The sequence below is a fragment of the Streptomyces sp. NPDC102406 genome (assembly GCF_044765725.1).
In the GTDB taxonomy this organism is placed as follows: Bacteria; Actinomycetota; Actinomycetes; order Streptomycetales; family Streptomycetaceae; genus Streptomyces.
Genome location: NZ_JBIWKP010000001.1, coordinates 1792490 through 1847294, shown reverse-complemented (window position 1 = coordinate 1847294; position 54805 = coordinate 1792490). Strand labels below are relative to the sequence as shown.

The 54805-nt window shown below is 72.2% G+C and carries 58 protein-coding genes and 1 riboswitch (2 of these 59 cut by a window edge); of the genes, 26 read left to right on the top strand and 32 right to left on the bottom strand.

The window, feature by feature from the left end; all coding sequences use genetic code 11:
• Positions 1–2264, bottom strand: partial view of an FHA domain-containing protein gene (locus ACIRF8_RS08505; RefSeq protein ID WP_404212151.1) — the 5' portion only. 283 nt of this gene lie to the left of the window's left edge; 2264 of the gene's 2547 nt are visible here — the first part of the coding sequence; its start codon is at positions 2262–2264; the stop codon falls past the left edge of the window.
• Positions 2265–2532: 268 nt separating this feature from the next.
• Between ACIRF8_RS08505 and ACIRF8_RS08500 the strand changes: the two genes are divergently transcribed.
• Both ACIRF8_RS08500 and serB read left to right on the top strand, forming a co-directional pair.
• Positions 2533–4287, top strand: a complete 1755-nt coding sequence (locus ACIRF8_RS08500; protein WP_404212149.1) for a streptophobe family protein — start codon at positions 2533–2535, stop codon at positions 4285–4287.
• A 93-nt stretch (positions 4288–4380) separates the two neighbouring features.
• A complete protein-coding gene (gene serB, locus ACIRF8_RS08495; RefSeq protein WP_404212147.1) occupies positions 4381–5634 on the top strand; it encodes a phosphoserine phosphatase SerB in 1254 nt (417 codons plus the stop codon).
• Between the two features lie 68 nt (positions 5635–5702).
• Here serB and ACIRF8_RS08490 read toward each other — a convergent pair whose 3' ends face one another.
• The 4 genes from ACIRF8_RS08490 to ACIRF8_RS08475 all read right to left on the bottom strand — a co-directional run bounded on the left by ACIRF8_RS08490 (position 5703) and on the right by ACIRF8_RS08475 (position 8127).
• Positions 5703–6218, bottom strand: a complete 516-nt coding sequence (locus ACIRF8_RS08490) for a SixA phosphatase family protein (RefSeq protein WP_404212145.1) — start codon at positions 6216–6218, stop codon at positions 5703–5705.
• 97 nt (positions 6219–6315) lie between these two features.
• Positions 6316–6522, bottom strand: coding sequence for a hypothetical protein (locus tag ACIRF8_RS08485; RefSeq protein WP_404212143.1), 207 nt, complete (start codon positions 6520–6522; stop codon positions 6316–6318).
• A 193-nt stretch (positions 6523–6715) separates the two neighbouring features.
• Positions 6716–6835 (bottom strand): SGM_5486 family transporter-associated protein, encoded by a 120-nt coding sequence (locus ACIRF8_RS08480; RefSeq protein ID WP_404212141.1) that lies wholly within the window; start codon positions 6833–6835, stop codon positions 6716–6718.
• A gap of 29 nt (positions 6836–6864) precedes the next feature.
• Entirely contained in the window at positions 6865–8127 is a 1263-nt protein-coding gene (locus ACIRF8_RS08475) for a CynX/NimT family MFS transporter (RefSeq protein ID WP_404212365.1), read from the bottom strand.
• Positions 8128–8235: 108 nt separating this feature from the next.
• Here ACIRF8_RS08475 and ACIRF8_RS08470 point away from each other — a divergent pair, with 108 nt between their 5' ends.
• Positions 8236–8928 (top strand): FadR/GntR family transcriptional regulator, encoded by a 693-nt coding sequence (locus ACIRF8_RS08470; RefSeq protein WP_404212139.1) that lies wholly within the window; start codon positions 8236–8238, stop codon positions 8926–8928.
• Here the strand turns inward: ACIRF8_RS08470 and ACIRF8_RS08465 are convergent.
• The 3 genes from ACIRF8_RS08465 to fabG all read right to left on the bottom strand — a co-directional run bounded on the left by ACIRF8_RS08465 (position 8906) and on the right by fabG (position 10869).
• Complete coding sequence (locus tag ACIRF8_RS08465) at positions 8906–9271, bottom strand: hypothetical protein (RefSeq protein ID WP_404212137.1); 366 nt, start codon at positions 9269–9271, stop codon at positions 8906–8908. The genes ACIRF8_RS08470 and ACIRF8_RS08465 overlap by 23 nt on opposite strands.
• 90 nt (positions 9272–9361) lie before the next feature.
• A complete protein-coding gene (fabI, locus tag ACIRF8_RS08460) occupies positions 9362–10147 on the bottom strand; it encodes an enoyl-ACP reductase FabI (RefSeq protein WP_404212135.1) in 786 nt (261 codons plus the stop codon).
• Positions 10148–10152: 5 nt separating this feature from the next.
• Complete coding sequence (gene fabG, locus ACIRF8_RS08455; RefSeq protein WP_404212133.1) at positions 10153–10869, bottom strand: 3-oxoacyl-[acyl-carrier-protein] reductase; 717 nt, start codon at positions 10867–10869, stop codon at positions 10153–10155.
• A gap of 185 nt (positions 10870–11054) precedes the next feature.
• On the opposite strand from fabG, the gene ACIRF8_RS08450 reads away from it, so the two are divergent.
• The 3 genes from ACIRF8_RS08450 to tyrS all read left to right on the top strand — a co-directional run bounded on the left by ACIRF8_RS08450 (position 11055) and on the right by tyrS (position 15305).
• A complete protein-coding gene (locus ACIRF8_RS08450; protein ID WP_404212131.1) occupies positions 11055–12578 on the top strand; it encodes a TldD/PmbA family protein in 1524 nt (507 codons plus the stop codon).
• Positions 12575–13969 (top strand): metallopeptidase TldD-related protein, encoded by a 1395-nt coding sequence (locus tag ACIRF8_RS08445; RefSeq protein ID WP_404212129.1) that lies wholly within the window; start codon positions 12575–12577, stop codon positions 13967–13969. The genes ACIRF8_RS08450 and ACIRF8_RS08445 overlap by 4 nt, the downstream gene beginning before the upstream one ends.
• Positions 13970–14033: 64 nt before the next feature.
• On the top strand, positions 14034–15305 hold the full coding sequence (gene tyrS, locus ACIRF8_RS08440) for a tyrosine--tRNA ligase (RefSeq protein ID WP_404212127.1): 1272 nt from the start codon (positions 14034–14036) through the stop codon (positions 15303–15305).
• 79 nt (positions 15306–15384) lie between these two features.
• On the opposite strand, the gene ACIRF8_RS08435 is transcribed toward tyrS, so the two are convergent.
• Positions 15385–15660, bottom strand: coding sequence for a GlsB/YeaQ/YmgE family stress response membrane protein (locus ACIRF8_RS08435; RefSeq protein ID WP_404212125.1), 276 nt, complete (start codon positions 15658–15660; stop codon positions 15385–15387).
• Between the two features lie 225 nt (positions 15661–15885).
• Between ACIRF8_RS08435 and ACIRF8_RS08430 the strand changes: the two genes are divergently transcribed.
• Together ACIRF8_RS08430 and ACIRF8_RS08425 are read left to right on the top strand one after the other, a co-directional pair.
• The gene (locus ACIRF8_RS08430) at positions 15886–16236 is read left to right on the top strand and encodes a DUF3099 domain-containing protein (RefSeq protein WP_404212123.1); all 351 of its coding nucleotides are present in this window, start codon (positions 15886–15888) and stop codon (positions 16234–16236) included.
• Positions 16237–16475: 239 nt separating this feature from the next.
• Positions 16476–16715, top strand: coding sequence for a hypothetical protein (locus ACIRF8_RS08425; RefSeq protein WP_404212121.1), 240 nt, complete (start codon positions 16476–16478; stop codon positions 16713–16715).
• A 25-nt stretch (positions 16716–16740) separates the two neighbouring features.
• Here the strand turns inward: ACIRF8_RS08425 and moaA are convergent, their stop codons facing one another.
• The 3 genes from moaA to ACIRF8_RS08410 all read right to left on the bottom strand — a co-directional run bounded on the left by moaA (position 16741) and on the right by ACIRF8_RS08410 (position 19883).
• Entirely contained in the window at positions 16741–17739 is a 999-nt protein-coding gene (gene moaA, locus ACIRF8_RS08420) for a GTP 3',8-cyclase MoaA (protein WP_404212119.1), read from the bottom strand.
• Positions 17740–17892: 153 nt separating this feature from the next.
• A complete protein-coding gene (locus ACIRF8_RS08415) occupies positions 17893–19518 on the bottom strand; it encodes a cation acetate symporter (RefSeq protein WP_404212117.1) in 1626 nt (541 codons plus the stop codon).
• Complete coding sequence (locus ACIRF8_RS08410) at positions 19515–19883, bottom strand: DUF485 domain-containing protein (RefSeq protein ID WP_404212115.1); 369 nt, start codon at positions 19881–19883, stop codon at positions 19515–19517. Before ACIRF8_RS08410 ends, ACIRF8_RS08415 begins: the two co-directional genes overlap by 4 nt.
• 321 nt (positions 19884–20204) lie before the next feature.
• Between ACIRF8_RS08410 and ACIRF8_RS08405 the strand changes: the two genes are divergently transcribed.
• From ACIRF8_RS08405 to ACIRF8_RS08390, 4 genes are all read left to right on the top strand, one after another.
• Positions 20205–21740, top strand: coding sequence for a S8 family serine peptidase (locus ACIRF8_RS08405; RefSeq protein ID WP_404212113.1), 1536 nt, complete (start codon positions 20205–20207; stop codon positions 21738–21740).
• An 11-nt stretch (positions 21741–21751) separates the two neighbouring features.
• Positions 21752–23260: a S8 family serine peptidase gene (locus tag ACIRF8_RS08400; protein ID WP_404212111.1), complete on the top strand. Its 1509-nt coding sequence runs from the start codon at positions 21752–21754 to the stop codon at positions 23258–23260.
• 66 nt (positions 23261–23326) lie between these two features.
• Positions 23327–24694 (top strand): CoA transferase, encoded by a 1368-nt coding sequence (locus ACIRF8_RS08395; RefSeq protein ID WP_404212109.1) that lies wholly within the window; start codon positions 23327–23329, stop codon positions 24692–24694.
• 376 nt (positions 24695–25070) lie between these two features.
• On the top strand, positions 25071–25313 hold the full coding sequence (locus tag ACIRF8_RS08390; RefSeq protein WP_404212107.1) for a hypothetical protein: 243 nt from the start codon (positions 25071–25073) through the stop codon (positions 25311–25313).
• Here ACIRF8_RS08390 and ACIRF8_RS08385 read toward each other — a convergent pair.
• The 7 genes from ACIRF8_RS08385 to ACIRF8_RS08355 form a co-directional block, all read right to left on the bottom strand.
• Entirely contained in the window at positions 25303–26346 is a 1044-nt protein-coding gene (locus tag ACIRF8_RS08385) for a zinc-dependent alcohol dehydrogenase family protein (protein ID WP_404212105.1), read from the bottom strand. The genes ACIRF8_RS08390 and ACIRF8_RS08385 overlap by 11 nt on opposite strands.
• Before the next feature lie 47 nt (positions 26347–26393).
• Positions 26394–27068 (bottom strand): lysoplasmalogenase, encoded by a 675-nt coding sequence (locus ACIRF8_RS08380; protein ID WP_404212103.1) that lies wholly within the window; start codon positions 27066–27068, stop codon positions 26394–26396.
• On the bottom strand, positions 27065–27949 hold the full coding sequence (locus ACIRF8_RS08375; RefSeq protein WP_404212101.1) for a sterol desaturase family protein: 885 nt from the start codon (positions 27947–27949) through the stop codon (positions 27065–27067). Before ACIRF8_RS08375 ends, ACIRF8_RS08380 begins: the two co-directional genes overlap by 4 nt.
• Before the next feature lie 100 nt (positions 27950–28049).
• Positions 28050–29285 carry an amidohydrolase family protein gene (locus ACIRF8_RS08370; RefSeq protein ID WP_404212099.1) on the bottom strand — a complete coding sequence of 412 codons (1236 nt, stop codon included), beginning with the start codon at positions 29283–29285 and terminating at the stop codon, positions 28050–28052.
• The gene (locus ACIRF8_RS08365) at positions 29282–30574 is read right to left on the bottom strand and encodes an amidohydrolase family protein (protein ID WP_404212097.1); all 1293 of its coding nucleotides are present in this window, start codon (positions 30572–30574) and stop codon (positions 29282–29284) included. Before ACIRF8_RS08365 ends, ACIRF8_RS08370 begins: the two co-directional genes overlap by 4 nt.
• A 23-nt stretch (positions 30575–30597) precedes the next feature.
• The gene (locus ACIRF8_RS08360; protein ID WP_404212095.1) at positions 30598–31482 is read right to left on the bottom strand and encodes an SDR family NAD(P)-dependent oxidoreductase; all 885 of its coding nucleotides are present in this window, start codon (positions 31480–31482) and stop codon (positions 30598–30600) included.
• On the bottom strand, positions 31482–32279 hold the full coding sequence (locus ACIRF8_RS08355) for an acetoacetate decarboxylase family protein (protein ID WP_404212093.1): 798 nt from the start codon (positions 32277–32279) through the stop codon (positions 31482–31484). The genes ACIRF8_RS08360 and ACIRF8_RS08355 overlap by 1 nt, the downstream gene beginning before the upstream one ends.
• Before the next feature lie 134 nt (positions 32280–32413).
• On the opposite strand from ACIRF8_RS08355, the gene ACIRF8_RS08350 reads away from it, so the two are divergent.
• The 6 genes from ACIRF8_RS08350 (at position 32414) to ACIRF8_RS08325 (ending at position 37886) form a co-directional block, all read left to right on the top strand.
• Positions 32414–33046, top strand: coding sequence for a TetR/AcrR family transcriptional regulator (locus ACIRF8_RS08350; RefSeq protein WP_404212091.1), 633 nt, complete (start codon positions 32414–32416; stop codon positions 33044–33046).
• Between the two features lie 73 nt (positions 33047–33119).
• On the top strand, positions 33120–34109 hold the full coding sequence (locus tag ACIRF8_RS08345; RefSeq protein WP_404212089.1) for a DEDDh family exonuclease: 990 nt from the start codon (positions 33120–33122) through the stop codon (positions 34107–34109).
• 63 nt (positions 34110–34172) lie between these two features.
• Positions 34173–34406, top strand: coding sequence for a hypothetical protein (locus ACIRF8_RS08340; RefSeq protein WP_404212087.1), 234 nt, complete (start codon positions 34173–34175; stop codon positions 34404–34406).
• A gap of 74 nt (positions 34407–34480) precedes the next feature.
• Positions 34481–35275 (top strand): SURF1 family protein, encoded by a 795-nt coding sequence (locus ACIRF8_RS08335; protein WP_404212363.1) that lies wholly within the window; start codon positions 34481–34483, stop codon positions 35273–35275.
• Positions 35276–35332: 57 nt separating this feature from the next.
• Positions 35333–37126 (top strand): glycoside hydrolase family 15 protein, encoded by a 1794-nt coding sequence (locus tag ACIRF8_RS08330; RefSeq protein ID WP_404212085.1) that lies wholly within the window; start codon positions 35333–35335, stop codon positions 37124–37126.
• 4 nt (positions 37127–37130) lie between these two features.
• The gene (locus ACIRF8_RS08325; RefSeq protein ID WP_404212083.1) at positions 37131–37886 is read left to right on the top strand and encodes an SDR family oxidoreductase; all 756 of its coding nucleotides are present in this window, start codon (positions 37131–37133) and stop codon (positions 37884–37886) included.
• Between the two features lie 61 nt (positions 37887–37947).
• On the opposite strand, the gene amaP is transcribed toward ACIRF8_RS08325, so the two are convergent.
• The 5 genes from amaP to ACIRF8_RS08300 are packed head-to-tail and all read right to left on the bottom strand — an operon-like array spanning position 37948 to position 40240.
• Complete coding sequence (gene amaP / locus ACIRF8_RS08320) at positions 37948–38535, bottom strand: alkaline shock response membrane anchor protein AmaP (protein WP_404212082.1); 588 nt, start codon at positions 38533–38535, stop codon at positions 37948–37950.
• Positions 38532–39188, bottom strand: coding sequence for a DUF6286 domain-containing protein (locus tag ACIRF8_RS08315; RefSeq protein ID WP_404212080.1), 657 nt, complete (start codon positions 39186–39188; stop codon positions 38532–38534). Before ACIRF8_RS08315 ends, amaP begins: the two co-directional genes overlap by 4 nt.
• Positions 39185–39529 (bottom strand): hypothetical protein, encoded by a 345-nt coding sequence (locus tag ACIRF8_RS08310; protein WP_404212078.1) that lies wholly within the window; start codon positions 39527–39529, stop codon positions 39185–39187. The genes ACIRF8_RS08315 and ACIRF8_RS08310 overlap by 4 nt, the downstream gene beginning before the upstream one ends.
• A gap of 3 nt (positions 39530–39532) precedes the next feature.
• Positions 39533–39718: a hypothetical protein gene (locus tag ACIRF8_RS08305; RefSeq protein ID WP_404212076.1), complete on the bottom strand. Its 186-nt coding sequence runs from the start codon at positions 39716–39718 to the stop codon at positions 39533–39535.
• Between the two features lie 51 nt (positions 39719–39769).
• Positions 39770–40240, bottom strand: coding sequence for an Asp23/Gls24 family envelope stress response protein (locus ACIRF8_RS08300; RefSeq protein ID WP_404212074.1), 471 nt, complete (start codon positions 40238–40240; stop codon positions 39770–39772).
• A gap of 106 nt (positions 40241–40346) precedes the next feature.
• On the opposite strand from ACIRF8_RS08300, the gene ACIRF8_RS08295 reads away from it, so the two are divergent.
• Complete coding sequence (locus tag ACIRF8_RS08295) at positions 40347–41105, top strand: nucleopolyhedrovirus P10 family protein (protein ID WP_404212072.1); 759 nt, start codon at positions 40347–40349, stop codon at positions 41103–41105.
• Positions 41106–41125: 20 nt separating this feature from the next.
• Here ACIRF8_RS08295 and ACIRF8_RS08290 read toward each other — a convergent pair whose 3' ends face one another.
• From ACIRF8_RS08290 to ACIRF8_RS08265, 6 genes are all read right to left on the bottom strand, one after another.
• Positions 41126–41917: an enoyl-CoA hydratase/isomerase family protein gene (locus ACIRF8_RS08290; protein ID WP_404212070.1), complete on the bottom strand. Its 792-nt coding sequence runs from the start codon at positions 41915–41917 to the stop codon at positions 41126–41128.
• A gap of 134 nt (positions 41918–42051) precedes the next feature.
• Positions 42052–42273: a helix-turn-helix domain-containing protein gene (locus ACIRF8_RS08285; protein WP_324772334.1), complete on the bottom strand. Its 222-nt coding sequence runs from the start codon at positions 42271–42273 to the stop codon at positions 42052–42054.
• A 363-nt stretch (positions 42274–42636) separates the two neighbouring features.
• Entirely contained in the window at positions 42637–44235 is a 1599-nt protein-coding gene (locus ACIRF8_RS08280; protein ID WP_404212068.1) for an ABC-F family ATP-binding cassette domain-containing protein, read from the bottom strand.
• Positions 44236–44381: 146 nt separating this feature from the next.
• A complete protein-coding gene (locus ACIRF8_RS08275; protein WP_404212066.1) occupies positions 44382–45770 on the bottom strand; it encodes a hypothetical protein in 1389 nt (462 codons plus the stop codon).
• A 66-nt stretch (positions 45771–45836) separates the two neighbouring features.
• A complete protein-coding gene (locus tag ACIRF8_RS08270) occupies positions 45837–46964 on the bottom strand; it encodes an alpha/beta hydrolase family protein (RefSeq protein WP_404212064.1) in 1128 nt (375 codons plus the stop codon).
• 127 nt (positions 46965–47091) lie between these two features.
• On the bottom strand, positions 47092–47742 hold the full coding sequence (locus ACIRF8_RS08265) for a class II aldolase/adducin family protein (RefSeq protein ID WP_404212062.1): 651 nt from the start codon (positions 47740–47742) through the stop codon (positions 47092–47094).
• A 142-nt stretch (positions 47743–47884) separates the two neighbouring features.
• On the opposite strand from ACIRF8_RS08265, the gene ACIRF8_RS08260 reads away from it, so the two are divergent.
• The 5 genes from ACIRF8_RS08260 to ACIRF8_RS08240 all read left to right on the top strand — a co-directional run bounded on the left by ACIRF8_RS08260 (position 47885) and on the right by ACIRF8_RS08240 (position 52117).
• A complete protein-coding gene (locus ACIRF8_RS08260; protein ID WP_404212060.1) occupies positions 47885–48577 on the top strand; it encodes a lysozyme in 693 nt (230 codons plus the stop codon).
• Positions 48578–48777: 200 nt separating this feature from the next.
• A complete protein-coding gene (locus tag ACIRF8_RS08255) occupies positions 48778–50052 on the top strand; it encodes an anion permease (RefSeq protein WP_404212058.1) in 1275 nt (424 codons plus the stop codon).
• A 30-nt stretch (positions 50053–50082) separates the two neighbouring features.
• A complete protein-coding gene (locus tag ACIRF8_RS08250) occupies positions 50083–50304 on the top strand; it encodes a hypothetical protein (protein WP_404212056.1) in 222 nt (73 codons plus the stop codon).
• A 350-nt stretch (positions 50305–50654) separates the two neighbouring features.
• Positions 50655–51509, top strand: coding sequence for a helix-turn-helix domain-containing protein (locus ACIRF8_RS08245; RefSeq protein ID WP_404212361.1), 855 nt, complete (start codon positions 50655–50657; stop codon positions 51507–51509).
• A 56-nt stretch (positions 51510–51565) separates the two neighbouring features.
• A complete protein-coding gene (locus tag ACIRF8_RS08240) occupies positions 51566–52117 on the top strand; it encodes a hypothetical protein (RefSeq protein ID WP_404212054.1) in 552 nt (183 codons plus the stop codon).
• On the opposite strand, the gene ACIRF8_RS08235 is transcribed toward ACIRF8_RS08240, so the two are convergent.
• Both ACIRF8_RS08235 and ACIRF8_RS08230 read right to left on the bottom strand, forming a co-directional pair.
• Positions 52050–52361 carry a hypothetical protein gene (locus ACIRF8_RS08235; RefSeq protein ID WP_404212052.1) on the bottom strand — a complete coding sequence of 104 codons (312 nt, stop codon included), beginning with the start codon at positions 52359–52361 and terminating at the stop codon, positions 52050–52052. The genes ACIRF8_RS08240 and ACIRF8_RS08235 overlap by 68 nt on opposite strands.
• Positions 52362–52387: 26 nt before the next feature.
• Positions 52388–52624 carry a DUF397 domain-containing protein gene (locus ACIRF8_RS08230; RefSeq protein WP_404212050.1) on the bottom strand — a complete coding sequence of 79 codons (237 nt, stop codon included), beginning with the start codon at positions 52622–52624 and terminating at the stop codon, positions 52388–52390.
• Positions 52625–52921: 297 nt separating this feature from the next.
• Positions 52922–53064, top strand: a riboswitch (cobalamin riboswitch).
• A gap of 58 nt (positions 53065–53122) precedes the next feature.
• On the opposite strand from ACIRF8_RS08230, the gene ACIRF8_RS08225 reads away from it, so the two are divergent.
• Positions 53123–54070, top strand: coding sequence for a cobalamin biosynthesis protein (locus ACIRF8_RS08225; RefSeq protein ID WP_404212359.1), 948 nt, complete (start codon positions 53123–53125; stop codon positions 54068–54070).
• Positions 54067–54805 carry the start of a cobyric acid synthase gene (locus tag ACIRF8_RS08220; RefSeq protein ID WP_404212048.1) on the top strand. 782 nt of this gene lie beyond the right edge of the window, so only the first 739 of its 1521 coding nucleotides appear in the window; it begins with the start codon at positions 54067–54069; its stop codon lies off the right edge, out of view. The genes ACIRF8_RS08225 and ACIRF8_RS08220 overlap by 4 nt, the downstream gene beginning before the upstream one ends.

The following is a 54805-nucleotide window of genomic DNA, read 5'->3' as shown; positions in this document are numbered from 1 at the left end:
AAGACGACCTGGACGATGGCGAACATGACGAGCAGCGGCATCGTCTTCTCGGAGGTCTTCACCAGCGAGGAGATCACCAGGCCGAACATCATCGAGGTGAAGCCGAGGGCGATGATCGAGACGCAGAGCTCGATCGCCGGTGGCATCAGCAGGCCCTCCTCCGGCAGGTCACGCGGGAGGAAGCCGATGGCGCAGATGATGACGCCCTGGATGGCCGTGATGACGCCGAGGACGATGACCTTGGACATCAGGTACGCGGAACGGGAGAGGCCGGTGGCGCGCTCCCGCTCGTAGATGACCCGCTCCTTGATCAGCTCACGGACCGAGTTGGCCGCGGCGGAGAAGCACATGCCGACGGCGATGATCAGCATGATGGTGCCCGCGTCGCCGTTGAATTTGGACGGCGGCTTGGGCGGGGCGAGGCCGAAGTCGGCCGGGATGACCACGGAGACGACGCCCAGGACGGCGGGCAGGATCACCATGAGGCCCATGAAGCCCTTGTCGGAGGCGATCACCGACACGTAGCGGCGGATCAGGGTGACGAGCTGGGCGGCCCACGGCTGCGGTTTGGGCGGCTTGATCGCGGCGGGGGGCGGCATCTGTATCGACTGCGCGGCCACGGCGTCGATGTCGGCCGCGTACATCTGGTAGTGCTGCGAGCCCTTCCAGCGGCCCGCCCAGTCGTAGTCGCGGTAGTTCTCGAACGCCGAGAAGACGTCGGCCCAGGTCTCGTAGCCGAAGAAGTTGAGGGCTTCCTCGGGCGGGCCGAAGTACGCCACGGAGCCGCCGGGCGCCATGACGAGCAGCTTGTCGCAGATCGCCAGCTCGGCGACCGAGTGGGTGACGACGAGGACGGTGCGGCCGTCGTCGGCGAGGCCGCGCAGGAGCTGCATGACGTCGCGGTCCATGCCGGGGTCGAGGCCGGAGGTCGGCTCGTCCAGGAAGATCAGCGACGGCTTGGTCAGCAGCTCCAGGGCGACGGAGACGCGCTTGCGCTGGCCACCGGAGAGGGAGGTGACCTTCTTCTCCTTGTGGATGTCGAGCTTCAGCTCGCGCAGCACCTCGTCGATGCGCTGCTGGCGCTCCTGCTCGCTGGTGTCCGCGGGGAAGCGGAGCTTGGCGGCGTACTTGAGCGCCTTCTTGACGGTCAGCTCCTTGTGCAGGATGTCGTCCTGCGGGACCAGACCGATGCGCTGGCGCAACTCGGCGAACTGCTTGTACAGGTTCCGGTTGTCGTAGAGGACGTCACCCTGGTTGGCGGGGCGGTAGCCCGTGAGCGCCTTCAGGAGCGTCGACTTGCCGGAGCCGGACGGGCCGATGACGGCGATCAGCGACTTCTCCGGGACGCCGAAGGAGACGTCCTTGAGGATCTGCTTGCCGCCGTCGACGGTGACCGTCAAGTGCCGCGCGGAGAAGGAGACTTCACCGGTGTCGACGAACTCCTCGAGGCGGTCGCCGACGAGGCGGAACGTGGAGTGGCCGACGCCGACGATGTCGTTCGGGCCGAGCAGGGCGGAGCCGCCCTTGGCGATCGGCTGGCCGTTGACGTACGTGCCGTTGTGCGAGCCGAGGTCGCGGATCTCGAAGCGGCCGTCGGGCGTCGCGTGGAACTCGGCGTGCAGGCGCGAGACCTGGAGGTCCGAGACGACCAGTTCGTTCTCCAGGGCGCGGCCGATGCGCATGACGCGGCCGAGCGAGAACTGGTGGAACGTGGTCGGGCTGCGGTCGCCGTAGACGGGCGGAGCCCCCGCGACACCGCCGGGTCCCTGCTGGTTCGGCACCTGCTGGGCCGCGGGCTGCTGCGGCCACGCCTGCTGGGGCTGCCGCTGTTGCTGAGGCATCTGCGGCTGCTGCGGCGCCTGCTGCTGCCAGCCGGGCGCGGCGCCCTGCGGATGCTGCTGCGGTGGCTGCTGCGTCAGCCCCGCGGCCTGCTGCTGCGCCTGGTGCGGCGAGGCCACGGCGGCGGCCTGGGCGCTGCCCTGCGCGTTCACGCGCGGGCCGTCGGCCGAGTTGCCCAGGTACACCGACGAGCCCGGGCCGATCTCCGTCCGGTGGATGCGCCGACCCTGCACGAAGGTGCCGTTGGTCGAGCCGTGGTCCTCGATGACCCAGCTACGCCCGTCCCAACTGATCGTGGCGTGCCGCCAGGAGACCCTGGCGTCGTCGAGCACGACGTCTCCCCCCGGATCACGTCCGAGGGTGTATGGCCTGGACGGGTCGAGCGTCCAGGTCCTGCCATTCAGTTCCAATACGAGTTCAGGCACTCCATGCCCCACTGAGTTGTCCCCCGAAGTTGTGCCCCGTCATGGGGAGTCTAGGGATGTCGAACATCGTCAGGAACTATTTCAGGAACGCCCCCGTGACCGAAAGTCGGGCCTTGCGTCGGAGGTGGTGAAGAGTCTCGGGTCGCTTCGGCGCCCGCGCCGTTGACGTGGCAGATACGGGCCCGGAGAGTGGTAAGCGCCCGCAACCCCTACGGATCATGCGCAAAGGGGATATCAGGGGTGAGGCGGTACGGATCGGGGGGTCCTGATGGAGACCGGCCATGACACGACTCGGCGCGGCAGCGTCCCCGTCGGCGATGTGCTGCTTTCGGCCATTGCCGCGGTGAGCTGGGCTTTCATCGGAATGGCGGGGGTCGCGGCGCTCGGGCTGCATCTGCTGGAGGCGGATTCGGCGGGGTCGCTCGGGCCGATGACCGCCGCCGTGGTGGCGATCGGTGTCGGCGGGCGCGTGACCCCGTCGGGCGATGTGTCGGCGTTCGGTCTGGACGGCGCGCAGGCGCACACCGCCATCGATGTCGCGCCCCTGGGCGTGGGCCTGGTGGGCGCGCTCCTGATGAGCTGGTTCTTCCTACGCTCCTTGCGGGCACGGGGACTTGGGATCGGCGCGGGGGAACTGGTGGTGCGCGCGGGGGCCGTGGTGGTGCTGTTCGTGGCACTGCTGGGCGGCCTCGCATGGGCGGGTCACGACCTCATCACGATTGACGGGTCGAACCTGGGGCTGAACGACATTCCGGGCGCCGGGGACCTGCCGGGCGGTCTGGAGGACAAGCTTCCCGGCGGCATCGGGGGGCTGCTCCCCGACCGGCTCGGCGACCTCGCGGACGCGAAGGCGTCCGTCGGCTTCACCGTGCAGACGGGGGCGACGCTGCTGGGCGGCGCGGCCTACGCGACCGGGGTGCTGCTCATCGCGCTGCTCGCGTCGCGGCGCACTGCCCTGCCGCGCGTTCTCGCGCCGGTGCACCGGGTGGTGCGCCCCGCCGCGTCGGCGCTCGTGACCGTGCTGCTGGTGACGGTCCTCGCGGGCCTGGCCGCGGCCGGGTACGCGATGGTCGGCGACGACCACCCGAAGCGGATCGCGGGCGCCGCGCTGCTCGGCGCGCCCAACGGGGCGTGGCTCGCGGTGCCGCTCGGCCTGTTCGTGCCCTGGGACGGCAAGGCGACGGGTGCGCTCACGAAGGTGCTTCCCGACCCGCTCGACGATCTGCTCAAGGCCTCCTCCGACCAGCCCCTGACGCTGGGCAGGCTGGCCGAACTCGACGGCCGGGTATGGCTGTTGGCCGTCGCGACGGCCCTGATGATGGTGTTCGCCGGGGTCCTGACGGCGGTCAGGACCCCGCTGACCCCGGGGCAGGGAGCGGTGGGGTTCGCGGGCCGTTGCGCCCTGCGGCTCGGTGTCGTGACGGCGCTCGCGCTGCCGCTCCTGGTGTGGCTGACGGACGTCTCGGCGGACGCGTCCCTGTCGGTGCTCGGCTTCGACGGGTTCGGCGCGAGCATCGATGTGCACGGGAACGCGGGGATGGCGCTGCTCCTGGGCGCCGCGTGGGGGGCGGGGGCCGGGGCGCTCGGGGCGCTTCTCGCGCGCGCGAGCGGGGCCGCGGGCGGGCGGGTGGCCGCGCCGGCCGCAGCGCCGGGCGAGGCGGCCCCTGCCCTGGAGGCGTCGTCCGCATCGGCGGGACCGTACCGGGCGAGCAGTCCGTACCGCCCGTCGAACGCCGACACGAACCCCTACCTGAGGCCGTACGACGCCCAGGCGTACGAGGCGCGGCCCTACGGCGAGGATCCGTACGGCCGGGAGACGCGGGATCCGTACGGCGGGGAGCCGCGCGGGCCGCGGACCCGTCCGCGGGGCCCGGGCGGCGATCGGCCCCACCACGACGGCACGAGCGGCGCCCCCACGGTCGCGGGCCCGCTGCATCCCGAGCCGCCGCCCCCGCCGCCACCGCCACCGCCCGCCACCGGCCGGGCACCGAAGCGGCGCCGGGGGGACCGGGACGGGCGCTGAGCGCGGGCCGCCCGAGGCGGTCGGGCCGGGGCCTGTCCGGTACGCGGACCGGGGCCGCGCAACCGCACACAAGCCCGATAACGTAGGGGCATCATGAGCGCTCCGCAGCCCCAGCAACCCGCTGATGCCCCGAACGTCGACGGACACCTGCCCGTGCCGGCCGACGTCCCGACCCTCCTGGTCAAGATATTCGGCAAGGACCGGCCCGGCCTCACCGCCGGGCTCTTCGACACCCTTGCCGCCTACTCCGTCGACGTCGTCGACATCGAGCAGGTCGTCACACGCGGCCGTATCGTCCTGTGCGCCCTGGTGACCCAGCCCGCGCCCGGTCTCGAGGGCGAGCTGCGGGCCACCGTCCACAGTTGGGCGGAGTCCGTCCGGATGCAGGCCGAGATCATCTCGGGCATCGGCGACAACCGGCCGCGCGGTGTGGGCCGGTCGCTCGCGACCGTGCTCGGGCACCCGCTCACCGCCGAGTCGACCGCAGCGATCGCCGCGACCATCACCGGGACCGGCGGCAACATCGACCGCATCTTCCGTCTGGCCAAGTACCCCGTCACGGCGGTCGAGTTCGCGGTGTCGGGCACCGAGACGGAGACGCTGCGCACGGCGCTGGCCACCGAGGGCGCGAAGCTGGGCGTGGACATCGCCGTCGTCGCGGCCGGTCTGCACCGCAGGGCACAGCGGCTCGTCGTGATGGACGTCGACTCGACGCTCATCCAGGACGAGGTGATCGAGCTGTTCGCGGCGCACGCGGGCTGCGAGGACGAGGTCGCCGGGGTGACGGCGGCGGCGATGCGCGGGGAGCTGGACTTCGAACAGTCGCTGCACGCGCGCGTGGCGCTGCTCGCCGGGCTCGACGCGTCGGTGGTGGAGAAGGTCAGGAGCGAGGTGCGGCTCACGCCGGGCGCCCGCACGCTGATCCGTACGCTCAAGCGGCTCGGCTACCAGGTGGGCGTCGTCTCGGGCGGGTTCACGCAGGTGACGGACGACCTGCGGGAGCGGCTCGGGCTGGACTTCGCGCAGGCCAACACCCTGGAGATCGTCGACGGCAAGCTGACCGGCAAGGTCACCGGCGAGATCGTGGACCGCGCGGGCAAGGCGCGGCTCCTTCGGCGGTTCGCCGCGGAGGCCGGGGTCCCGCTCGCCCAGACCGTGGCGATCGGCGACGGCGCCAACGATCTGGACATGCTGAACGCGGCCGGGCTCGGTGTCGCGTTCAACGCCAAGCCGGTGGTCCGCGAGGCCGCGCACACGGCGGTGAACGTGCCGTTCCTCGACACCGTCCTGTATCTGCTCGGCGTCACGCGGGAAGAGGTCGAGGCGGCCGACGCCCAGGAGTCCTGACACCACGATCACGTGGGCGGGCCCGGCACCGAAGCACGGTGCCGGGCCCGCTGTGCGCGTACGGGGTGTCAGGCGTTCGGCGACCAGTAGTCCAGCAGCGTGGCCGTGCCCGGCTCCAGCGACTTCCAGGAGCCGGTGAAGGACAGCACGGCGAACGCGGCGGTGGAGAACCCGGAGCGCAGCCGCTCGGCCGCGCCCGGGTCGGCCTCGCCGGTCAGCACCTCGGTGACCCCTTGCACGCCGGGGTTGTGGCCGATGAGGACGGCGTTCCTGACGTCGTCCTGCGTCTCGTTCAGCACGGCGATCAGCTCGCCGGGGGACGCCTCGTAGATCCGCTCCTCGTAGACGGTCCTCGGCCGCTCCGGCAGTTCGTGGACCGCCAGTTTCCATGTCTCACGGGTGCGCACGGCGGTCGAGCAGAGGGCCAGGTCGAGGGCGATGCCGGAGTCGGCCAGCTTGCGGCCGGCGGCCGGGGCGTCCAGGCGTCCGCGCTCGGCGAGCGGACGCTCGTGATCGGGCACCTGAGGCCAGTCCGCCTTGGCGTGCCGGAAAAGGACGATCCTGCGGGGTTCTGCGACGCTCATGCGTTCCAGCTTCGCATGAAAACGGGCACGAGGCGCAGGGAGTTGACGGGCTCGCCCGCGCGAGTGAACGCGGGCCGGGAGGCTTGCGGGACGCCCCTCAGCCGAGCACCAGTTCCTTCACGCGGGTCACGAGGTGGGCGAGGGTCGGGTCGCCCGCCGCGGCCTGGGCGTCGGCCGGGTTGAGGATCAGCAGCAGGAGCGCCACGAAGGCGACGGCGGGCAGCGCGACGGCCCACCAGGGCAGCCGGACGGAGGCGCCGCCCGCGGCTGCCGGGTGGGTCCGGGGGTGCGTGGGGGCCGACATGGCTTCCTCCGTGGTCCGTCGTCCTCGTCCGGTGCGCCGACTCTCCCGGCGACACTTCGACGGTACGGACCCGGGGGCTGCCGCCCCATCCGGTGATCCACCCAGTTCACCCTGACACTGGCCCCCTAGGGGATGGTGGAGTTAACCCCACCTTCGCGCCCGGTGCGGGGCGGCCGGTGTCAGGGACAGGTTCTCAGGGGGAGGCGATCGTCGCGATGACGGCCACGACCACGGTGATGGCCAGCATCGCGCCGAGTACGAGCAGGAGTTTCTTCTGGCCGTTCTGGGGGTTCGGTTCGAGCACAGGCGACATGCGGCAAGTGTCGCACCTGTCCCCGGCGCTCAGGACGCCGGGGCGCCCGTGGCGGCCTCGTCCTCGACGGTGCGGTTGCGGCCCGCGAGGACACCGACCACGATCTGCGGCACCATCAGCGCGGCCATGAGCGCGATCGGCACGCCCCAGCCGCCGCTGTGCTGGTACAGGACGCCGACGAGCAGCGGCCCGGGAATGGAGATCAGGTAGCCGGTGGACTGCGCGAACGCGGACAGCTTGGCGACACCGGCGCCGGTGCGGGCGCGCATCCCGACCATCGTCAGGGCCAGCGGGAAGGCGCAGTTGGAGATGCCGAGCAGGATCGCCCAGGCCCAGGCGCCGGAGGAGGGCGCGAAGTACAGACCGGCGTAGCCGGCGAGGCCGCAGGCGCCGAGGACGACCACGATCGGGCCCTGGCTGGGCAGCCGGGCGGCGACGCGGGGGATGACGAAGGCGAGCGGGACGCCCATGGCCATGGTGACGGCGAGCAGCACCCCGGCGGTCGACGCGGAGACCCCGGCGTCGCGGAAGATCTGCGCCATCCATCCCATCGTGATGTACGCGGCCGTGGCCTGGAGCCCGAAGAAGACGGCGAGCGCCCACGCGGTGCGGCTGCGGGTGATCCGCAACCCGTCGTCGGCGCCGGCGGCCGACCGGGCCGGTTCGGCGGGGCCCGCGCCCTTGACGCGGACGAGCGGGATCCAGGGGAGGACGGCGGCGACGGCGAGCGCGGCCCAGACGGCGAGCCCGGACTGCCAGTCGCCGCCGAGCGCGTCGGTCATCGGCACGGTCGCGGCGGCGGCGAGGGACGTGCCGAGTGCGAGGGCCATCGAGTACAGGCCGGTCATGGAGCCGACGCGGTCGGGGAACCAGCGCTTGACGATGACCGGCATCAGCACGTTGCTGACGGCGATGCCCATGAGGGCGAGGGCACTGGCGGCCAGGAAGCCGACGGTGCCACCGGTGTACGGGCGGATGATCAGGCCCGCGGCGATCGCGGCCATGCCGGCGCAGACGACCGCGCTCGCGCCGAAGCGCCGGGCGAGCCGGGGCGCCATCACGCCGAAGACGGCGAAGCACAGCGGGGGCACGGAGGTGAGCAGTCCGGCGAGGCTGCCGCTCATGCCGAGCCCGTCGCGGACCTCTTCGAGGAGGGCGCCGAGGCTGGTGATCGCGGGCCGCAGGTTCAGTGCGGCGAGGACGATGCCGACGGTCACCAGACGGACGGCCCACGCGCGCGGGGCGGCACTTTTCTCGTCGGGTATCGGGGTGCGGGCGGTCGGCGGTGCCATCGTCGGGGTCGGTGTTTCCTCGCTAGCCATGACCCCATCTTAGAATCATGGGATGATTGGCTGTCCAATCGATTCGCGTCATGTACGAGCCAGGACGAAGGAACGCCGATGCCCCTGACCTCCCCCCGGCGCTCGGCCCTGTCCGAGCAGGTCATCTCCGCCCTGCGCGCCCAGATCTCCTCGGGCGAGTGGCCGGTGGGCTCCCGTATCCCGACCGAGCCCGAGCTCGTCGAGCAGCTCGGCGTCGCCCGCAACACGGTGCGCGAGGCCGTGCGCGCCCTCGCGCACAACGGGCTGCTCGACATCCGGCAGGGCTCGGGTACGTACGTCGTGGCGACCAGCGAGCTGGCGGGGGTGATGCAGCGGCGGTTCGCCGACGCCGACCCGCGGCACATCGCCGAGCTGCGCGCCACGCTGGAGTCGAGCGCGGCGCGACTGGCGGCGGAGCGGCGCACCGAACGGGATCTGAAGCAGCTCGACGCGCTGCACCTGCGCCGCGAGGAGGCGTGGGGGTCCGGCGACACGGAGGCGTTCGTGACAGCGGACGCGACGTTCCACATGGCCGTGGTCGCCGCGTCGCACAACGACGTGATGACGGCGATGTACGCGGACCTCGGGGAGGTGCTGCGGGACTGGCTGCGGGAGGACGTGGGCGAGCGGCTCAGCGCCGAGAACCACATGGACCACACGCGTCTGGTCGACGCGATCCGGGAGCAGGACGCGGAGGCCGCCGCGGCCGAGGCGGCGTCCTACCCGTTCCTGTGCCGCCCGGGCCGGCTCACGCCGTCCGGTGATGACTGACCCAGGCGGTCCGTACGTTCTTCCAGCACCGTCCCTCCAGCCGCACGGTCTCGGCGGGGCCCACCTCGACGGGGGCGGTGTCGGTGTCGATGTCCCACCAGGGGTCGCACTCGATGTGCAGGGCGACCTCGTCGACCGCCGGGTACGGGTTGTGGCAGACGGCGCTCGCCGCCGTCCCCCCGGCGACGCGGACCCGGCACCCGGCTCCGAAGGGGTCGCGTTCCGCGTCGCCCACGCGCGCGGGGGCGCGGTCCGCGGCGGGCTGGGACGCCGCGTCGCAGGGCAGCGCCACGAGCAGCGTCAGGGCGGTGAGGGCCGGGGCTATGCGGCGGGGCAGGCGCACGAAAGGGACCTCCTCGCACCCAGCGTGCGCGGAGGTCCCTCGTGACTGCCCGGCCGGTGACCCGAACGGGGGACCCCTGAGGGGTTCTGGTCAGGCGCCGATGGCGTGCAGGCCGCCGTCCACGTGGATGATCTCGCCCGTCGTCTTGGGGAACCAGTCCGACAGCAGGGCGACGATGCCCCTGCCCGCGGGCTCCGGGTCGGCGAGGTCCCACTCCAGCGGGGAGCGGCTGTCCCAGACCGCGGCCAGCTCGGTGAAGCCGGGGATCGACTTCGCGGCCATGGAACCGATCGGGCCCGCCGAGATCAGGTTGCAGCGGATGTTCTGCTTGCCCAGGTCACGCGCCATGTAGCGGCTGGTGGCCTCCAGGGCGGCCTTGGCCGGGCCCATCCAGTCGTACTGCGGCCACGCGAACTGCGCGTCGAAGGTGAGGCCGACGACGGAACCGCCCTCGCTCATCAGCGGCAGCAGCGCCTTGGTCAGCGACTTCAGGGAGAAGGCGGAGACGTGCATGGCCGTGGCGACGGACTCGAACGGCGTGTTCAGGAAGTTGCCGCCGAGCGCGTCCTGCGGCGCGAAGCCGATGGAGTGCACGACACCGTCGATACGGTCGCCGAGGTGCTCGCGGACCTGGCCCTCAAGCCGGGCCAGGTGCTCGTCGTTGGAGACGTCGAGCTCCAGCACCTTGACCTTGTCGGGCCGGGGCAGCTTCTTGGCGATGCGCTCGGTGAGCGTCGGCCGCGGCCAGGCGGTGAGGATGATCTCCGCACCCTGCTCCTGGGCCAGCTTCGCGGTGTGGAAGGCGATGGAGGACTCCATCAGCACACCGGTGATGAGGATGCGCTTGCCCTCGAGGATTCCGCCAGTGCTAGTCATCGTTCTCAGTGACCCATGCCCAATCCGCCGTCAACCGGGATGACGGCACCAGTGATGTACGAAGCGTCGTCGGAGGCGAGGAACCTGACCGCGGAGGCGATCTCCTCGACCCGCGCGTACCGGCCGAGCGGCACCTGCGTCACGATGTTCGCGCGCTGCTCGTCCGTGAGCGCCTGGGTCATGTCGGTGTCGACAAAACCGGGGGCGACGACGTTGAAGGTGATGTTGCGCGACCCCAGCTCACGGGCGAGGGACCGGGCGAATCCGACCAGGCCCGCCTTGGAGGCGGCGTAGTTCGCCTGCCCCGCCGAACCGAGCAGGCCGACGACGGAGGAGATCAGCACGACGCGGCCCTTCTTGGCGCGCAGCATGCCGCGGTTGGCGCGCTTGACGACCCGGAAGGTGCCGGTGAGGTTGGTGTCGAGGACGGACGTGAAGTCCTCCTCGGACATGCGCATGAGGAGCTGGTCCTTGGTGACGCCCGCGTTGGCGACCAGGACCTCGACGGGGCCGTGCTTCTCCTCGATCTCCTTGTAGGCCTGCTCCACCTGCTCCGTATCGGTGATGTCGCACTTGACGGCCAGGAAGCCCTGCTTCTCGAGCTCCGCCGGGTCGCCCGAGCGGTACGTGATCGCGACCTTGTCGCCGGCCTCCGCGAATACGCGGGCGATGGCGAGGCCAATGCCCCGGTTTCCTCCGGTGACGAGAACCGAGCGGCTCAACGGATCACCCTTTCGATAGCGGTGGTGGTACCTCGAAAACCTATCGGTACGACCCTTCGTACGGAGAATCGCCCACCGACAGTGACGTACCCGACTCGCTGTCGAGTCCCTACAGAAAGCTCTGGCAGCGAGCCGTGCCGCACGACATGATCGGGGCGACGGACGTGGACGACAGGGAGACATTCGTGCCTCATACGATCGATGAAGCCTTCACGGCGCTCCCCCTGCGGGCTCTCGCCGACGCGGCCCTCGCCCGCGCGCGTGCGCTGGGCGCGGAGCACGCGGACTTCCGGCTGGAGCGCGTACGCAGTGGGGAGATGCGGCTGCGGGACGCCAGGCCGGCGGGGTCCTCGGACACCACGGACCTCGGGTACGCGGTGCGGGTGGTGCACGGGGGCACGTGGGGCTTCGCGTCCGGCGTCGACCTGACGATGGACGCCGCGGCGAAGGTGGCGTCCCAGGCCGTGGCGATGGCGAAGCTCAGCGCGCAGGTCATCAAGGCGGCCGGGTCCGACGAGCGGGTCGAGCTGGCGGACGAGCCGGTGTACGCGGACCGGACCTGGGTCTCCTCGTACGGGATCGATCCCTTCTCCGTGCCGGAGGAGGAGCGGGCGGGGCTGCTCGCCGACTGGAGCGCGCGGCTGCTCGCGGCCGACGGGGTCAGCCACGTGGACGCCTCACTGCTGTGCGTGCACGAGAACAAGTTCTACGCGGACACGGCCGGGACCGCGACGACGCAGCAGCGGGTACGCCTGCACCCGCAGCTCACCGCCGTCGCCGTGGACGACGCGAGCGGCGAGTTCGACTCGATGCGCACGCTGGCGCCGCCGGCCGGCCGGGGCTGGGAGTACCTGACGGGCACCGGGTGGGACTGGGACGCCGAGCTGGCCGAGATTCCCGGGCTGCTGGCGGAGAAGATGCGGGCGCCGAGCGTGCGGGCGGGCTCGTACGACCTGGTCGTGGACCCGTCCAATCTGTGGCTGACCATCCACGAGTCCATCGGGCACGCCACCGAGCTGGACCGGGCGCTCGGCTACGAGGCGGCGTACGCGGGCACGTCCTTCGCCACCTTCGATCAGCTCGGCAAGCTCAAGTACGGCTCCGAGATCATGAACGTCACCGGGGACCGCACCGCCGAGCACGGGCTCGCCACCATCGGCTACGACGACGAGGGCGTGGCCGGGCAGTCCTGGGACCTGGTGAAGGACGGGACGCTGGTCGGCTACCAACTGGACCGCAGGATCGCGCGGCTGACCGGGTTCGAGCGGTCCAACGGCTGCGCGTACGCCGACTCCCCCGGCCACGTGCCCGTGCAGCGGATGGCGAACGTGTCGCTGCAACCGGATCCGGGCGGCCTGTCGACCGATGACCTGATCGCGGGGGTCGACCACGGGCTGTACCTCGTCGGCGACCGGTCCTGGTCCATCGACATGCAGCGGTACAACTTCCAGTTCACGGCCCAGCGGGCGTACGAGATCCGGGGCGGGCGGCTCGCCGGGCAGGTGCGGGACTTCGCCTACCAGGCGACGACGACCGACTTCTGGGGTTCGATGGCGGCGGTCGGCGGCCCGCAGACCTATGTCCTCGGCGGCGCCTTCAACTGCGGCAAGGCCCAGCCGGGCCAGGTCGCGGCCGTTTCGCACGGCTGCCCCTCGGCCCTCTTCAAGGGCGTCAACATTCTGAACACGACGCAGGAGGCGGGTCGATGAGCGGCCGCAGCAGCAAGCCGTACGAGATCGTCGAGCGCGCCCTGGAGCTGTCCCGGGCCGACGGTTGCGTCGTCATCGCCGACGAGACGTCCACCGCCAATCTGCGCTGGGCGGGCAACGCGCTCACCACCAACGGGGTCACCCGCGGGCGGACGCTGACCGTCGTCGCGACGGTCGACGGCAAGGAGGGCACGGCCACCGGCGTCGTCTCCCGGTCCGCCGTGACCGCCGCCGACCTCGAACCGCTGGTGCGGGCGGCCGAGGAGGCCGCGGCGAAGGCCGGGCCCGCCGAGGACGCGCAGCCGCTCGTCGAGGGTGTGGCGGCCTCCCCCGACTTCACGGAGGCGCCCGCCGAGACCTCGTCGGCCGTGTTCGCGGACTTCGCGCCCGCCCTCGGCGAGGCCTTCGCGCGGGCCCGGGCCGGTGGGCGCGAGCTGTACGGCTTCGCCAACCACGAGCTGACCTCCAGCTACCTGGGTACGTCGACGGGGCTGCGGCTGCGGCACGACCAGCCCGACGGGACGCTCGAACTGAACGCCAAGTCGCCGGACCGCAGGCGCTCGGCGTGGGCGGGATGCTCGACGCGGGACTTCAAGGACGTCGATCCGGCGGCGCTGGACGCGGAACTGGCGACGCGGCTCGGCTGGGCCGAGCGCCGCGTGGAGCTGCCCGCGGGGCGCTACGAGACGCTGCTGCCGCCGACGGCCGTGGCCGACCTGCTGATCTATCTGCTGTGGTCGGCGGGGGCACGGGACGCGGCGGAGGGCAGGACCGTGTTCTCCAAGCCCGGGGGCGGCACGCGCGTCGGCGAGCGGCTGAGCGAGTTGCCGCTGACGCTGCGCAGCGACCCGCACGCGCCGGGGATCGAGTCCGCGCCGTTCGTCCTCGCGCACACCTCGGGGGACGACGCGTCCGTCTTCGACAACGGGTTGCCGGTCGCCGCCACCGAGTGGATCGCGGGCGGCGAGCTGCGGCATCTGACGACCACGCGGCACAGCGCCGCTCTCACCGGCCTGCCGGTCGCCCCGGCCGGGGACAACCTGATCCTCGACGGTGGTTCCGGGAAGTCCCTTGACGAGATGGTCGCGGCCACCGAGCGCGGGCTGCTGCTGACCTGCCTCTGGTACATCCGCGAGGTCGATCCGGCCACGCTGCTGCTGACCGGGCTGACCCGCGACGGCGTGTACCTGGTGGAGGGGGGCGAGGTCGTGGGCGAGGTGAACAACTTCCGGTTCAACGAGTCGCCGGTCGACCTGCTGAGCCGGGCCACCGAGGCCGGACGGACGGAGAAGACCCTGCCGAGGGAGTGGGGCGACTGGTTCACCAAGGCGGCGATGCCCGCGCTGCGCGTACCGGACTTCAACATGAGTTCGGTCAGCCAGGGCGTCTGACCTCCCGGGATTCGCCCATAGACTGGCCGGGACACAACAGCACTGTTCGAGGAGACACGGAACCGTGACGGACATCGTCGACGAACTCAAGTGGCGTGGGCTCATCGCCCTGTCCACCGACGAGGACGCGCTGCGCAAGGCGTTCGCGGACGGTCCTGTCACGTTCTATTGCGGCTTCGATCCGACCGCGCCCAGCCTGCACCTGGGCAACCTGGTGCAGATCCTCACGATGCGGCGCATGCAGCGGGCGGGGCACCGCCCGCTGGCCCTGGTCGGCGGCGCCACCGGTCTGATCGGGGACCCGAAGCCGAACTCCGAGCGCACGCTGAACTCGCCCGAGATCGTCGCCGGCTGGGTCGAGCGGCTGCGCGGCCAGATCGCGCCGCTGCTCGACTTCGAGGGTCCGAACGCCGCGGTGATGGTGAACAACCTGGACTGGACGTCCGGCCTGTCCGCCATCGAGTTCCTGCGCGACGTGGGCAAGTACTTCCGGGTCAACAAGATGATCGCGAAGGAGGCCGTCTCGCGGCGGCTCAACTCGGACGCGGGCATCAGCTACACCGAGTTCAGCTACCAGATCCTCCAGGGGATGGACTTCCTCAAGCTGTACGAGAGCCACGGCTGCGTCCTCCAGACCGGCGGCACCGACCAGTGGGGCAACCTGACCTCCGGCACGGACCTGATCCACCGGGTCCATCCGGAGGCCGTGGTGCACGCCCTCGGCATCCCGCTGCTCACCAAGGCGGACGGCACCAAGTTCGGCAAGACCGAGTCCGGCACCATCTGGCTGGACCCGGAGATGTTCTCGCCGTACGCCTTCTACCAGTTCTGGCTGAACGCGGACGACCGGGACATCGCCAAGTACCTGCGCGTCTTCAGCTTCAAGTCCCGCGAGGAGATCGAGGAGCTGGAGCGGCTGACCGCCGAGCGCCCGCAGGCCCGCGCCGCGCAGCGGGCGCTCGCCGAGGAGCTGACGACGCTGGTGCACGGCGCCGACCAGACGGCCGCGGTGGTCTCCGCGTCCAAGGCGCTGTTCGGGCAGGGCGACGGGAACCTGGCGGATCTGGACGAGGCGACGCTGGCCGCCGCGCTCTCCGAGCTGCCGAGGGCCGAGGTCGCCGAGCTCGGTCCGGTCGTCGATCTGTTCGCCGAGGTCGGCCTCGTCGCGAGCAAGTCCGCCGCGCGCCGGACCGTGAAGGAGGGCGGCGCGTACGTGAACAACGTCAAGGTCGCCGCCGAGGACTTCGTGCCGGGCGCCGACCAGTTGCTGCACGGGCGGTGGCTGGTGCTGCGGCGCGGCAAGAAGAACCTGGCCGCGGTCGAGGTCAAAGCCTGATCCACGCCGCCGCACACGCAGCCCTGAGGGGGCCGGCTCCGTCGCATGTGACGACGGAACCGGCCCCCTCGGGCGTCGGCTAGGCCCTGCTCTTCTTGCCGCGCAGGGCAACCCAGGCCATCTCACCGACGCCGACCACCACCACCGCGCCGATCAACTGCAGCAGGTGCCGGATCCAGTCGATGCCCTTGGTGTCGTTGACCCCGAGGCCCGTGGCGGCCCAGTTGCCCAGGACGCTGCCGAGGATTCCGAAGACCGCCGTCAGCCACAGCGGGATCTGCTGCTTGCCCGGCAGGATCGCCTTCGCGATCAGACCGAGCACGAGTCCCACGATGATTGCCCACAACCAGCTCATGCCGTCGCCTCCTCATGCGGCGTGTGAGTACGCGCATGCGCACCGTTCGATCAGTTTCTGTCCGTAGTCCGTACGGCGCATGTCGGGCGGCTCCATACGCGGTACGGCGCAGGCCACACGCCCGGTCCCGGCCTCCCCCGGTCTCGTGGCCGACGCAGCCCGGGCGTACCGTGGAGGCAGTCCGGTCCGGGGAGAGTCCGGTCGATGGTCGGGTGGTGGAGAGTGATGCGGAAACGCAGCAGTAACGGCGGGGCACAGGTTTTCCGGATCACAGGAGCCCGGCAGGGGCTCGCGGACGACGTGCGTGGCCGCCAGCGCAAGTACGTCATCTCGATGTCGATCCGCACACTCTCGGTGATCCTCACCGCGGTGCTGTGGAACGTGCAGCGGCCGGTCGCCATCGTGACGCTGGTGTTCGGAGCCCTGCTCCCCTACGTCGCCGTGGTCATCGCCAACGCGGGCCGGGAGAACGCGCCGGGGCTGCCGTCGACCTTCGTGCCCGCCCCGGTACGCCCCATGATCGCCCCCGGTCCCGCCGTGACTCCCACGGAGCCCGCCGCGGAGGACCGCGGCTGAGCGCGGCCCGCTCCGGCCCGTGCGGCGGCTCCGGCCGACGTCACGCGAAGCTCAAGAAAAGCTCAGATCAATCATGAGGTTGAGGTGCCGGGCGACGGGTCTCGCGTGACATACTGCGTACGCGCTCCGCATCCCCCGTCGGAGCGACGGACCGACGCCGGGCAGCTCCCCCCGTGGCTGCTCGGCGTCGCCTTTTCCGGGGCGTCCAGGACCTTCGCCGCACGCTCTAAGGTGAACGCGTGAACCTCGCGAACCTTTCCGGACCCTCCCCCGCGACCCCTCAGTGCTCGGCCAAGGGCTGTCGCGGCGACGCGGTGTGGGTGCTCGCGTGGAACAACCCGAAGCTGCACACGCCGGAGCGGCGCAAGACGTGGCTGGCGTGCGAGGAGCACCGTGAGCACCTCGCCCAGTTCCTGAGTGTCCGCGGCTTCCTGAAGGACGTCGTGTCGCTGCCGGAGTGGGACGCCCGCGGGGAGTGAGGTCCCGGCGGACGGCCCCCCGGCGTCAGCCGCCGATCGCCGACATGGGCCTCTCGGGCTGGAGGAACGAGGGGTCGTCGAGGCCCGAGCCCGCCTTCTTGCCCCACATGGCCAGCTTCCACATGCGGGCGATGTTCTCGTCGCTGCCGTCGGGGCCCTCGGCCCTGAGCGCGGCACGCAGGTCGGTCTCCTCCGTGGCGAACAGGCAGGTGCGGACCTGGCCGTCGGCGGTGAGGCGGGTGCGGTCGCAGGCCGAGCAGAACGGGCGGGTGACCGAGGCGATGACGCCGACGCGGTGCGGGCCGCCGTCGACGACCCAGCGCTCGGCCGGCGCGGAGCCCCGCTCGTCGGAGCCCTCCTCGGTGAGCTCGAAGCGCGTACGCAGGGAGGCGAGGATGTCGCCCGCGGTGATCATGCCGTCGCGCTTCCAGCCGTGCTGGGCGTCGAGCGGCATCTGCTCGATGAAGCGCAGCTCGTAGCCGTGCTCGACCGCCCAGGCGAGCAGCTCGGGGGCCTCGTCCTCGTTCAGCCCCGGCATCAGGACCGAGTTGATCTTCACGGGGGTCAGGCCCGCCTCGTGGGCGGCGGCCAGGCCCTCGATGACGTCCTTGTGGCGATCGCGGCGGGTCAGCGTCTTGAAGACGTCGGGGCGCAGCGTGTCCAGGGAGACGTTGACCCGGTCGAGGCCGGCCTGCTTCAGGGCCGCGGCGGTGCGCTTGAGGCCGATCCCGTTCGTCGTCAGGGACATCTTGGGGCGGGGGGCGAGCGCGGCGACGCGCTCGACGATGCCGACCAGGCCCGGGCGCAGCAGGGGCTCGCCGCCGGTGAAGCGGACCTCGGTGATGCCGAGGTGGGTGACGGCGATGCGGACGAGGCGGACGATCTCGTCGTCCGTGAGCAGGTCCGGCTTGGCCAGCCATTGGAGGCCCTCTTCGGGCATGCAGTACGTGCAGCGCAGATTGCACCGGTCGGTCAGCGAGACCCGTAGGTCGGTCGCGACGCGGCCGTAGGTGTCGATGAGCACGTGGGCCCCCTCCCTGGTACGTGTCCTGCCTTGTACCGCCGAGCCTACGTGACGGGTCCGACAGAGGGAGGCCGGTGATCCCACGAGGGCGCCCCGCCCCCGTCGTAGAGAGCTACGAGCGGTCCACGACGGGGGCGGGGGCGACGGCGCGGGTCAGTGGGCTCCGGTGCCGGTGAGGGACCGGACCTCCAGTTCGGCGTACTTGCCCTTGTCGGCCTTCTCCTTGGCCACGTAGGTGCCGACGACGCCGAGCAGGAAACCGACCGGGATCGAGATGATGCCGGGGTTCTCCAGCGGGAACCAGTGGAAGTCGACGCCCTTGAACATGGAGGTCTTCGGGTTGCCGGAGACGACGGGCGAGAAGAGGACGAGGAAGACCGCCGTGAACAGGCCGCCGTAGATCGACCACAGGGCCCCGCTGGTGTTGAACCGCTTCCAGAAGAGGCTGTAGAGGATCGTCGGCAGGTTCGCGGACGCGGCGACGGCGAACGCGAGGGCGACGAGTCCGGCCACGTTGAGGTCGCGGGCGAGGGCGCCCAGGGCGATCGAGATGATGCCGATGAAGACGGTGGCCCAGCGGGCGGCCTGCATCTCCTGCTTCTCGCTCGCCTTGCCGCGCTTGATGACGTTGGCGTAGATGTCGTGCGCGAACGAGGAGGACGAGGCGAGGGTGAGGCCCGCGACGACCGCGAGGATCGTGGCGAACGCGACCGCGGAGATGGACGCCAGCAGGATCGCCCCCCAGTTGGAGTCGACGCCGCCGAGATGGAGCGCGAGCAGGGGGGCCGCCGTGTTGCCCGCCGGGTTGGAGGCGATGATCTCGGCGGGCTTGATGAGGGCGGCGGCGCCGAAGCCGAGGGCGATCGTCATGAGGTAGAAGGCGCCGATGATGCCGATGGCCCAGTTGACCGACTTACGGGCGGCCTTGGCCGTCGGCACCGTGTAGAAGCGGATCAGGATGTGCGGCAGCCCCGCGGTGCCGAGCACGAGGGCGATGCCGAGCGAGAGGAAGTCGATCTTCGAGGTGGCCGTGGCGCCGTACTTGAGGCCGGGCTCCAGGAACGCCGAACCCTTGCCGCTGTTGTCGGCGGCGGTGCCCAGCAGGTCCGAGACGTTGAAGTCGAACTTCAGCAGGACCAGGAAGGTGAGCAGGATCGTGCCCGCGATCAGGAGCACGGCCTTGACCATCTGCACCCAGGTGGTGCCCTTCATGCCGCCGATGGTGACGTACACGATCATCAGTACGCCGACCAGGGCGACAATGCCGATCTTGCCCGCGTCCGAGGTGATGCCGAGCAGCAGCGAGACGAGGACGCCCGCGCCGGCCATCTGTGCGAGCAGGTAGAAGATCGAGACGACGATCGTGGAGGTGCCCGCGGCCGTGCGGACGGGCCGCTGGCGCATGCGGTAGGCGAGGACGTCGCCCATCGTGTACCGGCCGGAGTTGCGCAGCGGTTCGGCGACCAGGAGGAGCGCGACCAGCCAGGCGACCAGGAAGCCGATGGAGTAGAGGAAACCGTCGTAGCCGAAGAGGGCGATGGCGCCCGCGATCCCGAGGAAGGAGGCGGCGGACATGTAGTCGCCGGAGACGGCGAGGCCGTTCTGGAAGGCGGTGAACTGGCGCCCTCCCGCGTAGAAGTCGGCGGCGCTCTTGGTCTGGCGGCCCGCCCATACGGTGATGACGAGGGTCGCGGCGACGAACACCGCGAACAGGCTGATGATCAGCGGCCGGTGTTCCCCGGCCTCTCCGGCGGCGAGTACGTGCACTGCGGGGCTCATGCGCCGCCCTCCATACGGGACTTGATGGCTTCGGCCTTGGGGTCGAGCTTCGCGGCGGAGTACCGCGAGTACCACCAGGCGATGAGGAACGTGGTCAGGAACTGGGCGAGGCCGAGCACCAGGGCCACGTTGATGTTGCCGAAGAGCTTGGTGCCCATGAAGTCGCCCGCGTAGTTGGAGAGCAGGACGTAGACCAGGTACCAGGCGATGAAGGCGACGGTGAGCGGGAAGGCGAACGAGCGGTGCGCCCGGCGCAGTTCGGCGAACTCCGCGCTCTCCTGCGCCGCGACGAACTCCTCGGTGGAGGGCAGGATCCGGCCGGTTCCTGGATCGCCCTTCTGGGGTGGTGGTGCGTCGGTGGCCACGGAGTCTCCTTGTGATGCGGTGCTGTCGGGGACGGGGGGTCTCACAGTGACGTGGATCACCTGAGCCGGGTCGCGATCGTAGGGCTCTCCGGCGTGATCCAACAGGGGGCCGGATCGTGCGGGTGCCCCCGCACAACGGCACGGGGGTACGCGCGCCCCGGTTCAACTCACCTGATTTCTTTCGGAACTCGTTGCTGACCTGCGGCGACTAGAGATACGTTCACACCGCACCACGCGTCATGCACCTGCCCGGGCACCACTTGTGTTCGGGCTTTCCGCTTTTCCGTATTCACCGAATACGACGGATGATGTGGAGATCCCATGGCTCATCTGCCTGCCAGACGCCGCTTGGCCCTCGCCCTGCCGATCGGCATGGCGCTGACGGCCTCCTTCGGCTTCCTGCCGTCCGCCGCCGCCGTGCCCGCCGACTCCCCCGCGGTGACGGCCGGTTCGGCGGACTCGGCGTCCTCACTCTCGTACGTGGTGAACACGCGCGGCACCGACGCCCGCACGCTCGCCTCCGTGCGCAAGGCGATATCGGCGGCCGACGGCTCCATAGTCGAGACGTACGCGAAGATAGGCGTCTTCGTCGTCCACTCGGCCAACCCCGACTTCGGCAAGCAGCTCCGCGCCGTCCGGGGCGTGGCCTCGGCGGGCGCGACCCGCACCGCTCCGCTCAGCCTGGCCGGCACGACCGACGAGGGCGCGGCGCAGAAGCTGTCGAAGGCCGACGCCAAGGCGCTCGCCGCGAAGGCCACCTCGGCGCAGGAGCCGCTGGAGGCCGACCAGTGGGATCTGCGGGCGATGGGCGCGGACAAGGCCGCGAAGATCAACCCGGGCAGCCCGAAGGTCACCGTCGGCGTCATCGACACCGGCGTGGACGACACCCACCCCGACCTCGCCGCGAACTTCTCGGCCTCCCAGTCGGCGAGCTGTGTCGGCGGCAAGGCGGACACCTCGCCGGGCGCCTGGCGGCCCGCGAACCCCGACCACTACCACGGCACGCACGTCGCCGGTGAGATCGCCGCCGCGCGCAACGGGATCGGCGTCGCGGGCGTCGCGCCGGGCGTGAAGGTCGCGGGCATCAAGGTGGCCGACCCGGTCAGCGAGCTGTTCTACCCGGAGGCCGTCGTGTGCGCCTTCGTGTTCGCCGCCGACCACAGCATCGAGGTCACCAACAACAGCTACTACGTGGACCCGTGGCTGTACAACTGCATGGACGACCCCGACCAGCGGGCGATCGTCGACGCGGTGAACCGGGCCCAGCTCTACGCCCAGAAGAAGGGCACCCTGAACCTCGCCTCCGCGGGCAACTCCAACCACGACCTCGACGCGGACGCGATCCTGGACGACACCAGCCCGGACGACTCGACCCCGGTGGACCGCACGATCGATCCGCACACCTGCTTCGACGTCCCGACGCAGCTCCCGGGTGTGGTCACGGTCAGCTCGACCGGCGTGACCAAGTCCAAGGCGTACTACTCCAGTTACGGCAACGGCGTCATCGACATCGCGGCGCCGGGCGGCGACAAGTACCAGATCCCCTCCGACACCCCGTCGAAGAACGGCCGCATCCTCTCCACGATGCCGGGCGGCGAGTACGGCTGGCTCCAGGGCACGTCGATGGCGTCGCCGCACGCCGCCGGTGTCGCCGCGCTCCTGAAGTCGACGCACCCGAAGGCGTCTCCCGCCCAGGTGCAGGCGCTGATGAAGGCGCAGGCCGACGAGGAGGTCTGCCCCGCCTCGTACGACGGTGACGGCGACGGTGTCGTCGACGCGACCTGCGAGGGCGGCAAGCAGCGCAACGGCTTCTACGGGTACGGCATCGTCGACGCCCTCAAGGCCGTCAAGAAGTGAGGGCCACGCACATGAGAACCCGTCTCATCCGTGCCCTCGCGGTGCCCGCGGGGCTCGCCATGGCGTCCGCGCTGGCCGTCGTGCCGAACGCGGCGGCCACCTCCGACGCGCCCGTCGCCACGGACGGCCCGGCGCTCAGCTACGTCGTCAACGTCCGCCCCGGACACGGCGGTTCGAAGTGGGCGCGGCAGGCGATCGGCAAGGCGGGCGGCAGCGTCGTCATCGCGTACGACAAGATCGGCGTCCTTGTCGTCCACTCGAAGAACCCGGACTTCGGGCGGACGATCAGGTCCGTGCGGGGCGTCGAGTCGGCCGGTGCGACGCGCACCGCGCCGCTGGCCGCGCAGTCCAGCGACGACCTCGCCACCGAGCAGGTGCTGACGGCGGCGGAGGCCAAGAAGGCGGCTGCCGCGGCGACGTCGGCCCAGGACCCGCTGGAGCCGCTCCAGTGGGACCTGCCCGCCATCAAGGCGGACCGGGCCCACGAGAAGTCGCTCGGCAGCTCCCGGGTGACGGTCGGCGTGCTCGACTCGGGCGTGGACGACACCCACCCCGACATCGCGCCGAACTTCGACCGGAAGGCCTCCGCCAGTTGCCTGGGCGGCGTGCCCGTGCAGAAGGACGACGCCTGGCGTCCGGTGGCCGGGGAGTCCGACCACGGCATGCACGTGGCGGGCACCATCGCCGCCGCGAAGAACGGCGTCGGGGTCACCGGTGTCGCGCCCGGCGTCAAGGTCGCGAGCCTGAAGGTGGCCGAGCCGGCCACCGGCATGTACTACACGGAGGCCGTCGTCTGCGGCTTCGTGTGGGCGGCCGACCACGGCGTCGACGTCACCAACTCCAGCTACTACACCGACCCCTGGCTGTTCAACTGCACGACGGACGCCGACCAGAAGGCGCTCGTCACGGCCGTCACGCGGGCCACGCGGTACGCGGAGCGCAAGGGCGCCGTGAACGTCGCGGCGGCCGGCAACGCGGAGACGGACCTCGCGCAGGACGAGATCGTCGACGACTCCTCGCCCGACGACACGACACCGGTGCCGCGGACGATCAGCACGAAGGACTGCTTCGACATCCCCTCGCAGCTCCCCGGCGTGGTCACCGTCTCGGCGACGGGCGCCAAGGGCATCAAGGCGTCGTACTCGAACTGGGGCAAGGACGTCGTGGACATCACGGCCCCCGGCGGCGACTCCACCGCCTACCAGACGCCCGCTCCCCCGGCGACCAGCGGACTGATCCTGTCCACGCTGCCGGGCGGCCGTTACGGCTACAAGGCGGGTACGTCGATGGCGTCGCCCCACGTCGCGGGCGTCGCCGCGCTGATCAAGTCGACCCACCCGCACGCCTCGGCGGCGCAGGTGAAGGCGCTCCTCTACCGGGAGGCCGACGCGACGCCGTGCACCGACCCGTACGACATCGACGGTGACGGCACGGTCGACGCGGTCTGCGTGGGCGGCAAGAACAAGAACAGTTTCTACGGAGTGGGGACGGCGGACGCGCTGGACGCCGTGACCAAGTAGAGCCGCGCGGGGAGGGGCCGGGCCCCTCCCCGCCGCGCCGCGGGTACCGTCCGGCATAGTGCACGCATGACGCACCCGCCCGGTACCGCAGCCGTCTGGGACGCACTCGGTGGCGACCCCGCCCTGCTGTCCCGCATCTCGTACCTCACGCGCGCGGGGGCGCTGCCCGCACGCCTTCCCGTGCGCGCGCTGGCCCGCGCCTGCGTGGGCGCGTGCGCGCTCGCCGCCGCGGAACTGGCCGCCACGCGCGCGGGGCGACCCGTGGCGGAGGTGCGGGTGGACGACGGCGCGCTCGCGACCGCCTTCACCAGCGAGCGGCATCTGCGCGTCGACGGGCGCGCGCCGGTCAACTTCGCGCCCCTGTCGCGTTTCTGGCGCACCGCGGACGGCCGGGTGCGCACGCACGCGAACTACCCCCACCACCGGGCACGGCTGCGGGCGGTGCTCGGCGTCGGCCCGGACGCGACGGTGGAGGAGGTCGCGGAGCTGCTCGCCGGGCGGTCGGCGTACGAGGTCGAGGAGACGGTGTACGCGGCCGGGGGGCTGGCCGTCGCGCTGCGCACCCCCGAGCAGTGGGCCGCGCACCCGCAGGGCGCCGCGGTGGCGGCCCGCCCGCTGCTGTCCCGGGAACGGCTCGACGACGCCGCGCCCCGCGTCGTGCGGGGCGCCCGTCCGCCGCGCGTCCTCGACCTCACCCGGGTCATCGCGGGCCCGGTCGCCACGCGCACGCTGGCGCTGCTCGGGGCGGACGTGCTGCGGGTGGACGCGCCGGACCTGCCGGAGGACCCGGACGCGCACGCCGACACGGGTTTCGGGAAGCGTTCGACCCGGCTCGACCTGGCGCGCGGCGCCGACCGGCGGACCTTCGAGACGTTGCTGGCCGGTGCCGACGTGGTGGTCACGGGCTACCGGCCGGGCGCGCTCGACCGGTTCGGGCTGGCTCCGCGGGCGCTTCTCGAACGGCGTCCCGGGCTTGTGGTGGCGGAGTTGTCGGCGTGGGGCGCGTACGGGCCGTGGGCCGGGCGGCGCGGGTTCGACAGCCTCGTCCAGGCGGCGACCGGCATCGGGGCCGTCGAAGGCTCGGCGGCCGAACCGGGGGCGCTGCCCGCACAGGCGCTCGACCACGGCACCGGCTATCTGCTCGCGGCCGGGGTCCTGCGGGCCCTCACCGACCAGGCGCGGGAGGGCGGTTCCCGCGTGCTGGGTCTGGCGCTCGCACGGACGGCCCGGTGGCTGGTGCACGAACTGCCCCCGGAGCCGGTGGTGTCGGAAGGACGACTCGACCCCGCTCCGTGGCTGGCGGAGACCGACAGTGCGCTGGGCCGGTTGCGGTACGCGCTGCCGCCCGTGTCGTTCGCCGGCGGGCCCGCCGACTGGGCGCGGCCACCCGGGCGTTGGGGCACGGACGCACCGGTGTGGGCGAGCCATGGGTGAAAAGCGCACGCGGCCCGGTGCGAGGGACGGTGCCGGGGGGCCATCGCCGGGCTGCTGCTCGTCGCCGCCGCGCTGATCCCGGTGTTCGGACCACGGGCTGGGCTCGACGGCACCGGTGAGGCGGCGCCGCCCGGCGTCGGCGGCATCGCGCTGCTGCGGACGGTGCTGTTCGCCGCGTTGTGCGTCCAGGCGGGCGAGGTGTTCGCCGGGTCCCTCGCGCGCAAGGTGTCCCCGTCGCAGGAGGCACCGCGCACGTGGTCCCCGTACGCGGCGTGGGCGGGGTCCCTGGCCGCGCTCGGGCCGGCCTCGGTGGTGGCCGCTGGGAACCTGGTCCCGCACAGCCTTGCTTCCTGCCCCTGCTGTACGTACTGCGCGCGTGGCCGCGCTGCTGCTCGCCGCGCTCACCGCGACGGGGCTGTGCGGCACCCTGCGCCGAATGCCGCCGGGCACGGTCCTCGACCGGCTCCTGACGGCGCGGCCACGGCTGCGGCGGCGGGCGCGGGCCCATGCGAGCGCCTGCGTTCCCGCGCGCGCGGAGGTCGTGGCGGTGTCGGCGGTGCTGACGGCGCTGACGCCGCCGATCCGCTGGTGGCGCGCTGCGGGGGCGGCTAGTTGGTGATCATGACCTTGAGGGCGGTGCGCTGGTCCATCGCCTTGTAGCCGTCGGGCACACCCTCGATGCCGACCGTCATGTCGAAGACGGGCGACGGGTCGATCGTGCCGTCGAGGACATCGGGCAGCAGCTCGGGGATGTAGGCGCGGACGGGGGCGACGCCGCCGCGCAGCGCGATGTTCCGGTTGAACATGACGCCCAGGTCGAGGCCGGTGCCGCTGCCGTGCGGGACGCCGACGAAGCCGATGGCGCCGCCTGCGCGGGTGATGTCGACGGCGGTCCGCATGGACTGCTCGGTGCCGACGGCCTCGATCACGGCGTGGGCGCCCTGGCCGCCGGTGAGTGCGCGGACCGCCTCCACGGCCGCCTCGCCGCGTTCGGCGACGACGTCGGTGGCGCCGAAGCGCCGGGCGATCGCGGTGCGGCCCTCGTGGCGGCCGAGCGCGATGATCCGCTCGGCGCCGAGCCGCTGGGCCGCGAGGACGCCGCACAGGCCCACGGCGCCGTCCCCGACGACGGCGACGGTGGCGCCCTCGCGGACGCCCGCGCCGAGGGCCGCGTGGTGGCCGGTGCCCATGACGTCGGAGAGCGTGAGGAGGGCGGAGAGCAGGCAGTCGTCGGAGGCCGCCTCGGCGGGCAGCCGGACGAGGGTGCCGTCGGCGAAGGGGACACGTACGGCCTCGCCCTGTCCGCCGTCGTAGCCGACGGCGCCCCAGAAGCCGCCGTGCTCGCAGGACGTGGTGAGGCCCTCGCGGCAGTAGTCGCAGACGCCGTCGGACCACATGAAGGGCGCCACGACCAGATCGCCGCGCCCGACCGTGGAGACCTCGCTGCCGCTCTCCTCGACGATGCCGAGGAACTCGTGCCCGATGCGCTGGCCCGGCTGCCGTGCCGCCTCGCCCCGGTAGGCCCACAGGTCGCTGCCGCAGACGCAGGCGCGCAGCACGCGTACGACGGCGTCGGTGGGCAGCCGCACGACGGGATCGGGGACGTCCTCCACCCGCAGGTCGTACGGGGCGTGGATGGTGGTGGCGCGCATGGGGTGGTTCCTTCGGTGCGGTGCCGCGCCTTCGGTGAAGGCGCAGGTCAGTGCGGGGTGCGCCAGGTTTCGGCGCCCCTTTCACGGTACGCCGCCCCTTGCGCGGCGCGCGCCCCGAGCACGCCCCGGACCAGCAGGTACTGCGCCGCCACGTAGGTGAGCATCACCCAGAGGTCGGGGCGCGGCAGCGCGGGCCAGTCGGCCACGCCCGCCGCGATGAGCGAGTCGGACAGCAGGAAGAGGGCGCCGCCGATGCCGGTCACGAGGCCGAGGCGGGAGGCGCCGTACGCCATGGCGGTGAGCAGCACGCTGTAGGCGGCGACGGGCCCGCGCATGTCCCGGGGTAGGTCGGGCCAGAGCGCCGCGACGGTGCCGGCGAGGGCGAGGCAGTACGCGGCGCCGAGCAGGGCTCCTCGCGCGCGGGGCGTCCCGTACCGCTTGAACAGCACGAGGTAGCAGACGTGCCCGGCGGCGAAGCAGCCCATCCCGGCGAGGAACGCGGCGTCCCGGTCGATCAGGAGCAGGACGTCGCCGCCCCACCCGAGCAGCAGGGCGGCGCGGAGCGGTCGGGGCCCGCCGCAGGCGACGACGTACGCCACGAGCAGGGGCATGAGGAGGGGTTTGGCGACGGTGTGCCCCGTGTCCGATCCGGCGAGGAGCGCGCCGAGGTCGACGGCGCACACGAGGAGGAAGCCGGTGCGCAGTGCCCGCGGGAGGGTCACGCGGCGCCCTCGGTGGCCTTGGCCGGGGCGCTCGGGGCGGTGGCGGGCCCGGATTGCCATCCGGGGCCGCGAAAGACGCGTCCGGCCCGCTCGCGCCAACTGGTCGCCGCCTTGAGGTCCCTGGCGATCGCCGCGTACTCGTGGGTGGCGACGCGCAGCGGGTTGTAGGTGCTGATGTTCTTGGTCAGCCCGAACACGGGCCGGTCGCCCTCCGCGACCCACGAGCCGAAGAGGCGGTCCCAGACGATGAGGATGCCGCCGAAGTTGCGGTCCAGGTAGCCGCCTTGGGAGGCGTGGTGGACGCGGTGGTGGGAGGGCGTGTTGAAGACGTACTCGACGGGGCGCCACAGTGTGTCGATGCGTTCGGTGTGGATCCAGAACTGGTAGACGAGGTTGGCCGACGAGCAGAACGCGAGCGCCGCCGGGTGCACACCGCAGGCGATGAGCGGCAGGTAGAACGGCCACACGGTGAGGCTCGTCCAGGGCTGGCGCAACGCGGTCGACAGGTTGAACTTGCGGCTTGAGTGGTGCACCACGTGGCACGCCCACAGGATGCGGACGACGTGGTGCCCGCGGTGCGACCAGTAGTAGAAGAAGTCCTGTCCGAGCAGCATCAGGGGGATCGTCCACCACAGGACGGGCACGCGCAGCGGCGTCAGTTCGTAGAGCGCCGAGTAGACGGCGACGATGGGGATCTTCCAGAGGAAGTCGAAGACGAGGCTTCCCAGACCCATGGTGATGCTGGTGGCCGCGTCCTTGGTCTCGTACCCGGCGGCGTCCTCGTCGGGGTGGATCCGCACGCTGACGATCTCGACGATCGTGAGCAGCACGAAGGCGGGGATCGACCAGAGCACGACATCGGGCAGGTTCGGCGACGACATGCGTGCACCGTACGGGCGGGTGGCGGGCCCCGGCTAGGGGTTGTTACCGACAAGTATTACCGGCGGTACGCGATCGGATTCCGCCGGGGCGCGCCACCGCTCACCAGACCCGGACCGATCCTCCCTTCGCGAAGACCGGGCTCGTCGCGTCGGCCGGCGGCTCCTTGAGGGGTTCGTCGATCTCGGCGACCGTCGGGCCCACGCGGGCCGCGATCGGGGCGAGGAGGCCGAGGTCGAAGCCGTAGACGCGGGCGGCGTTGCCGCCGACCATCGCGGCGATCTCCTCGCGCGGCAGGCCCGCGTAGGCGATGCGCAGGCCTTCGCGGGTGTAGGGGTGGGTGCCCTCGTCGTGCGGGTAGTCGCTGCCCCACATGATCTTGTCGAGGCCGATGCGGTCCCGCAGCGGCACTTCGTGGGGGCGCATGAAACTCGCGCCCACATAGCAGTTCTCCCGCCACACGGCGGAGGGCCCCTCGCCCATCGAATCGGCCAGCCCGGCGCCGAACTTGGACTCCGCCGTGTCCGCCTTCGAGGCCGCCGCGACGAGCCGCCCGTGGTAGTAGTCCAGCATGTCGAGGACGCCGGGTATCCACCCGGAGCCCTGCTCGGTCAGGACGAGCCTCAGGCCGGGGTGCTTGCGGAACGCGCCGCCGAAGACCAGGTGCCACAGGGCGCGGTGCGAGAACCAGGTCGTCTCCACCATGAAGACGGCGCGGGCCGCGGGCTCCTCGCCGAGCGGTGGGGACGCCGAGCCCGCGTGGTGGTTGACCGGGACGCCGAGTTCGGCGCAGACCCGCCAGATCGGGTCGTACGTCGCCGAGTACAGCTCGGGCAGGCCCGAGCCCGGGGGTGTACCGGGCAGCAACAGGCCGCCGCGCAGCCCTGCCTCCGCCGCCCAGCGGATCTCCTTCACCGCCTCGTCCACCTCGTTGAGGAGGATCTGGAAGACGCCCGCCCTGCGGCCCGGAGCGGCGGCGCAGAAGTCCGCGAGCCACCGGTTGTGGGCGCGCAGGCCCGCCCAGCGCTGTTCGAACTCCGCGCGCGTGGGCGCCGGTGCCATGAGGGACGCCGAGGGGAAGAACGGCGGAACGGTGTTGGGGAAGACGACCTCGGCGACGATGCCGTCGCGCTCCAGTTCCTCGACGCGCCGCTCGGAGTTCCAGTTGCGGTCGGCGGTGTCGGCGAGCAGGTCCGCGTAGGGGTTCACGTAGGTGGCGGCCCAGGCGTCGAAGTCGTCGTGGTGCGCGCGTTCCAGGTACGGCTTGTAGTCGAGGAGGTCGGCGCCCGCGTGGCAGTCCGCCGAGATGACCGTGTACCTGTCCGGGGAGGCGTTCACGGGGTCGCTCCCAGGGTCGGGAAGTCGTGGTCGGTCAGCCAGTGCCTGCCCACGTCGCGCGAGCGCGCCCAGGACGCCTCTACGGCTCCCTGGTCGGTGTCCTGGCCGAGTTCGGCCGGGGTCGGGCCGATGCGGGCGGCGAGCGGGGCCAGCGCGGCGGTGTCGAAGCCGAACACCTCGGCCGCGGCGAGGCCCAGCATCCGGCGGGTCTCGGCGACCGGGATGTCGTGGAAGGTTTTTCGCAGCCACGCGCGCGTGTCGGGCCAGGTTCCCTCGGGATGCGGGAAGTCGCTGCCCCACAGGATGTTGTCGACGCCGATCTCGTAGCGCTGCGCCAGTTCACGGCGCTTGGTGTTGGTGGCGCAGACGAAGATCTGCCGGTCCAGGTACTCGTGCGGCGGGCGCTTCAGTTCGGCGAAGGGGGAGAGTTTCTTGCCGCCGTGGGCGCCCAGGTAGAGGCGGTCCATGAACCACAGCAGGTTGGGCAGCCACCAGCAGCCCGACTCGGCGACGCCGAACCTCAGCCCGGGGTGCCGCTCGAAGACGCCCGACCACAGCAGGAACCAGAGCGGTCGCGCCGGCCACCAGGTCACTTCGCTCACGTAGATGCCGAGGTGGTCGCCGTACTCGTGGCGCGGTGCCGCCCCCGAGTGCGTGACGACGGGCATCGCGCACTCGGCCGCCGCCGCCCACACGGGGTCGTAACGGCGCGCGTGGTAGGGGTCCTTGTCGACCCACATGGCGGGGATCATCAGCGCGCCGAGACCCGACTCCTTGGCCCGGTGCACCTCGGCGACGACCTTGTCCGGGTCCGCCGTGATGGGCAGCAGGGCGACGCCGCAGTGCCGATCGGGATGCCGGGAGACGAAGTCGGCGAGCCAGCGGTTGTGCGCCCGGGCACCGGCCATGCCGAGTTCGGGGTCCTGGTCGCCGGAGAGGCCGAGCCCGACGCCGAAGGGGGCCGCCGTCCGGCTGTCGACGGCGTCCGCGTCGGGGAAGACCACCTCGGCGGCCACCCCGTCGCCGTCGAGCTCCTTGAGGCGCTGTGCCGCGTCCCAGCCGCCGCGCAGGCCCTCCTCGTTGTCGGTGAACCACTTCTCGGCGAAGGCGTCGTTGCGGATGCCGAGCCGGGTGGCCTCCTCGCGGCGGGCGTCGCGCTCGCCGAGGAAGTCGTCGAAGGCGCGGTGGAAGCGGCTGTCGAGATAGGGCCGGTACTCCTCGGTGGGCAGTCCGGCATGGCAGTCGGAGGAGATGATCAGGTACGGGTCGTCGTCGCCTTGAGCCGTCATCGTGCGTCCCTCCTCGAAGGGAGTCAGTCGAGAATGAAGCTCTCCAGGTACGCCGGGTTCGCCCGGTCCAGCATCGACCGCGACCTGGCCCGGATCTGCCGGTCGCTGTGCTCGCTCGGCGGAAGCAGCCAGAAGCGGTCCGCCGCGATGCCCTCGGCGACCAGGTCCGCCACCTCCTCCACGGGGGTGAAGGCGACCTCGTGCCCGGCCTCCTTCATGGCGGCCTCCCACTGGTCGAGGCTGCGGTAGGGCGTCCTGCGGGGCCGCTCCTTGGCGTACCTGCCGGGCCGGTTGCGGTGCGATTCCCACAGGCCCGTACGGAGCATGTGGGGGCCGGGGAACAGTACGGACGCGCCCACGCGCGCGTGCTCGGCCCTCAGGTGCGCGTACAGCGACTCGGTCATCGTGACGACGGCCGCCTTCGTGACGGCGTACACGGACGCGGTCGGCAGCGGTGCGATGCCGCCGTCGCCGGAGGACGTGTTGACCACGTGTCCGGGCTCGCCGCTCGCGATCATGCGGGGCACGAAGGCCTGGATGCCGTGGAAGACCCCCCACACGTTGACGGCGAACGCCCATCTCCAGTCGTTGGGTTCGTGGGTCCACATCGGGCCCTCGGCGCCCGAGCCGACGCCCGCGTTGTTGCACAGCACGTGGCAGCCGCCGAACGTCGTGTACACCTCCTCGGCCAGCGCCAGCACCTGCGCGCGCTCGCCGACGTCGACCACGCGCGCGTGCACCGTCGCCCCGTCCGCCCGCAGCCCCTCGGCCGCGCTCTCCAGGGCGCCCTGCTCCACGTCGGCGAGGACGACCTTCAGACCGTCCGCCGCGAACCGCCGCGCCATGGCGAGCCCGATGCCGCTCGCCGCGCCCGTGACGACGGCGACCTGACCCGCCGCCAGGCGCATCAGACGCTCCCCTCGGGCGGGCCGTCGAGGATCTGCCGCGGGTCGTCGTAGCGCTGGTGGATGTAGGGCAGCAGGGCCTGCGCGCTGACGCGTTCGACGACGGTGCCCTTCTGGTCGGTGGTCTTCTCGCCGAGGGTGATGTCGACCAGGGTGCGGACGGGCAGGTCGGCGACCGGGTCGTACATGGACTCCCGGAGCACCACGTCCCCGGTGATCCGTTCCAGCTTCCTGACCTTCTCGTCGCGTACGCAGTGCACGAGGACCGGGTCGGCGTCGAACCCCGAACCGTCCACCGCCGGAAGGAACTTGAAGTAGAAGTCGGTCTTCCGCGTCGGCTCCGGCAGCGGCAGGCTCCCGCTGACGGCGCCCCGCACCTCCACGAACTCGATGCCGTGCCGGGCCAGCGCCGCCCGCACCACGAGCCCGTCTCGCTCCACCGTGACGTCACCGAGCTTCTTCGGCTCGCCGAACACCTCACGGCCGCCGATCAGGGCCCGCTCGTGCGTCATCGGCATGACGAGCGGATACCAGCCCGTCACCCCGCCGTGCTCGGCGGCGACCGCGACCGAACCCGCGCCCAGCGGGTAGCCCGGCAGGTCGACCCGGCTGATGTTCACCCGCACCAGGGGGCGCCCGGTGGGCTTGAGCGGCGGCGGCAGCACCGCCGCGACCGCGTCCGGGTCGGACTCCCACACGGCGACCACGCCGGTGGACCAGATGTCGGGGAGCTTGCTGCTCGCGGTGCGCGCGGCGGCGATCTCCGCCTCGGTGCGCGCTCCGTACCGTACGCGTGCCATGTCGTACCGCCCTTCGTCCGTGACGTGTCGGGGGTCGTTCGCGTGGCGCCTGTAACACAGTTACACCGGCGGCGATGAAGGGTAAAGACACGTGCACCGGCCGGCGCGGACGAGCCGGCGGGAAGGGGTGATCCATGGTGCGCGCACCGCTCACCCGCGACGAGGTGCTCACCGTCGCCGCCGCCCTGGTCAAGCAGCACGGCCCGCAGGCGCTGACCATGCGGGGGCTCGCGGCCGAACTGGGCACGGCCGTCACGTCGATCTACTGGCACGTCGGCAACCGGGAGTCGCTGCTCGACGCGCTCGTGGAGCGCACGGTCGCCGACCTCGGCGCGATCCGGCCGCGCGGCGCCACCCCGCAGGAGCGGGTCGTCTCCGTGGCGCGGTCGCTGCGCCGTCGGCTTCGCGCCCATCCGCATCTGGTCGCGATGGTCCACGAGCGCGGTCTGACCGAGCGTATGTTCCTGCCCGCGCAACGGGCCCTGGTGCACGAGGTGCACGCGGCGGGGCTGCGCGGGGCCCGCGCCGCCGAGGCCGTGCGCGCGGTGCAGTTCCAGGTCGTCGGGCATGTCCTGGTCGAGCGGAACCGGGAGCGGGCCCCCGCGCAGTGTCCCGGCGAGGAGGAGCTGTGGGGTTCTCAGGACCCGGTCGACGAGGCCGCCGAGGACGACCGGGCCCTCGCCCGGGCGCTCGCCTCACCGGTCGACACGGAGCGGCTTTTCACCGCTTCTGTCCGCGCGCTGGTGAACTCCCTGCTGACGCCGTGAACTTGACCCGGGCTCGCCCGGACGGGGCGGGCGGCGACCGGAGTGTCAGTGTCGGCCCGTATCCTCAGGGACCATGCTCGAAGACCGTCCGACCGTTGCGTCCGCAGCCCCCTGGCCGACCGCGTACCCGAAGGGGTACGCGGTCGTCGACGTGGAGACCACCGGTCTCTCCAGGGACGACCGGATAATCTCGGCCGCCGTCTACCGGCTCGACGCGCAGGGCGCGGTCGAGGATCACTGGTACACGCTGGTCAACCCGGAGCGCGATCCGGGTCCGGTGTGGATCCATGGCCTGACGACCGATGTGCTGAGGGCCGCGCCGCTCTTCCCCGACATCGCGGAGGAGTTCGCGGCGCGGCTCGACGGCCGCGTCCTGGTCGCGCACAACGCGGTCTTCGACTGGTCGATGATCGCCCGTGAGTACGCGCGCGCCCGGCTCACCGTCCCGGTCCGCCAGCGCCTGTGCACCATCGCGCTCTCCAAGGAGCTGGGGCTGCCGCTGCCCAACCACAAGCTGGAGTCGCTGGCCGCGCACTTCGGGGTCGTCCAGGAGCGCGCGCACCACGCGCTCGACGACGCGCGCGTGCTCGCGGAGGCGTTCCTGCCGAGCCTGCGCGCCGCCGCCGCGGGCAACGTGCGGCTGCCGCTCCTTGAGTGCCGCCCGCTCACGGAGTGGTCGGAACCGGCGGTGCCGCGGCAGCCGGAGAGCTCCTACCGGGGTGGCGGCGCGGCCGGTTGGCGCCCCTCCCGGAAGCGTCCGGCGTGCCCGTACCCCAACCCCGGCCGCTACGAACCGGGCAAACCACTCAAGCAGGGCATGCGGGTCGCGTTCTCCGGAGACACCTCGGTCGACCGGGAGCTCCTGGAGGACCGGGCGGTCGAGGCGGGGCTGCATGTGGCGACGAGTCTGTCGCGGCTGACCAGCCTGCTGGTGACCAATGACCCGGACTCGTACACGTCGAAGGTCGTGAAGGCGAAGCAGTTCGGGACGCCGGTCATGGACGAGGCGGCGTTCGGCCAGCTCCTCCAGAGTGTGCAGGCGGCCGACGCGACAGACGGGTGATTACGGGGCGACTCGCCCCGCGCCCGCTCGCCCGGGGCCGCCCCGGCGCCCACCCTGTGGCGCATGGCACGTTGTGAAGTCTGCGGGAACGACTACGGCATGACCTTCGAGGTCCACGCGCAGGGGGCGGTCCACGTCTTCGACTGCTTCTCCTGCGCCATCCACCGCATGGCGCCGATCTGCGAGCACTGCCGGTGCCGCATCATCGGGCAGGGCGTCGAGGTCGAGGGCCACTGGTTCTGCGGGGCGCACTGCTCCCGCGCGGAGGGGAAGGTGGGCATCGTCGACAGCGTCTGACCGTCCCGGGCCGTCCGCACCAACCGGGCGCACCCCCCTGAAATCACCCCATGCCCGCGCTGTACGGTCATGGGGTGTACCGCTTCCTGTTGACCCGGCAGTGGGTGATCCTCACCCTGGTCGCCCTCGTCCTCATCCCCACGATGATCCGGCTGGGCATCTGGCAGATGCACCGCTACGAGGAGCGCGCCGCCCGTAACCAACTGGTCACGGACGCGCTGTCCGCCGATCCCGTGCCGGTGGAGAAGCTGACGTCGCCGGGGCACACCGTCACCAGCGGCGAGCGGTACCACGCCGTGACGGCGAAGGGCCGCTTCGACACCGACCGCGAGGTCGTCGTGCGCCGCCGCACCAACTCCGACGACGAGGTCGGCTACCACGTCCTGACCCCCTTCGTCCTCGCGGACGGCAAGGTGCTGCTGGTCAACCGCGGCTGGATCCCGGCGAACGGGCCGAGCCAGACCGCCTTCCCCACCATCCCCGCCCCGCCCCGCGGCGAGACCACCGTCACCGGGCGCCTGATGCCCGACGAGACGACCGAGGCGAGCGGCATCAAGAACCTCAAGGGCCTGCCCGACCGGCAGGTCATGCTGGTCAACAGCGCGCAGCAGGCAGAGCGCCTCGACGCCCAGGTGCTCGGCGGCTACATCGCGCAGACCGCCCCCGAACCGAAGGGCGACGTCCCCGAGCTGATCGGCAGACCCGGCAAGGAGGACTCCGCCCTGAACTACGCGTACGCGATCCAGTGGTGGCTGTTCGCCGCGGCCGTGCCCGTCGGCTGGCTGGTCCTTGTCCGGCGCGAGCTGCGCGACCGTCGTGCGGGCACCTCCGGGCGGTCGGCCGAGGACACCACACCCGCCGCCGTGTAGCCCACAGGCCGGGACCTGGCTGGATTGCCGGGGCGCGGCGCCGGGAACTCGCTCCGCGTGCACCCACAAATCGAGGACTACGCCCTCATCGGCGACGAACAGACCGCGGCCCTGGTCGGCCGGGACGGCTCCGTCGACTGGCTCTGCCTGCCCCGCTTCGACTCCCCCGCCTGCTTCGCGGCGCTGCTCGGCGACGAGGAGAACGGCCACTGGCGCCTGGCCCCCAAGGGCGCCGGCGCCTGCACGCGCCGCGCCTACCGGCCCGGCTCCCTGGTCCTCGACACGGAGTGGGAGACCGACGAGGGACATGTACGGATCACCGACTTCATGCCGCAACGCGACGAGGCACCCGATCTGGTGCGGATCGTCGAGGGCGTCAGCGGACGCGTCACCGTACGCGGCACCCTGCGCCTGCGCTTCGACTACGGCAACGTCGTGCCGTGGGTGCGGCGCAGCGACGGACACCGGGTCGCCGTCGCGGGCCCGGACGCGGCCTGGCTGCGCAGCGTGCCCGAGGTGCACACGTGGGGCGAGTCCTTCGGCACGCACTCCGAGTTCACCGTCGAGGCGGGCGAGACGGTCGCCTTCGTCCTCACCTGGCACCCCTCGCACCACCCGCGCCCCGAACTCATCGACCCGCACGAGGCGCTGCGCCACAGCCTCGCCGACTGGCAGGCCTGGGCCGACCGGTGCCGCTACGACGGCCCGCACCGGGACGCCGTGCAGCGCTCCCTGCTGACGCTGAAGGCACTCACGTTCGCGCCGACCGGCGGCATGGTCGCGGCCCCCACCACCTCGCTGCCGGAGGAGATCGGCGGCGTACGGAACTGGGACTACCGCTACTGCTGGCTGCGCGACTCCACCCTGACCCTGAACGCGCTGGTCTCGGCCGGCTATCTGGACGAGGCCGAGGCCTGGCGCGACTGGCTGGTGCGCGCCGCCGCTGGTGACCCGGCGAAGCTCCAGATCATGTACGGCCTCGCGGGCGAGCGCAGGCTGCCCGAGCAGGAGCTGGTCTGGCTCGACGGCTTCCGCGACTCGCGCCCCGTGCGCAGCGGGAACGACGCCGTGCACCAGTTGCAGCTCGATGTGTACGGGGAGGTCGTCGACTCGCTCGCGCTGGCCCGCGCCGCCGGGCTGCACGACAAACCGCACGTGTGGCAGTTGCAGTTGGCGCTCCTGGACTTCCTGTGCGAAGCATGGCGCGAACCCGACGAGGGTCTGTGGGAGGTGCGCGGCCCGCGCCGTCACTTCGTGCACTCGAAGGTCATGGCCTGGGTCGCCGCCGACCGCACCGTGCGCGCCCTGGAGGAGGACCCGTCCCTGCCCGGCGACCTCGACCGGCTGCGCAAGCTGCGCGACACCATCCACCAGGACGTGTGCGAGCGCGGCTACGACCCGCGACGCAACACCTTCACCCAGGCCTACGGCTCCCGGGAACTCGACGCGGCGACGCTGCTCATCCCGCGCGTGGGGTTTTTGCCCCCGGACGACCCGCGGGTGATCGGCACGGTCGACGCGGTGCGGGAGGAGTTGGCCCGGGACGGTTTCGTCCGCCGCTACAGCGCGGACGACGTCACCGTCGACGGCCTGCCGGGCGAGGAGGGCGCCTTCCTCGTCTGCTCGTTCTGGCTGGCGGACGCCCTGCACATGACGGGCCGTACGAAGGAGGCGCGCGAGCTGTTCGAACGGCTGGTGTCGCTCCGCAACGACGTGGGGCTGCTCGCCGAGGAGTACGACCCCGTCGCGGGCCACCAGCTCGGCAACTTCCCGCAGGCGTTCAGCCACATCGGCCTGGTGACCACGGCCCTGACCCTGTTCGGCACCTGCGACGCGGGGGAGGCAGGATAGGACCATGGATCTTGGACTGAAGGACCGTGTCTACGTCGTCACCGGCGCCACCCGCGGCCTCGGCAACGCCGCCGCCCGCGAGCTGGTCGCCGACGGCGCGAAAGTCGTCATCACCGGGCGCGACGAGCAGAAGGCCGAGGACGCCGCCGCCGAACTCGGCCCGAACGCCGTGGGGATCGGCGTCGACAACGCCGACCCGCGGGTCGCGGAGCGGGTGATCGCCGTCGCCCGTGAGCGGTTCGGCGGCTTCGACGGGATTCTCGTCAGTGTCGGCGGGCCCACGCCCGGCTTCGTCGCGGACAACACGGACGAGCAGTGGCAGTCCGCGTTCGAGTCGGTGTTCCTCGGCGCGGTGCGGCTCGCACGGGCCGCCGCGGCCGAGCTCGGCGAGGGCGGCGTCATCGCCTTCGTGCTCTCCGGCTCCGTGCACGAGCCGATCCCCGGGCTGACCATCTCCAACGGGCTGCGGCCGGGCCTCGCCGGGTTCGCCAAGTCCCTCGCCGACGAGCTGGGCCCGCGCGGGATCCGCGTCCTCGGGCTGCTGCCCGCCCGCATCGACACGGACCGCGTCCGCGAGCTGGACGCGATGTCGGCCGACCCGCAGGCCACCCGGGTGGCCAACGAGTCGAAGATCCCGCTGCGGCGCTACGGGACCCCGGCCGAGTTCGGCCGGACCGCCGCGTTCTTCCTGTCGCCCGCCGCGTCCTATCTGACCGGCGTCATGCTGCCCGTCGACGGCGGGTACCGGCACGGGTTCTGATCACCCCGCAACGCCCTGCCGGCCCGTGCGGCGCCTACCGCACCGGCCGGCAGGGCGTCGCTCAACTCACGCGCTCCGCACGGTGTTTGACCGCCCGCAGCCGGACCTCCGCCGGCAGCGACGCCAGGCCCGCGGACTCCTTCGCCCTGGCCAGCGCGTCCTCGCCGAGCCGGTACAGCGCCTCGCCGGGTGCGGCGTGCGGCGCGAGGGCGAGCTTGGCGCGGGCCCTGGGCGCCGAGCGGCGGCCGGTCAGGACGACACCGGCGTGCTCCACACCGTCCACGTTCTCGGCGCCGCTCACCAGCACGCTCTCCAGCGCCCGGCCGCGCAGCCGCGCGCCCTCGCCGTCCCCGGTGTCGACGAGCACCTCGGCGAGCCGGCGGCGCCGGAACTGGGCCACCAGCCACCACAGCGCCAGCAGCACGAGCACGCCGAGCACGGCGATGACCGTCGGCCACCACCAGCCCTCGTCCCGCCAGCGCTGCCGGTCGGCGACGCCGAGCAGGACGTCCTTGCGGCTGTCGTAGACCCACCAGGACGGCGGCTTCGCGCCGAGGCCCACGGCGAGCACGGACCCGCCGACGAGCAGCAGGACCAGGCCGAGCAGTCCGAGCACGATCCGGTTGACGGTTCTCAGCACGCCGCTCATCCCTTCTTGCCCGGCCGGGCCACCCGCACCGAGAGCCTGGGGTCCTTGCTGAGCCCGAGCCCCTTGATGCCGTCGCCCAGCGCGGAGTTCAACTCGGCCCGTACGTCGTCCAGTTCACGGAAGTGCGAGACCGCCCGCACCTTGGCCTTGGAGCGCTTCACCCGGACGCGCGCGGACTGCACGCCCGCCACCTCCATGGCCCGGTCGCGCAGCACCATCGCCGCGGCGTCCCGGTGCAGACCGGCCCGCACCTCGGGGTGGGCGCGGCGCATCGGCAGGACCCGGCGCAGCCCGGGGGTCAGGGCGAGCAGGAGCAGCCACAGGCCGAGTGCGGCGGCGACGCCCGCGCCGATCAGGACGGCGGTGTCGTCCAGCGGACGCCGGGCGAGCTCCTCGGCGAGGGTGCGCCGCCACTGCATGGCCGGGCGTCCACTGCGGACCGACGCGATGTCGTAGAGCAGGATGCCCAGAGCGCCGAGGAGCACCAGTGCGGACAGCGCGGCCGGGATACGGCGGGCCGACCAGAAGCGGCCGGACTTCCTTCCGCCCGCCGGGGTGGCGTGCGACGCGTCGGGGACCGTGGTCGCCGCCCGGCCGCCGGGGTCCTCCTCGGCCCGCTCGACGACGGGCAGCCGCTGGGTGGGTTCGCTCACCGGATCCTCCCCCGGTCGGTTCGGTGCGCACGGTCCGGGTGCAGCCGCTCGACCTCGACGGCCACCTCCGGCACCTCCATGCCCACCAACGTCCTTACCCGTTCGGCCACTTGACGCCGTACGGCACCGCACCTGGCGCCGATGTCCGTGGGGTAGTCCAGCTCCATGCTGATCCGGACCCGGGCCGTGTCGTGGTGCACGGCGACGGTGGCGTGCGGTGGCGCGCCGTCGTCCGGAACCCCGTCCAGCGCCTCACGTGCCGCGTACGCGGCGATCTTCGCGACGACCCGGTCGGCGATCCGGGTCGCGCCGCGTTCGGCAGGCGCGACCTGTGTCGCCACAGGTCACCCCCTCCGGTCGCCGCGCGAGCGGAAGAACTCGCCGGGCTGGAGGTCCCCTTCGAGGAACCGGCCGGCGACGAAACCGATGGCGCCGAGCGCCGCCACCAGCAGGAAGGCCCCGAAGCCGCCGAAGTATCCGGCGAATGCGAGGGCCATGCCGGCGATCATGCCGACCACGGCCAGATTCATCGTGCGCTCCTCTTGCGTACGCTGCGGGCGGGTACTGGTCTCATCGGGGTCTCACTGGAGCTTCGTCTCCGGCTCGTCGTCCTCCTCGTCCGGCAGCTTCACGTCGCTGACGGCGATGTTCACCTCGACGACCTCGAGCCCGGTCATCCGCTCGACGGCCACGACGACGTTCTCCCGGACGGCGCGCGCGGTGTCCGCGATCGAGACGCCGTACTCGACGACGATCTCCAGGTCGAGGGCCGTCTGTACCTCGCCGACCTCGGCCTTCACGCCGCGCGTCACGGACTTGCCGCCGCCGGGCACCCGGTCGCGCACGGCGCCGAACGTCCGGGAGATGCCGCTGCCCATGGCGTGGACGCCGTCCACGTCGCGCGCCGCGAGACCGGCGATCTTCTCGACGACGCCGTCGGCGATGGTGGTCCGCCCCCGGCTCGCGGGGTCGCCTCCGCCCCGCTTCGTCACATTGGCCTTTGCGGTGGAGGATGTCTGCGTCTCGCCCAACTGCTGCGCGGTGTCGCTCATCGGACCGTCCCCTCTGTGAGGTGTGATCTCGGTGGGGTGTGCTTTCTTTCGCCCACATTAAGTGCGGTTACCCGGCACCGCGCCCGGGATGGGGCAGCCTGGGGCAATGACCGTAGATCGATGGGCACAGGCAGTACGGCAGCAGCTCGGCATCGGCAGGTTGCTGCCGTTGGGCGGGCCGGGTGACGGAGCGTGGATCACGGAGGCCGCGGCGCGGGACGTGCTGCGCCGGGCGGTGGCCGAGGTGCGGGGGGTGCGCCTCGGCTCCGTACGGCTGTCGCAGGCCGATCCCGACGGGACGTACGAGGCCGCGGTGCCGGCCCCGCCGAGTGCCTTGCCGCCGGGACCGCTGCGGATCGAGGCGGAGTGCGCGGCCACGGCCGACGAGCCGCTGCCCCGGTCCACGGAGCGGCTGCGCGCGGCCCTCGCGGAGGCGGCCGCGCAGGCGCTGGGCCTGGTGGTGACGGAGGTGGATCTCCAGGTCACGGGGCTGTTGGAGGCCGAGGCGGAGAGGACGGAGCAGGAGCCGGAAGCGGCCACGGAGGAACCGGCGAAGCCGACCTCCCTCTCCGGTGACGAGGCGCGCGCGGCGCAGGCGGTTCTGGCCGTGCCGGGTGTGGCCCGGCTGACGGGCACCCTGGGCGGTCTCGGCCGCGCGATCCATGTCGAGGAGCGGACGGGCGCGGCGGCGCTGCCGCGGCGTCATGTGCGGGTGGAGCTGGTGGTGTCGGCCGGGTCCCGTGCCCTGGACGTGGCGCGAGCCGTCCGGCAGGCCGTGACGGCGGCGCTGCCGGACGGCCCGACCGTCGCGGTGCTGGTCACGGAGGTCGCGCCGCGAACGGTGCGGGATCCGGCGCGGGCGTAGGGGCTGTTCGGGTGGTGGGGTCAGTCGCCGAGGCCGGCCAGGTCCCGCAGGCGGCGGCCCTGCGCGGCGCGCTCGGCGGTGCGCTGCTCGTCGAGTGTGCGGCGGGCGGCGCCCTGCAACAGGGTCTTGGTCTCGATCACGGCGTCCCGGGGGGCGGCCAGCAGTGCGGCGATGAGGTCCTGGGTCGCGCCGGTCAGCTCGTCGGCGGGTACGGCGACGTTGGCCAGGCCGCTGGCGACGGCCTCTTCGGCGTGCACGTAGCGCCCGGTGACGCAGATCTCCAGCGCCCGGGCGTAGCCGACGAGCGAGACGAGCGGGTGCGTACCGGTGAGGTCGGGTACGAGGCCGAGGCTGGTCTCGCGCATGGAGAACTGCACGTCGTCGGCGACGACGCGCAGGTCACAGGCGAGGGCGAGCTGGAACCCGGCCCCGATCGCGTGCCCCTGGACCGCGGCGACGGAGAGCAGGTCGCCGCGCCGCAGCCAGGTGAACGCCTCCTGGTACTCGGCGATCGTGGAGTCGAGAACCTCCTCGCCGCCGCGTGCCAGGTCGATGAAGGACGGCTCGCCGTCGAATCCCTCGGGCGTGAACGCCTGGCGGTCCAGGCCCGCGGAGAAGGACTTGCCCTCGCCGCGCACCACGACGACCCGCACGGAGCCCGGCAGCGAGCTCCCGGCTTCGGCCAACGCCCGCCACAGAGCAGGACTTTGGGCGTTGCGCTTGTCCGGGTTGCTCAGGGTCACCGTGGCGATCGCGTCGTCGACGGTGAGCCGGACTCCGTCCTTGTCGAGGAGCGGTGCGGGCAGGGTCATCTGGACCTCCGAGTCTGCGCGGTCATAAGTGACTGCACAGTAACCACCCGGCCGATCAGCCGATCGACCGGGTGGTCACCGAAGGAACCAGTGAGCCAGACGAGCCGTGCGACCTGCGGAGCAGGCCGTCCGCGTCAGTTCGCCGCGGCCTTCTTGCCTCGTGTGGCCCCGCCGCGACCTCGCAGCGTGACTCCGGACTCGCTGAGCATCCGGTGCACGAAGCCATACGAGCGGCCGGTCTCCTCGGCCAGCGCCCGGATGCTCGCACCGGAGTCGTACTTCTTCTTCAGGTCTGCCGCGAGCTTGTCGCGCGCGGCGCCGGTCACCCGGCTGCCCTTCTTCAGAGTCTCGGCCACCCGTGCCTCCTCATGGGAAGTGCGCTCTGGAATTCCCATGATCACCCCTCGTGGCGTTAATGGCCAGCCATTCGGCAAGGTCCGTGAGCGCACAATTGCGGATGTCGAAGCGATCAACACGAGTGGAACAAGAAATTCCGGACGCCTTTCCCGGCGTCCGGAACCACTCGTACCGGTAAACCGGCAGGTCAGCGCCGGGCGGGCGGCGCAAGGCCCGGAGAGACCCGGCGACGACGAAATCCGTGTATGACACACCTCGGTACGAGGCGATCTCACTCAGATGAAGGATCACGGATCGGCCGAATGATCCATACCCAGTGGATCAGTCATTCGATCAACCCGTGCTGACGCGTGCGCGGCGCGTCAGGCAAGGGCGACGAGGTCCGCGTACCCCTGGCCCCACAGGTCCTCGACACCGTCCGGGAGCAGGATGATGCGCTCCGGCTGGAGCGCCTCCACGGCGCCCTCGTCGTGCGTGACCAGGACGACCGCGCCCTTGTACGTGCGCAGCGCACCGAGGATCTCCTCGCGGCTGGCGGGGTCGAGGTTGTTCGTCGGCTCGTCCAGGAGCAGCACGTTCGCCGCCGAGACCACCAGGGTCGCCAGGGCCAGCCGGGTCTTCTCACCACCGGACAGGACGCCGGCCGGCTTGTCGACGTCGTCGCCGGAGAAGAGGAACGAGCCGAGCACCTTGCGGACCTCGACCAGGTCGAGGTCGGGCGCGGAGGAGCGCATGTTCTCCAGGACCGTGCGCTCGGGGTCGAGGGTCTCGTGCTCCTGCGCGTAGTAGCCGAGCTTGAGGCCGTGGCCCTCGACGACCCGGCCGGTGTCGGGCTTCTCCGCGCCGCCGAGCAGTCGGAGCAGGGTGGTCTTGCCCGCGCCGTTGAGGCCGAGGATGACGACCCTGGACCCCTTGTCGATGGCCAGGTCGACGTCGGTGAAGATCTCCAGCGAGCCGTACGACTTCGACAGGCCCTCGGCCATCAGCGGCGTCTTGCCGCAGGGCGCGGGGTCGGGGAAGCGCAGCTTGGCGACCTTGTCGGAGCGGCGGACCTCTTCGAGCCCGGCGAGCAGCTTGTCGGCGCGCTTGGCCATGTTCTGCGCGGCGACGGTCTTGGTGGCCTTGGCGCGCATCTTGTCCGCCTGCGCGTTGAGCGTCGCGGCCTTCTTCTCGGCGTTCTGGCGCTCGCGCTTGCGGCGCTTCTCGTCGGCCTCGCGCTGCTGCTGGTAGAGCTTCCAGCCCATGTTGTAGACGTCGATCTGGGAGCGGTTGGCGTCCAGGTAGAAGACCTTGTTGACGACCGTCTCGACGAGGTCGACGTCGTGGGAGATCACGATGAAGCCGCCGCTGTACGTCTTCAGGTAGTCCCGCAGCCAGATGATCGAGTCGGCGTCGAGGTGGTTGGTCGGCTCGTCGAGGAGCAGGGTGTCCGCGTCCGAGAAGAGGATGCGGGCCAGCTCGATGCGGCGGCGCTGACCACCGGAGAGCGTGTGCAGCGGCTGGCCGAGGACCCGGTCGGGCAGGTTCAGGGCGGCGGCGATGGTGGCGGCCTCGGCCTCGGCGGCGTACCCGCCCTTGGTGAGGAACTCGGTCTCCTGGCGCTCGTACTGCTTGAGCGCCTTGGCCTGGGTGGCGCCCGAGCCGTTGGCGATGCGCTGCTCGTTCTCGCGCATCTTGCGCATCAGCGTGTCCAGGCCGCGGGCGGAGAGGATGCGGTCGCGGGCCAGTACGTCGAGGTCACCGGTGCGCGGGTCCTGCGGCAGGTAGCCGACCTCGCCGGAGCGGGTGATGGTGCCGCCGGCCGGGACGCCCTCACCGGCGAGGCACTTGGTCAGGGTGGTCTTGCCCGCACCGTTACGGCCGACCAGGCCGATGCGGTCGCCCTTGGCGACACGGAAAGAGGCGTTCTCGATGAGGATGCGGGCGCCGGCGCGCAGTTCGATACCGGATGCGGTGATCACGGGGGTGCTCCAGGACAGGGTTACGGCTGGTTGACAGGGCGAGGGCCGGTCGGCGCCGCTAAACCACCCAGAGAAGAAACGTCATGCGCACCAGTTTAACGGGGGGATGCAAACGACTTCCCCAGGCGCCTCGCACAGACGTCCGGTCACGCGCCGCCCGTGTGCACCTGGAACGCCGCCCGGCGGACCGCCTTCGCCAGCGCCGGGTCGGGGTGGGCGGCGGCCAGCGCCACCAGCACCTGGACCGTGCGGGGGTGGCCGACGGCGCGGACCTCCTCGATCAGCGCGGGCACGGTCGGCTGCACCGCGGACTCCAAGTGCCGTACGAGCAAGGGCGCTTCGCCGTGGTCGGCGACGGCCGCGGCCGTGTCGACCCACAGCCAGGTCGCCTCCTCGCGGGTGAGCACGGTGTGCACGTCCTCCGGGTCGGCCCCCTCGTACTCGGCCAGCCACAGCAGGGCGTAGGCGCGCAGGCCCGGCTCCTCGGCGGCACGGCGCACCTCGGGCTCGGCCGGCGCCCCGACGACGCGCAGCGCCTCGAAGGCGAGCCCGCGCAGCAGGGCGTCCTCGCCGCGGGCGGCGTCGAGGAGCTCGGTGACGGCGTTGCCGACGTCACGGGCGGCGAGCCAGGCGCGGTACTCGGCGCGCGCCGCGTTGGGCCGCAGCCGCGCGCAGCCGCGCAGCATGTCCTCGGCGGACACCTCGATGTTCCCGGCCGGGGACTGGGCGGCGACGCAGATCTGCTCCAGCTTGACCCAGACCGCCCAACTGCCCAGCGGGGTGAGCGTGGCCTGCTCGTCGGCGTAGGTCAGCGCGCCGACGGCGGCGAGGCCCGCGAGCGCCCAGTCGAGCAGCGGCAGGAGCGGGGTGTCCTGCGGCGGCACCGGTTCCGGCTGCGGCCCGTAGGGGATCTCGCAGCGCTCCGCGCGCAGCTCGCCGACGCGCTGGTCGAGGAGGTCGAGGAGTTGCGCGGTGGGCACCGGGCCCGCCATGAGCTGGCAGAAGGAGAGCAACTGCGGTACCGCTTCGACGACTTCGGCCACCGCGGCCGGCTCCAGGGAGTCCGGCGCCGGGTGGACGAGGGACCAGGCGTCGAACAGGGCGACCCAGCCGCGCAGCACGGCGGTGTCGTCGCGGTCCCAGACGCGCAGCCGCCAGCCGGGCCGGGCGGTGTCGCCGTGCACCTCGACGAGTCCGGCGAGGCGTGCGGTGTCCCAGTCGGCGCGGACCTGGGCCACGGTCAGGCCCAGGTCGGCGGCGGCGCGGCGCGCGGTGGCGTCCGAGAGGGTGCCTTTGCCGTCGCGTGCGCCCGTGCTGTTGCCGGGGCTCAGCGTGGTGTCCGCCCAGCGCGCCACGCGGACGGCCGCGGCGAGTCCCTGCCGGGCGGCACGGGCCAGCTCGGCGGGTGGCGGGGTGCCCTCCGGCGGACGGGGCGCGGGCCGTCGGACCGCTGCGCGTGGGGCGGCAGCGGCCAGCGGCTGGCGGCGCGGGCTGACGAGTCGGAGTCTGGAGTCGCGCGGGGTACGGGACGTCACTGGAGCAGTGTCCAGGGTGACCCCGCGAATTCCCAAACGGGAGTGCGTGTTCGGGGTCGGCGCCGCTCACATCAGCGGGGTCAGGAAGCGCCGCAGCGTCTCCTCGTACGCTCCCGGGTCCGCGTTCCACATCGCGCTGTGCGGGGCGTCGTCGACCCTGTGCAGGGTCACCAGATCGGGCCGGCGGTCGGCGAGCCTCCGGGACAGCGCCCAGGGCGCCACCTCGTCGTCGGGGCCGTGCACGAGGAGCGTGGGCACCCTGAGGGCGCCCGGGTCGGCCGCCTCGGCGTACCGGTCGCCGCCCAGGCCGGTGCGGCCCTGCGCGGCCCGGACCGCCAGCGGGAGCAGCGCGGCCGGGGTGCGCCGGGCGCCGGCCAGCGCGCGCAGCGTCGCCTCCCAGCTCAGCACCGGGGAGTCGAGGACCAGGCCCGCGATGCGGTCGCGCAGCGCCGAGTGCGCGGCGGCGTGCAGGGCCATGGCGGCCCCGGTCGACCAGCCGTGCAGGATGACGCGCCGGGCGCCGTGGCGCACCGCGTGCCGGATCGCCGCGTCCAGGTCGCGCCACTCCGTCGCTCCGAGGTGGCCGAGCCCGTCCGGGGGCCGGGGCGCGCCGAGGTCGCCGCGGTAGGCGAGGTCGAGCACGGGGAACTGCTGGTGGTGCAGGAACCCCAGCACGTTCAGGGGGAGTTCGCGGGTGGTGCCGAGGCCGTGCACCGTGATGACCCAGGTGTCGCGCACTCCGGGCACGTACCAGGCGGGCAGGGTTCCGAGTTCGCCGGGGACGTCGATGTCGGCGTGGTCGAGGCCGAGCGCGGACTTCGGGTCGCCGAGGTGCACCTGCGGCGTGAGCCAGGCCCTGGCGCCGGGTTCGAGCAGGCCGTGGGTGACGCGCTCCAGCCGCCGGACGACCGTGTCCGCGGCGTGCGGCGCCGACTCGATCACGGGCCCGACGACGGCGTGCCAGCCGTCGCCCGCGAGCCCGTACGTGCCGGGGCGCAGCGAGGACAGATCGCGGGTCAGCGTGATCTGTCCCGCGGCGACGCCGTGGACGGTGAGTCTGGGCTCCGTGGGCAGGGGGCGTCCCGCGGGCGCCTTGAGCGCGGCGTCGCTGGCCAGCCGGCCGACGGCGATCGCGGCGGCGGAGGCTCCGAGCACGGCGGTGACGGCTGCTGCCGTCGCTTTGGCGGTACGCACCCGTCCAGTGTCGACGGACGGGCCCGCCCGGGCCAGTGGGGCGGGGGGTGGGAGTGACGGGCAGAGGACGGTGGGGCGGGTGGGACGGGATTTCCGCGCGGGGTCGGGCGCCGCCCGGGCGACCCGCTCAGGCGTCGCCCGGCTGCCCGTATCCCCGCAACCGCTCCCCCACCTCACGTAGCTGCTCGTCGGTGAGGAGGGACGGGGAGCGGCCGGGGACGGAGTGGGCCGTGAGCCAGAGCCGGCACATCCATTCGAGCTGTGCGGTCCGGTCGTAGGCGGCGTCGAGGGTGGCCCCGTAGGTCACGGTCCCGTGGTTGCGGAGCAGGCAGCCGGTGCGCCCGGCCAGGGCGGCGAGCATGTTCTCGGCCAGCTCCTCCGTGCCGTACGTCGCATAGGGAGCGACGCGCACCAGCCCTCCCAGGGCCGCCGTCATGTAGTGGACGGGCGGGAGCTCGGAGACGAGCGTGGAGACGGCGGTGGCGTGCAGCGCGTGCGTGTGCACCACGGCGCGCGCGTCCGTGTGCCGGTAGATCGCGAGGTGCATCGGGAGTTCGCTGGTGGGCGCGAGCGCGCCGGTGTGCTGGACGCCGTCGAGGTCGACGGCGACGAGGTCGCGCGGGCCGAGCCGGTCGTAGGGGACGCCGCTCGGGGTGACGAGGACGGTGTCCCCGACCCGCACGGAGACGTTGCCCGAGGTCCCGACGACGAGGCCGTCGCTCACGGTCCTGCGAGCCGTCGTCACCAATTCTTGCCACGCCGGGGCGAGTTGCTTCATGCAGCGCATCCTGTCAGGCATCGTAAGGTCACATATGGTTACAAAGCGCCCACACAGGACCCTCGGTTCGGCTTCGACAGGCGAGAAGGGAGCATCCGCCGGCCTCCACGCACCGCTCCACCGCCGTGCCCGCGTCGCCGCGGTGACGTCCGTAGCCGCCCTGACACTGGCGGGAACCGTCCTCGCCGACCTCCCCGCACAGGCCGCGACCAGGCCGAAGGGGCACGACGTCTCCTCGCACCAGAAGCACGTGAACTGGCAGCGGGCCAAGAGCAAAGGGGCCCGGTTCGTCTACGTGAAGGCCACCGAGTCGACGACGTACAAGAACCCCTACTTCGCCCAGCAGTACAACGGCGCCCGCAAGGCCGGCATCATCCGGGGCGCCTATCACTTCGCCCTGCCGAACAGATCCTCGGGCCGGGCCCAGGCCTCGTACTTCGTGCGCAACGGCGGGAGCTGGTCGCGGGACGGGTGGACGCTGCCGCCCGCGCTCGACATCGAGTACAACCCGTACAGCTCACGGAAGTGCTACGGCCTGAGCAGATCGAAGCTGGTCTCGTGGATCAAGTCCTTCAGCGCCGAGACCAGGCGCAGGACCGGGCGGCGTCCGGTGATCTACACGAACTACCTCTGGTGGAAGACGTGCACCGGCAACAGCCGCGCCTTCGCCAACCACGCCCTGTGGCTCGCCCACTACGACCGGAGCGCGGGCCCCCTGCCCGCCGGGTGGGCCTACTGGACGTTCTGGCAGTACCACCACAAGGGCAGCCTGCCGGGTGACCAGAATCTCTTCAACGGTTCGATGAACCAATTGAGGAGATTCGCCCGGGGGTGAGCACACCCGCCGCCAGGCCCCGCGGACCCCGGAATCCGGGCGTCCGCGGGGCGGAACCGGAACCGGCGCCGCCGCCGCACGCCGGACGACGAGGCAGCGCTCCGCTTCGAGTCATCCTGTGGCCCGGCCCAGTTCATCTTCCGTTCATCCAGCCTGCTTACGTTCGACGTGCCACTGTCGTCCAACCGAAGCCTGGGTAAATGGAACACATCACGCTGCTCCTTGCGATCGTGATCGTCACCGCGCTGGTCTTTGATTTCACCAACGGTTTCCACGACACCGCCAACGCGATGGCGACGACCATCTCGACAGGCGCCCTCAAGCCGAAGACGGCGGTGGCCATGTCCGCCGTGCTGAACCTCGTCGGAGCGTTCCTCTCCGTGGAGGTCGCGAAGACCATCTCCGGCGGCATCATCAATGAGGACGGCCTCAAGACGGAGGTCATCTTCGCGGCGCTCGTCGGCGCCATCCTCTGGAACCTGCTGACCTGGCTGGTCGGGCTGCCGTCCAGTTCGTCGCACGCGCTGTTCGGCGGCCTCATCGGCGCCGCGGTCATGTCGATGGGCTGGTCCTCGGTGAACGGCGGCACCGTCGTCACCAAGGTGCTGCTCCCCGCGGTCGCCGCGCCGCTCGTCGCCGGTGTCGCCGCGATGCTGGCCACGCGCCTCACCTACCGCCTCAGCCGCAAGACCGACCAGAAGGCGACCGCCAAGGGGTACCGCGCCGGGCAGATCGCCTCCGCCGGGCTCGTCTCCCTCGCCCACGGCACGAACGACGCGCAGAAGACGATGGGCATCATCACCCTCGCCCTGATCACCGGCGGCGTCCTCTCCCCCGGTGCGAACCCGCCGCTGTGGGTCATCGTCTCGGCGGGCTTCGCCATCGCGCTGGGTACCTACCTGGGCGGCTGGCGCATCATCCGCACCATGGGCAAGGGGCTCACCGACCTCGCGCCGCAGCAGGGGTTCGCCGCGCAGACCAGCGCCGCGACCGCGATCCTGGCCTCCTCGCACATCGGGTTCTCCCTCTCCACCACCCAGGTCTGCTCGGGCGCCGTGATGGGCTCCGGGCTCGGCCGCAAGGGCGGTGTCGTGCGCTGGTCGACCGCCACCCGGATGTTCGTCGCGTGGGGTCTGACCCTGCCGGCCGCCGGTCTGGTCGGCGCGGGCGCCGAGTTCCTCACCAAGCAGGGGCCGTGGGGCATCGGCCTGACGGCGCTCCTGCTGATCGGTGGCGCCGCGGTGATCTGGAGGCTGTCGCGCCGCGACTCGGTCGACCACACGAACGTCACCGCCGACGCGGCCGACTCCGCGGCGGAGCCGGCGGGCGTCGTGACCACGGCCGTCGCCGCGGTCAGCCCGCCGCCGGTCGTCGCGGCCGTGGAGCCCGGCGCCTCCGTCGAGCTGCTGTCCACGATCCCCGCCCCGGCCCAGCCCGTGACCGAGCCCGCGCGCCCCGCCGGCGCCACGCTGTAACCCCCGCCGCAGAAGGAAGCAGAACCAGCTATGAAGATCGACTGGGCGGCTCTCGGCTCCGTCTTCGGGGTCAGCCTCGTGACCACCGTGGCCCTGGTGGGCCTGTTCACCCTCGGCATCGTGGGTCTCTCCAAGCGCGAGTCCGCCGCACAGCGGGGCGGCTCCGCGGTGGCCGTCACCTCCGGCGCGTACCTGTGCTTCGCGCTGTGCGCGGCGGCCGTGGCGTACGGCATCTTCCTGATCGTGGCCTGACGGCCGCTCAGCCCCTGCCGCGTTCACCTTCTGAACGCAGTAGGGGCTCCACGGCACCCGAGCGGGGTGCGGGACGTACGGCGTCCCGCACCCCGCTTTGGCGTTCGACTTGTCACCTGAACGGGTGCAGCGCTGCCAAATGTCGCAACCCGTCGGCGGCGACGGAAGAAGGCCGCCTCACCAGGACTCCCTCAATGTGACATATGGCAGACTGGCATAAGCCGTCTAGCCAGACCCCGTACCGCCATCAGCCGACTGCCGTCAGCCGTCTGCTAGCTTCCGTTCACTACTTGGCCAGCTCTCGACTGACGAACTGGGCCTGGCACACGGTCGGCAAGGAGACAGAGATGATGGCCCGCGACATCGACCCCAGCCTCAACCGGCGCAGGCTGCGCCTCGAACTGCGCAGGGCCCGGGAAGCGACCGGGCAGACGCAGACCGACGCGGCCCAGGCGCTCGACTGGTCGTTGTCCAAGATCATGCGGATCGAGGCCGGAACGGTGAGCATCTCGGTGACCGACCTGCGGGCCCTCCTCCAGCACTACGGGGTGGCGGACGGCGACCTGCGGCGCGAACTGGAGGAGGCCGCGCGCGGCTCGCGCGGCCCGAGCTGGTGGACGGGGTACAACGACGTGCTCACCCCCGCCTTCCGCCAGTACCTCGGCTACGAGAGCGCCGCCGCGTCCATCCGCACGTACCACCCCATCGTGGTGCCCGGTCTGCTCCAGACCGAGGACTACGCGATGGCCATGCTGGAGCCGCACGTGGAGGAGGCCCGGGCCCGGCGGATCGTCGAGCTGCGCACCGAGCGGCAGGAACGCGCGCTGGAGAACGACGTTCCGCCGTGGACGTTCTTCGTCCTGGACGAGGCGGCCCTGCACCGGCAGATCGGCGGCCCCCGCGTCCTGCGCAGGCAGTTGCAGCACCTCGTCGACATGGCGCAGCGACCCCGGGTGTCGGTCCAGGTGCTGCCCTTCACCGTCGGCGCGCACTTCGCCACGCTCAACAGCTTCATCCTGCTCGGCTTCACGGACGACGAGGACCTGCTGTACCTGGAGTCCCAGGGCAACCAGTCGATCCGCGACGACCACGAACTGATCGTGCAGCACCAGGAGTGCTTCGAATCGCTCCGCGAGATCGCGTACGGCGGCGACCAGGCCATCGATCTCATCAGCAAGACCAGGGACGGGCTCGACACCTCGTGAGCACCTCGCGCGGTGACAGCGGGCCGGGCCCTGGAGAGCCCGTGTAGGAGGCGCACATGCCGGCCGCAGGCGACGAGTGGTGGTGGCGGCTCCTCGCGGCCGCGACTCCCCGGCTCGACCACACCGAGGGGGCCGGTGGGGCGAGCGGTACGGATGCCGCGGGCGGTACGGGTGCTGCCGCCCCCGCCGACGCCGCTCCCGGTGACACCGCGCCGCCCCCCGGGGAGCGGCCCTCCTTCGGGGCCGTGGTGATCCATGTCGTGGCCGACGACGCGCGGACGCGGCGCGCCGGGCTGATGTACGCCCAGATCTCGGGCGAGAACCGCCGCCAGACGCGGCTCCTGCTGTTCTGGGCGATGGGCGGCGCGCTGGTGCTGCTCGGCGGGCTCGCGGGGCTGGTCGTGGTGGTGCAGGCCCTGGGTGTGACGTCGCCGTGGGCGATGGGGTCGGTCATCGCGGCGGCCACGTCACCGATCACCGCGATCGCCTACGGGTTCACGCGGCTCCTGCTGCGGTGCGCGGAGGGCATACGGTCCCCGCTCAGCGTCGACGCCCCGCCGCCCGGCCCCGATCCGGCGCCGGATCCCGGTGCCCCGAGCCGCCCCTGACGCCGCGCAGAGCGGCGCCCAGTCCGGCCGCCGCGGCGACCAGCGCGGCGATCAGCGCCCAGACCACGGCGCGCACCGGCCCCGCCGGGACCAGTGCGGCGGCCAGGGCGCCGACGATGCTCGCCGCGAGGCCGCACGCCAGGCAGAACCGCACGAGCCCGCGTGGCGGGACCACTCCGCGCGCCGTGCGGCTCACCGCACCGTGGGCCCGCTCCCGCGCCTCGGCCAGGTAATGCATGGTCATCGCGCTCTCCTCCCCCCGCGGCAGGCTCAGCCGCCGGCCCTGCCCGGGCCGGGACCGCCCAGCGCCCTCACGAACGCCTGCCATCGAACGCGCTGGAGGACGAGGGCCGCCGCACCCGGGTTCCCGGAGTCGCGGACCCACACCTCGGCCTCGCCGAACGCCACTTCCACGCAGTCCCCCGTCACTCCGGAGTAACTGCTCCTGCGCCATGGCCCGACTGCCTTCCCGCGCCATGACCGAGCACGCTCCGCCCCTTGGGACACACCGGCCTCCTCCTGCTCGAGAGCCGGCGTCCCCCGTCAGTGCACGCCCGCGTGCAGGCACCATAGCGCCGCCGTGACGGCCCGCCCAGGGACACCGGACGGATCCGCCCCGCGACGTCGCAAGGCGCCCTCAACCATTCGTGGACCGCTCTCCGTCTGCCGCTTTCCAGTCTAGGTAGGCCGGATTTCGACACCTAGAGGAATTCCGGCCCTGTGGTGGCCGTACGACGCCCGCGCGCGTGTGGAGCTCCCCACACTCCCCTCCCCCAGGTCAACGGCAAGTTGACGCGCCTTCGCGCAGCGTGGTGGACTTCGCGGGCCATATACGGCAGCAGTACGAGGAAGCCGGTGCGAATCCGGCGCGGTCCCGCCACTGTGAGCCCCAGCCCGGGAAGCCGGGAGGGGCGAGCCAGGAACTCTCGCTGCCGGTCTCGTCGAACCAGGGCGTGGACACCCTGAGTGAGGACAACTACCGCCATGTTCGCCCTGCGCGGCGCGGTGCGGGCCGAGCGCGTCTTCGCGTACGGCGCCGCCGCCGGTCTCCTTGCCGATGCTCTGTTCGGTGATCCGCGCCGGGGCCATCCCGTCGCCGCTTTCGGCCGGGCCGCGGGTGCCGTGGAGCGGGTGCTGTGGCGGGACCACCGTGGGTGGGGCGCCGCGCACGCCGTGGTCTGCGCGGGTGGCGCCGCCGCGGTGGGCGCCCTGGCCGCCCGTGCCGTACACCGTTCCCCCGCCGCCTCCGTCGCGCTGACCGCCGCCGCCACCTGGGCCGTGGTCGGCGGGACCTCGCTGGGCCGGGAGGCGCGCGGTGTCGGATCGGCGCTGGACGCCGGGGACGTGGAGCTGGCCCGGGAGTTGCTGCCGCGCCTGTGCGGGCGGGATCCGCAGGGCCTGGACGCCGACGGGATCGCGCGCGGCGTCGTCGAGTCGGTCGCCGAGAACACCTCGGACGCCGTCGTGGGGGCGCTGGTGTGGGGGGCCGTCGGCGGGGTGCCGGGGCTGCTCGCCTTCCGGGCCGTGAACACGCTGGACGCGATGGTGGGACACAAGTCGGCCCGGTACCGCAGGTTCGGCTGGGCCTCGGCGCGGCTCGACGACGTGGCGGGGTGGCCGGGGGCGCGGCTGACCGGGGCGCTCGCCGTGCTGACGGGCGGGCGTCCGCGCGAGGCCGCCCGGGCCTGGCGCGAGGACGCGGGGGCCCATCCGAGCCCGAACGCCGGGGTCGTCGAGGCCTCGTTCGCGGGGGCGCTCGGGGTGCGGCTCGGCGGGACCTTGGCGTACGGGGGCAGGATCGAGCACCGGCCCGTGCTGAACGGGCGCGGGCGCGCGGTGCGGGTGTCGGACGTGGAACGGGCCGCGCGGTTGTCGCGGCGGGTCGGTGTGGCGGCGTGGGGAGTCTGTGTGGCCGGGCAAGTGGTGCTGAGGCGTCTGCGAGGACGCCGGTGAGCGGGCGGCGGGGCGGCGGGCTGCTCGTCGCCGGGACGACGTCGGACGCCGGGAAGAGCGTGGTCACGGCGGGGATCTGCCGGTGGCTCGTACGGCAGGGCGTGAAGGTCGCGCCGTTCAAGGGGCAGAACATGTCCCTGAACTCGTTCGTGACGCGCGAGGGCGCCGAGATCGGGCGGGCGCAGGCCATGCAGGCGCAGGCCGCGCGGGTGGAGCCGAGCGCGCTGATGAACCCGGTGCTGCTCAAGCCCGGCAGCGACCGCAGCAGCCAGGTCGTGCTCATGGGCAAGCCCGTGGGCGAGATGAGCGCGCGGGGCTATCACGGGCAGCGGCAGGGCGCGTTGCTCGACACCGTCGTGGGATGCCTGGAGGAGTTGCGGGGCAGTCATGACGCCGTGATCTGCGAAGGGGCGGGCTCTCCGGCCGAGATCAACCTGCGGCGCACCGACATCGTGAACATGGGGATCGCGCGGGCGGCGCGGCTGCCGGTCCTCGTGGTCGGGGACATCGACCGCGGGGGCGTCTTCGCCTCGTTCTTCGGTACGACGGCGCTGCTCGCGCCCGAGGACCAGGAGCTGCTCGCCGGGTACCTCGTGAACAAGTTCCGGGGCGATGTCAGCCTGCTGGAACCCGGCCTCGACATGCTGAAGTCCCTTACGGGACGGCCCACTTACGGGGTGCTGCCCTTCCAGCACGGGCTCGGTATCGACGAGGAGGACGGGCTGCGGGTGTCGC

Excerpts from the sequence above, each read along its gene's own strand:
- ACIRF8_RS08340 (WP_404212087.1), top strand. The coding sequence starts at position 34,173 with ATGGCACGTTGTGAAGTCTGCGGGAACGACTACGGCATGACCTTCGAG.
- ACIRF8_RS08365 (WP_404212097.1), bottom strand. The coding sequence starts at position 30,574 with ATGACGGCTCAAGGCGACGACGACCCGTACCTGATCATCTCCTCCGAC.
- ACIRF8_RS08240 (WP_404212054.1), top strand. The coding sequence starts at position 51,566 with ATGCCGGCCGCAGGCGACGAGTGGTGGTGGCGGCTCCTCGCGGCCGCG.
- ACIRF8_RS08375 (WP_404212101.1), bottom strand. The coding sequence starts at position 27,949 with ATGTCGTCGCCGAACCTGCCCGATGTCGTGCTCTGGTCGATCCCCGCC.
- ACIRF8_RS08485 (WP_404212143.1), bottom strand. The coding sequence starts at position 6,522 with ATGTCGGCCCCCACGCACCCCCGGACCCACCCGGCAGCCGCGGGCGGC.
- ACIRF8_RS08475 (WP_404212365.1), bottom strand. The coding sequence starts at position 8,127 with ATGGCACCGCCGACCGCCCGCACCCCGATACCCGACGAGAAAAGTGCC.
- ACIRF8_RS08395 (WP_404212109.1), top strand. The coding sequence starts at position 23,327 with ATGACGCACCCGCCCGGTACCGCAGCCGTCTGGGACGCACTCGGTGGC.
- ACIRF8_RS08350 (WP_404212091.1), top strand. The coding sequence starts at position 32,414 with ATGGTGCGCGCACCGCTCACCCGCGACGAGGTGCTCACCGTCGCCGCC.
- ACIRF8_RS08385 (WP_404212105.1), bottom strand. The coding sequence starts at position 26,346 with ATGCGCGCCACCACCATCCACGCCCCGTACGACCTGCGGGTGGAGGAC.
- ACIRF8_RS08290 (WP_404212070.1), bottom strand. The coding sequence starts at position 41,917 with ATGACCCTGCCCGCACCGCTCCTCGACAAGGACGGAGTCCGGCTCACC.
- ACIRF8_RS08305 (WP_404212076.1), bottom strand. The coding sequence starts at position 39,718 with ATGAATCTGGCCGTGGTCGGCATGATCGCCGGCATGGCCCTCGCATTC.
- ACIRF8_RS08405 (WP_404212113.1), top strand. The coding sequence starts at position 20,205 with ATGGCTCATCTGCCTGCCAGACGCCGCTTGGCCCTCGCCCTGCCGATC.
- ACIRF8_RS08345 (WP_404212089.1), top strand. The coding sequence starts at position 33,120 with ATGCTCGAAGACCGTCCGACCGTTGCGTCCGCAGCCCCCTGGCCGACC.
- ACIRF8_RS08500 (WP_404212149.1), top strand. The coding sequence starts at position 2,533 with ATGGAGACCGGCCATGACACGACTCGGCGCGGCAGCGTCCCCGTCGGC.
- ACIRF8_RS08325 (WP_404212083.1), top strand. The coding sequence starts at position 37,131 with ATGGATCTTGGACTGAAGGACCGTGTCTACGTCGTCACCGGCGCCACC.
- amaP (WP_404212082.1), bottom strand. The coding sequence starts at position 38,535 with ATGAGCGGCGTGCTGAGAACCGTCAACCGGATCGTGCTCGGACTGCTC.
- ACIRF8_RS08255 (WP_404212058.1), top strand. The coding sequence starts at position 48,778 with ATGGAACACATCACGCTGCTCCTTGCGATCGTGATCGTCACCGCGCTG.
- ACIRF8_RS08470 (WP_404212139.1), top strand. The coding sequence starts at position 8,236 with ATGCCCCTGACCTCCCCCCGGCGCTCGGCCCTGTCCGAGCAGGTCATC.
- ACIRF8_RS08445 (WP_404212129.1), top strand. The coding sequence starts at position 12,575 with ATGAGCGGCCGCAGCAGCAAGCCGTACGAGATCGTCGAGCGCGCCCTG.
- ACIRF8_RS08480 (WP_404212141.1), bottom strand. The coding sequence starts at position 6,835 with ATGTCGCCTGTGCTCGAACCGAACCCCCAGAACGGCCAGAAGAAACTC.
- ACIRF8_RS08245 (WP_404212361.1), top strand. The coding sequence starts at position 50,655 with ATGGCCCGCGACATCGACCCCAGCCTCAACCGGCGCAGGCTGCGCCTC.
- ACIRF8_RS08250 (WP_404212056.1), top strand. The coding sequence starts at position 50,083 with ATGAAGATCGACTGGGCGGCTCTCGGCTCCGTCTTCGGGGTCAGCCTC.
- ACIRF8_RS08360 (WP_404212095.1), bottom strand. The coding sequence starts at position 31,482 with ATGCGCCTGGCGGCGGGTCAGGTCGCCGTCGTCACGGGCGCGGCGAGC.
- ACIRF8_RS08235 (WP_404212052.1), bottom strand. The coding sequence starts at position 52,361 with ATGACCATGCATTACCTGGCCGAGGCGCGGGAGCGGGCCCACGGTGCG.
- serB (WP_404212147.1), top strand. The coding sequence starts at position 4,381 with ATGAGCGCTCCGCAGCCCCAGCAACCCGCTGATGCCCCGAACGTCGAC.
- ACIRF8_RS08295 (WP_404212072.1), top strand. The coding sequence starts at position 40,347 with ATGACCGTAGATCGATGGGCACAGGCAGTACGGCAGCAGCTCGGCATC.
- fabI (WP_404212135.1), bottom strand. The coding sequence starts at position 10,147 with ATGACTAGCACTGGCGGAATCCTCGAGGGCAAGCGCATCCTCATCACC.
- ACIRF8_RS08490 (WP_404212145.1), bottom strand. The coding sequence starts at position 6,218 with ATGAGCGTCGCAGAACCCCGCAGGATCGTCCTTTTCCGGCACGCCAAG.
- ACIRF8_RS08355 (WP_404212093.1), bottom strand. The coding sequence starts at position 32,279 with ATGGCACGCGTACGGTACGGAGCGCGCACCGAGGCGGAGATCGCCGCC.
- ACIRF8_RS08400 (WP_404212111.1), top strand. The coding sequence starts at position 21,752 with ATGAGAACCCGTCTCATCCGTGCCCTCGCGGTGCCCGCGGGGCTCGCC.
- ACIRF8_RS08300 (WP_404212074.1), bottom strand. The coding sequence starts at position 40,240 with ATGAGCGACACCGCGCAGCAGTTGGGCGAGACGCAGACATCCTCCACC.
- ACIRF8_RS08415 (WP_404212117.1), bottom strand. The coding sequence starts at position 19,518 with ATGAGCCCCGCAGTGCACGTACTCGCCGCCGGAGAGGCCGGGGAACAC.
- ACIRF8_RS08435 (WP_404212125.1), bottom strand. The coding sequence starts at position 15,660 with ATGAGCTGGTTGTGGGCAATCATCGTGGGACTCGTGCTCGGTCTGATC.
- ACIRF8_RS08430 (WP_404212123.1), top strand. The coding sequence starts at position 15,886 with ATGCGGAAACGCAGCAGTAACGGCGGGGCACAGGTTTTCCGGATCACA.
- ACIRF8_RS08265 (WP_404212062.1), bottom strand. The coding sequence starts at position 47,742 with ATGAAGCAACTCGCCCCGGCGTGGCAAGAATTGGTGACGACGGCTCGC.